General features: G+C 60.5%; 37 protein-coding genes (1 of these 37 running past the window's edge). 26 read left to right on the forward strand and 11 right to left on the reverse strand.

Annotated elements, in window-relative coordinates:
• The 4 genes in view from GGE33_RS17070 to GGE33_RS17085 are tightly spaced (at most 22 nt apart) and all read left to right on the forward strand, a layout consistent with a single transcriptional unit that may run on beyond the window.
• On the forward strand, positions 1-382 hold the end of the coding sequence (locus tag GGE33_RS17070) for an ABC transporter permease (protein WP_148144485.1). 494 nt of this gene lie to the left of the window's left edge; the window shows 382 of its 876 coding nt (coding positions 495-876); its start codon lies beyond the left edge, outside the window; its stop codon occupies positions 380-382.
• Complete coding sequence (locus GGE33_RS17075) at positions 379-2,091, forward strand: dipeptide ABC transporter ATP-binding protein (protein WP_183825440.1); 1,713 nt, start codon at positions 379-381, stop codon at positions 2,089-2,091. The genes GGE33_RS17070 and GGE33_RS17075 overlap by 4 nt, the downstream gene beginning before the upstream one ends.
• Positions 2,092-2,113: 22 nt before the next feature.
• A complete protein-coding gene (locus GGE33_RS17080; protein WP_183825443.1) occupies positions 2,114-2,998 on the forward strand; it encodes a polysaccharide deacetylase family protein in 885 nt (294 codons plus the stop codon).
• Positions 2,991-3,746, forward strand: a complete 756-nt coding sequence (locus GGE33_RS17085; protein WP_183825446.1) for a glucose 1-dehydrogenase — start codon at positions 2,991-2,993, stop codon at positions 3,744-3,746. The genes GGE33_RS17080 and GGE33_RS17085 overlap by 8 nt, the downstream gene beginning before the upstream one ends.
• Before the next feature lie 85 nt (positions 3,747-3,831).
• Here GGE33_RS17085 and GGE33_RS17090 read toward each other — a convergent pair whose 3' ends face one another.
• A complete protein-coding gene (locus GGE33_RS17090; protein ID WP_183825449.1) occupies positions 3,832-4,053 on the reverse strand; it encodes a hypothetical protein in 222 nt (73 codons plus the stop codon).
• A 234-nt stretch (positions 4,054-4,287) separates the two neighbouring features.
• Between GGE33_RS17090 and GGE33_RS17095 the strand changes: the two genes are divergently transcribed.
• The 11 genes from GGE33_RS17095 (at position 4,288) to GGE33_RS17145 (ending at position 19,783) form a co-directional block, all read left to right on the forward strand.
• A complete protein-coding gene (locus tag GGE33_RS17095) occupies positions 4,288-5,139 on the forward strand; it encodes a transporter substrate-binding domain-containing protein (RefSeq protein WP_183825452.1) in 852 nt (283 codons plus the stop codon).
• 162 nt (positions 5,140-5,301) lie between these two features.
• The gene (locus tag GGE33_RS17100) at positions 5,302-6,045 is read left to right on the forward strand and encodes an amino acid ABC transporter ATP-binding protein (RefSeq protein ID WP_425486660.1); all 744 of its coding nucleotides are present in this window, start codon (positions 5,302-5,304) and stop codon (positions 6,043-6,045) included.
• Positions 6,046-6,050: 5 nt separating this feature from the next.
• Complete coding sequence (locus GGE33_RS17105) at positions 6,051-6,725, forward strand: amino acid ABC transporter permease (protein ID WP_210303700.1); 675 nt, start codon at positions 6,051-6,053, stop codon at positions 6,723-6,725.
• 10 nt (positions 6,726-6,735) lie between these two features.
• Entirely contained in the window at positions 6,736-7,401 is a 666-nt protein-coding gene (locus tag GGE33_RS17110) for an amino acid ABC transporter permease (protein WP_183825455.1), read from the forward strand.
• A gap of 22 nt (positions 7,402-7,423) precedes the next feature.
• The gene (locus GGE33_RS17115) at positions 7,424-8,350 is read left to right on the forward strand and encodes an N-carbamoyl-D-amino-acid hydrolase (protein WP_183825458.1); all 927 of its coding nucleotides are present in this window, start codon (positions 7,424-7,426) and stop codon (positions 8,348-8,350) included.
• A gap of 11 nt (positions 8,351-8,361) precedes the next feature.
• Positions 8,362-9,822, forward strand: coding sequence for a dihydropyrimidinase (gene hydA, locus GGE33_RS17120; RefSeq protein ID WP_183825461.1), 1,461 nt, complete (start codon positions 8,362-8,364; stop codon positions 9,820-9,822).
• The gene (locus tag GGE33_RS17125) at positions 9,819-10,478 is read left to right on the forward strand and encodes an aspartate/glutamate racemase family protein (RefSeq protein WP_183825464.1); all 660 of its coding nucleotides are present in this window, start codon (positions 9,819-9,821) and stop codon (positions 10,476-10,478) included. Before hydA ends, GGE33_RS17125 begins: the two co-directional genes overlap by 4 nt.
• A gap of 5 nt (positions 10,479-10,483) precedes the next feature.
• Entirely contained in the window at positions 10,484-11,398 is a 915-nt protein-coding gene (locus GGE33_RS17130) for a LysR family transcriptional regulator (RefSeq protein ID WP_183825467.1), read from the forward strand.
• Positions 11,399-11,470: 72 nt separating this feature from the next.
• Positions 11,471-12,325, forward strand: coding sequence for a D-amino-acid transaminase (locus tag GGE33_RS17135; protein WP_183825470.1), 855 nt, complete (start codon positions 11,471-11,473; stop codon positions 12,323-12,325).
• A gap of 215 nt (positions 12,326-12,540) precedes the next feature.
• Positions 12,541-18,036, forward strand: coding sequence for a glutamate synthase-related protein (locus tag GGE33_RS17140; RefSeq protein WP_183825473.1), 5,496 nt, complete (start codon positions 12,541-12,543; stop codon positions 18,034-18,036).
• Positions 18,037-18,046: 10 nt separating this feature from the next.
• Entirely contained in the window at positions 18,047-19,783 is a 1,737-nt protein-coding gene (locus tag GGE33_RS17145; RefSeq protein ID WP_183825477.1) for a sulfite reductase subunit alpha, read from the forward strand.
• Positions 19,784-19,815: 32 nt separating this feature from the next.
• Here GGE33_RS17145 and GGE33_RS17150 read toward each other — a convergent pair whose 3' ends face one another.
• From GGE33_RS17150 to hutI, 4 genes are read right to left on the reverse strand one after another with little or no spacing between them, the layout of a single operon-like run.
• Positions 19,816-20,388 carry a HutD/Ves family protein gene (locus tag GGE33_RS17150; protein WP_183825480.1) on the reverse strand — a complete coding sequence of 191 codons (573 nt, stop codon included), beginning with the start codon at positions 20,386-20,388 and terminating at the stop codon, positions 19,816-19,818.
• Between the two features lie 4 nt (positions 20,389-20,392).
• Positions 20,393-22,078, reverse strand: a complete 1,686-nt coding sequence (gene hutU / locus GGE33_RS17155) for a urocanate hydratase (protein ID WP_183825483.1) — start codon at positions 22,076-22,078, stop codon at positions 20,393-20,395.
• 28 nt (positions 22,079-22,106) lie between these two features.
• Positions 22,107-23,642 carry a histidine ammonia-lyase gene (hutH, locus tag GGE33_RS17160; protein WP_183825486.1) on the reverse strand — a complete coding sequence of 512 codons (1,536 nt, stop codon included), beginning with the start codon at positions 23,640-23,642 and terminating at the stop codon, positions 22,107-22,109.
• On the reverse strand, positions 23,639-24,928 hold the full coding sequence (gene hutI / locus GGE33_RS17165; RefSeq protein WP_183825489.1) for an imidazolonepropionase: 1,290 nt from the start codon (positions 24,926-24,928) through the stop codon (positions 23,639-23,641). Before hutI ends, hutH begins: the two co-directional genes overlap by 4 nt.
• 117 nt (positions 24,929-25,045) lie before the next feature.
• On the opposite strand from hutI, the gene GGE33_RS17170 reads away from it, so the two are divergent.
• Positions 25,046-26,407 (forward strand): formimidoylglutamate deiminase, encoded by a 1,362-nt coding sequence (locus tag GGE33_RS17170; protein ID WP_183825492.1) that lies wholly within the window; start codon positions 25,046-25,048, stop codon positions 26,405-26,407.
• A gap of 164 nt (positions 26,408-26,571) precedes the next feature.
• Here GGE33_RS17170 and araD read toward each other — a convergent pair whose 3' ends face one another.
• The 5 genes from araD to GGE33_RS17195 form a co-directional block, all read right to left on the reverse strand.
• Positions 26,572-28,311, reverse strand: coding sequence for an L-arabinonate dehydratase (araD, locus tag GGE33_RS17175; protein WP_148144464.1), 1,740 nt, complete (start codon positions 28,309-28,311; stop codon positions 26,572-26,574).
• A gap of 40 nt (positions 28,312-28,351) precedes the next feature.
• Positions 28,352-29,254 carry a dihydrodipicolinate synthase family protein gene (locus GGE33_RS17180; RefSeq protein ID WP_183825495.1) on the reverse strand — a complete coding sequence of 301 codons (903 nt, stop codon included), beginning with the start codon at positions 29,252-29,254 and terminating at the stop codon, positions 28,352-28,354.
• A gap of 6 nt (positions 29,255-29,260) precedes the next feature.
• A complete protein-coding gene (locus GGE33_RS17185; protein WP_183825498.1) occupies positions 29,261-30,760 on the reverse strand; it encodes a tripartite tricarboxylate transporter permease in 1,500 nt (499 codons plus the stop codon).
• Positions 30,761-30,812: 52 nt separating this feature from the next.
• The gene (locus GGE33_RS17190) at positions 30,813-31,292 is read right to left on the reverse strand and encodes a tripartite tricarboxylate transporter TctB family protein (protein ID WP_183685809.1); all 480 of its coding nucleotides are present in this window, start codon (positions 31,290-31,292) and stop codon (positions 30,813-30,815) included.
• A 62-nt stretch (positions 31,293-31,354) separates the two neighbouring features.
• Positions 31,355-32,335, reverse strand: coding sequence for a Bug family tripartite tricarboxylate transporter substrate binding protein (locus GGE33_RS17195; RefSeq protein WP_183825501.1), 981 nt, complete (start codon positions 32,333-32,335; stop codon positions 31,355-31,357).
• Between the two features lie 237 nt (positions 32,336-32,572).
• Here GGE33_RS17195 and GGE33_RS17200 point away from each other — a divergent pair, with 237 nt between their 5' ends.
• Entirely contained in the window at positions 32,573-33,598 is a 1,026-nt protein-coding gene (locus GGE33_RS17200) for a LacI family DNA-binding transcriptional regulator (RefSeq protein WP_183685498.1), read from the forward strand.
• Position 33,599: 1 nt separating this feature from the next.
• Here the strand turns inward: GGE33_RS17200 and GGE33_RS17205 are convergent, their stop codons facing one another.
• On the reverse strand, positions 33,600-34,775 hold the full coding sequence (locus GGE33_RS17205) for an L-talarate/galactarate dehydratase (RefSeq protein ID WP_183825505.1): 1,176 nt from the start codon (positions 34,773-34,775) through the stop codon (positions 33,600-33,602).
• A gap of 122 nt (positions 34,776-34,897) precedes the next feature.
• Between GGE33_RS17205 and GGE33_RS17210 the strand changes: the two genes are divergently transcribed.
• The 9 genes from GGE33_RS17210 (at position 34,898) to GGE33_RS17250 (ending at position 43,695) form a co-directional block, all read left to right on the forward strand.
• Entirely contained in the window at positions 34,898-35,773 is an 876-nt protein-coding gene (locus GGE33_RS17210; RefSeq protein ID WP_246436224.1) for a LysR family transcriptional regulator, read from the forward strand.
• A 356-nt stretch (positions 35,774-36,129) separates the two neighbouring features.
• Entirely contained in the window at positions 36,130-37,773 is a 1,644-nt protein-coding gene (locus tag GGE33_RS17215; RefSeq protein ID WP_183825508.1) for an ABC transporter substrate-binding protein, read from the forward strand.
• Between the two features lie 66 nt (positions 37,774-37,839).
• Positions 37,840-38,793, forward strand: a complete 954-nt coding sequence (locus GGE33_RS17220; protein ID WP_148144456.1) for an ABC transporter permease — start codon at positions 37,840-37,842, stop codon at positions 38,791-38,793.
• Between the two features lie 2 nt (positions 38,794-38,795).
• On the forward strand, positions 38,796-39,689 hold the full coding sequence (locus tag GGE33_RS17225; protein WP_183825511.1) for an ABC transporter permease: 894 nt from the start codon (positions 38,796-38,798) through the stop codon (positions 39,687-39,689).
• A complete protein-coding gene (locus GGE33_RS17230) occupies positions 39,686-40,759 on the forward strand; it encodes an ABC transporter ATP-binding protein (RefSeq protein WP_183825514.1) in 1,074 nt (357 codons plus the stop codon). The genes GGE33_RS17225 and GGE33_RS17230 overlap by 4 nt, the downstream gene beginning before the upstream one ends.
• Before the next feature lies 1 nt (position 40,760).
• On the forward strand, positions 40,761-41,729 hold the full coding sequence (locus GGE33_RS17235; protein WP_183825518.1) for an ABC transporter ATP-binding protein: 969 nt from the start codon (positions 40,761-40,763) through the stop codon (positions 41,727-41,729).
• Between the two features lie 66 nt (positions 41,730-41,795).
• Positions 41,796-42,473: an aspartate/glutamate racemase family protein gene (locus tag GGE33_RS17240; RefSeq protein WP_183825521.1), complete on the forward strand. Its 678-nt coding sequence runs from the start codon at positions 41,796-41,798 to the stop codon at positions 42,471-42,473.
• A gap of 83 nt (positions 42,474-42,556) precedes the next feature.
• Positions 42,557-43,411, forward strand: coding sequence for a MurR/RpiR family transcriptional regulator (locus GGE33_RS17245; protein ID WP_183825524.1), 855 nt, complete (start codon positions 42,557-42,559; stop codon positions 43,409-43,411).
• A 125-nt stretch (positions 43,412-43,536) separates the two neighbouring features.
• Positions 43,537-43,695 carry a hypothetical protein gene (locus tag GGE33_RS17250; RefSeq protein WP_183825528.1) on the forward strand — a complete coding sequence of 53 codons (159 nt, stop codon included), beginning with the start codon at positions 43,537-43,539 and terminating at the stop codon, positions 43,693-43,695.
• The last annotated feature ends 301 nt before the right edge of the window (positions 43,696-43,996 follow it).

Consider the following 43,996-nt stretch of genomic DNA (forward strand, 5'->3'; position numbering starts at 1 on the left):
TTTCGCCCGCACCGCCCATGGCGCAGCATCGGCCGAACGGCAGAAGGATTATGTCGAGGCTGCACTCTCCATCCCGCTGTCTCCATTACGGGTGGTGTTGCGGCATATCCTGCCCAATTCCTTGCCGCCGCTGATCGTGGTTGCGACGGTCCAGGTGGCAAGCGCCATCTCGCTCGAAGCTACGCTTTCCTTCCTTGGTGTCGGGCTGCCGCCGACCGAACCGTCACTCGGCATGCTGATTGCCAACGGCTTTCAGTACCTACTCTCCGGCCGTTACTGGATCTCGATCTATCCCGGCGTAGCGCTGATCTTGTTCATCGTTTCGTTAAATCTCGTCGGCGACCAGATCCGCGACCAGCTCAACCCGAGGCTTCGCCGATGACCGCAGAAACCACAGCACCACTTCTGGAAGTCTCCAATCTTCGCACCTGGTTCCCAAGCACACGGGGCGAGATCAAGGCAGTCGACAGCGTCTCCTTTTCGCTGGCCCCCGGTGAGGTTCTCGGCCTTGTCGGCGAATCCGGCTCGGGCAAGTCGATTACCGGCTTCTCCATTATCGGCCTGATCGATGAACCCGGCCGGATCGTCGAGGGCTCGATCAAGCTTGAAGGCCGCGAACTGATCGGCCTTCAACCGCACGAGTTGAGGAAGATCCGTGGCAAGACCATTTCCATGGTTTTCCAGGACCCGATGATGACGCTGAACCCGGTGCTCAGCATCGGCACGCAGATCAGGCTTGCACTCGAAGCACATGAGAAGATCGGTTCAGCGGAAGCACGCGAAAGGGCCATCAAGGCGCTGGCGCAGGTCCGCATCACCGAGCCGGAGCGCAAGGTCGATTTCTTCCCGCATCAGTTTTCCGGCGGCATGCGCCAGCGCGTGGCGATCGCGATCGCGCTTCTCCACCGTCCGAAACTGATCATCTGCGACGAGCCGACGACAGCGCTGGATGTGTCGATCCAGGCGGAAATTCTTGCCGAGATGAAGGAACTGGTGGCCGAACTCGGCACGGCGCTGATCTGGATCAGCCACGATCTGGCGACCGTATCGTCGATCGCAGACCGGGTGGCCGTCATGCGCTTCGGCAAGATAGTCGAGATCGGGCCGGCAATCGGCGTGCTGACCAGACCGCAGCACGATTACACCAAGGCGCTGCTCGATGCCCTGCCCTCACGGGCAAAACCGGGCGAGCTTCTGCTGCGCGGCAGCGGTATCGCGGATGCTACCCCGCCGTCCCGAAAGACCGCAACAGGCGACCTGCCACCCCTGGGCAGCCCGTATCTGGTGATCGATACCGCCGTCAAACGCTTCGAAAAGCAGGCCGGCCTGTTCAAGGACCTGGCGATCCGCGCCGGCATCGCTCAGCCTCAGGCAGTCGTGCAGGCCGTGGATGGCGTCTCGATCACGCTGAAACGAGGCGAGGTGCTTGGCCTTGTCGGTGAATCGGGTTCGGGCAAGTCGACGCTCGGACGCATGGCAGCCGGCATAACCGTGCCGACATCCGGCACCATTCGTCTCGCGGGCAAGCCGGTCATGAGCGCCGGTCGCAGTCCGCGCAAGGTGACCACCCGCGTGCAGACCATCTTTCAGGACCCGTTCGCCTCGCTCAACAGCCGCATGCGCGTCGGTGATATCGTTGCGGAAGGCCCGCTGGCACACAAACTCGTCTCACGTGCCGAGTCCGCTGAATATGTTGCCCAATGGCTGTCGGCGGTCGGCCTCGATCCGTCCTTTGCCAATCGCTTCCCGCACCAGTTTTCCGGCGGGCAGCGGCAGCGCATCGCGATTGCCCGCGCTCTCGCCATGCAGCCGGATGTCATCGTCTGCGACGAACCGGTCGCGTCCCTCGACGTGTCGATCCAGGCGCAGATCATCAACCTGCTCATTCGCCTGCGGTCCGAACTCGACCTGTCACTGATCTTCATCAGCCACGACCTCTCGGTCGTGCGCCATCTCTGCGACCGGGTGGCGATCATGTATCGCGGCCGGATCGTCGAAGAAGGCGGTGCCGCGGCAATCTACGACAACCCGCAACACGACTACACCAAGCGGCTGCTGGCAGCCGTTCCCGTTTTGCCGACCGCGGCATAATCATTACTGGAGGATCACTCATATGGAACCATGGGAATGGGAAGAAGGGACCTGGCGCGGCAAGGTCGAGAAGGTTCGCGCGGGCCGGTCGCTGAAGCCGAAGGCCTGGAAGGGCGGCGCGCGTTGCGCCGTGGCACTTTCTTTCGATAGCGACCACGAGACCAATGAGTTGCGCGACGGCGGCGAATCCATCGGCCGCATGTCGCAGGGCCAATACGGCAACCGCAAGGGCGTGCCGCGCATCCTCGAAACGCTCTCCGCTGCCTCGATTCCGGCGACCTTCTTCGTGCCGGCCGTCACCGCCCTGCTCTATCCAGACGAGCAACGGCGCGTGATTGCCGAAGGCCACGAGATCGGCCTGCATGGCTGGATCCATGAGGTGAACACCAAGGTGCCGGCAGATAAAGAACGCGAACTGCATTTCCGCGCCGCCGATACGCTGGAGAAAATCACGGGCATCCGCCCCGTCGGCATGCGCACGCCGTCCTGGGATTTTTCCGCGGTTACGCTTGAGATCGAGCGCGAACTCGGGCTGATCTACGATTCCTCGCTGATGGCCGACGATGACCCTTATGAGCTCGTCGAAGAGGGCGAAGCGACGGGCATGGTCGAGTTGCCGGTCGAATGGATCCGTGACGACGCGGTCTATTTCAACATGAACCGTTTCACAGCGCTCAGGCCCTATACGCCACCGACCGCCGTTCTCGACATCTTCAAGCGCGAATTCGACCGCGCCTACCAGGAAGGCGGGCTGTTTCTGCTAACCATGCATCCGCATGTCACCGGCTACCGCTCACGCATCTTCATTCTCGAAGAACTGATCCGGCATATCAAGGCTCATGACGATGTCTGGTTCGCCACCCATGCGGATATCGCTCGCTTTGTGAAGGAGGATTCCGGTGTCTGACGAACAGAGTAAGGTCGCGATCGTTACCGGTGGCGGTCGCGGCATCGGCCGTGGCTGCGCCCTCGACCTCGCCCGCCATGGCTTCGATATCGTGCTTGTCGACCTGATCGAGGGTGATCTCGCCAGTACGGCTGCGGAAATCCTTGAACTCGGCCAGGAAGCCCTGACCTTCATCGCGGATGTCAGCGATCACGCGCGTGCGGCCGAAATCGTGGCCGAGGTCGACAGGCACTGGGGGCGCATCGACGTCCTGTTCAACAATGCCGGTCGTTCGATGTCGAAGGGGATCGAGGAAATTTCCGAGCAGGAATTCGACGATACGATCGCCATCAATCTCAAGGGCGCATTCAATTATATCCAGCCGACCGTTCCGGTCATGCGTCGCAATGGCGGTGGGCGGATCATCAACATGTCGTCGATGAACGCCCATACCGGCGGCGTCACCAGCGCCGTCAGCAAGTTTTCCTACACCGCTGCCAAGGCGGGCATCATCGGCATGACAAAGGCGCTCGCCAAGGAACTTGCTCCGGAAATCGTCGTCAATGCCGTCTGCCCCGGTGTGATCAAGACCGAACGATCAAACGCCATGATCGATGCGCGGGAGGCAAGCCTTTCTGCTGGGATATCGCTAGGCCGTGTGGGAACTCCGCAGGATGTCGCAAGTGTGGTGACGTTTCTGGCAACCGCCGAACCGAATTTCATAACCGGCCAGGACATCCAGATCGACGGCATGCAGTGGGTGAGGTGAAACGACCGGTTACCGTGACGTGAGGCAGCAAGCCGCGTGCCTTACATTCTTTGCCGATCTGACGAAAAGATGAGTGTTCCTTAGGTTACTCTTCTTCGACGCCTTCCGTCAGGCCGTCATAGACCTCCATCAGCGCATTGGTGATCGCCTGGCCGAGCGCATTGCCGGCTGCGCGAACATCATCATCGTTTCCGTCGCGCGCCGCGCGTGCAAGCTCGAAACCTTGATCGGCAACAAGCTGCTTTGCGACCTCTATCGCCCAAAGACCGAAGTCACCGCGATTGCCGATCTCGATCGTGTCGTCCATATCAATGCTCCTTCGGTTGTGGCTCCCATCTAACGTAAACGGCGCTCAAGACAAGCTCCGAACCGGCCTCGGTCGTACGCGACGCCTTCCGTAGAAGCATGATCTTCATATTTGAAATTCGTATAATTCTAATTTGATTATAATAAATAATTATATTGCAGTGCGGAATTTTCGATGGAACTATGGAGGCAACAAGGGTCGCTAAAGGCTTGGACCACCAGTAGGAGAACATCGATGAAACCGTTTATAAAGGCCGGCATTGTCGGCTTATCGACACTTTTTGCCTGCAGTTCAGCTTTCGCACTTGGCGACCCGATCAAGACCGCGATCGACGCGACCTTTGCGCCACACGCCATGCCGACCCTCGACGGCAAGATCGAGGGCTTCAACGTTGACATGGCCAACCTGATCGGCGAACGCCTCGGCAAGAAGGTCGATCTGACCGGCGCCCAGTTTTCCGGCCTGATCCCGGCACTCCAGGCCGGCACCTACGACTTTCTCGTCGCACCGGTAACGGTCAACAAGGAGCGTGCTGCGAACCTTCTCTTCACCGAAGGCTTCATGGATACGAATTTCGGCTTCGTCGTCCCGGCCAATGCCCCGGAATACAAGACGCTCGAAGACTTCAAGGGCAAGACGATCGCCGTCAACAAGGGCTCTGCCTATGACAGCTTCCTGCGCGAGAAGGAAAAGGAATTCGGCTGGAAGGTCGAGAGCTACGGCACCAATACGGATGCCGTCGCCGCCGTGATGGCGGGTCGTGCGGATGCCAATCTTGCGGGCAACACCGTTGCCGCATGGTCGGTCAAGCAAAACCCGCGCCTGAAGTTGTCCTTCGAATATCAGACTGGCCTCGTCTGGGCGCTTTCCTTCCGCAAGGGCGATGAAGCCAATCGCGATCTGGTGGACCGGGCAATCGAATGCCTGAAGCTGGATGGTTCGATGGCCAAGCTTTCCGAAAAGTGGTTCGGCGTCGTGCCGGTTGCCGGCACGACCATCGTAACCCCGACAAAGGGTTTCGGCACGCCGGGCTTCGATGGTTATACGGACGACAACCATCAGGCCTCCTGCGAGAACCTGAAATAGTCCTCGTATCGCGGACGGGCGGGGCCTCCCACTCGCCTGTCCGCACTCTTTTAGAGACCAAGATGCGATCCGCTGCTGCAGGTCGTATCCGGGCGGAAACGCCGCTGACCCGTTGTAGGATCAGCCATCCCGCCTTGCACCGTGCCTGCCGGAGTAGCCTGAATGGCCAATCGCCCCATGCTGGAAATCGTCTCGCTGGAAAAGCGCTTCGGTACCAACACCATCCTGAAGAAGATCGATCTCAAGGTTGCGGAAGGCGAACTCGTCTTCGTCATCGGCCCTTCCGGTTCCGGCAAAAGCACGATGCTGCGCTGCTGCAACCGTCTTGAAGAACCGACATCCGGCGACATTATTGTCGATGGTCGCAACATCATGGCCGGCACCCGCCGCGATCTCGATCGCATGCGGCTGCAGATCGGCATGGTCTTCCAAGGTTTTCACCTCTATCCGCATATGACCGTGCTGAAAAACGTCACGCTTGCCCAGCGCAAGGCGCTGAAGCGCAGCAAGGCCGAGGCCGATGCGCGCGCGATCGACATGCTCGAACAGGTCGGCATGGCGCACAAGGCCGAGGCCTATCCGGGCGAACTCTCCGGCGGCCAGCAGCAGCGCGTCGCGATTGCCCGCTCGCTGGCGCTCGATCCGAAAGTCATGCTGTTCGACGAACCGACCTCCGCGCTTGACCCGGAACTCGTCGGCTCCGTCCTGAAAGTAATGAAGGACCTGAAATCCAAGGGCATGACGATGGTCGTCGTCAGCCACGAAATGGGCTTTGCCCGCGAGACTGCCGATCGCGTCGTCTTCATGGATGGCGGCGTCGTCGTCGAGCAGGGCACGCCGGACGAGATTTTCGGCGCTCCGAAGGCCGAGCGCACCCGCGCTTTTCTCTCGCGCGTTTCCGGATAACCGCCATGGACCGGTTTCTCCAAACCTTCTTCAACCCGGTGGTGATGGCGCAATATACGCCGGATATCATCGCCGGCGTCTGGGTGACGCTGCAGATCGCCGCCGCCGTTATCGTCGCCGGCATTGCGGGTGGCCTGACGCTCGCCTGCCTGCGCAGCTATCGCATCAGAGCGTTGAATTTCTTCATCATCTGTTATGCCGACATCTTTCGCGCCCTGCCGCCGCTCGTCGTCATCCTGATCCTCTATTTCGGCTTTCCTTCGATCGGCATCCAGCTGTCCGGGCCGATGGTGCTGTTCCTCGTGCTGGCCGCGACGCTTGCCGCCTTCGCCGAGGAGATCTTCTGGGCCGGTTTCTCCTCTGTCGAAAAAGGTCAGTGGGAAGCCGGCATTGCCACGGGTCTCGGGTTTACCCGAACGCTCGCCTATGTCGCTCTGCCTCAGGCCGTGCGGCTCGCCATTCCGCCGCTCGTCAACCGTGTCCTGGCGATCACCAAGATGACCGCGCTCGGCTCGGCCATCGGCGTGTCGGAAATCCTGTCGAGCGCCACGACAGCGCAGAGTTTTTCCGGCAGCGCCACGCCGCTCACCATGTCGGTCGTCGCCTATCTGGTGATCTTCCTGCCGATGGTGGTTGTGGCACGCTGGCTGGAAAGCCGCACCGCCTGGAAGAAGCGGTAGGAGGCCGGACATGGATATCTTCACCGATCAGTTCTTCAATATCGAGATCATGCGGAAATCGCTGCCGCTGCTGCTCACCGGCCTGTGGATGACATTGCAGCTCTGCAGCGCCGTGATCCTGCTCGGCCTGATCGGCGGCCTGTTCGTCGCGCTTGGCAATATGAGCGAACGCCGCTGGCTGCGCTTCATCTCGATTGCCTATACCGATCTCTTCCGGGCGCTGCCGCCGCTGGTTCTGTTGATCTTCATCTATGCCGGTCTGCCTTTTGCCGGCATCAACATCTCGCCGTTTACCGCCGTTGTCATCGCCTTCCTGCTCAACAATTCCTCCTATTATGCGGAGGTCTATCGCGCCGGTCTTCTCTCCGTCGCCAAGGGACAATGGGAAGCGGCGCAATCGACTGGCCTCAGCCCGGCGCAGACGCTGATCCATGTCGTCCTGCCACAGGCAGTGCGCAACGTCCTGCCGGACCTTTTGTCGAACACGGTGGAGGTGGTGAAGCTCACCTCTCTCGCCTCCGTCATCTCGCTCTCCGAGCTTCTTTACAACGCCGGCATGGCCCGCTCGGTCACTTACAATGCCTCACCGCTGGTGCTGGCCGCTCTCTTTTATCTCGTGCTGCTGTGGCCGCTGGTGCGCCTCGTCAGCCATTTCCAGCGGCGCCTGGCCGCCTGATCGCTTCGAAAGGAAAAACATCATGACCGTCATGAAGATCGCAGGCGCCCAGCTCGGCGCAATCCAGAAAGCCGACAGCCGCGACGCCGTCGTCAAGCGTATGATCGCGCTGCTCGATGAAGCGGCCGGAAAGGGCGCCGAGATGGTCGTCTATCCGGAACTGGCGCTCACCACCTTCTTCCCCCGCTGGTATATGGAAGACCAGGCCGAGATCGATTTCTGGTTCGAGACGGAAATGCCGAATGCGGCTACCCAGCCGCTCTTCGACCGCGCCCGCGAACTCAATATCGCGATCACCTTCGGTTACGCCGAAAAGACGCCGGACGGCCACTATTACAACACCTCGATCATCACCGACCGTCAGGCCAATATCGTCGGCAAGTACCGCAAGGTCCATCTTCCGGGCCATTCCGAATACGATAGCGAACGTGCCTTCCAGCATCTCGAAAAGCGCTATTTCGAACCCGGCGACCTGGGTTTCAACGTTTGGCGCAACGAAGGCATCATCATGGGCATGGCGATCTGCAACGACCGCCGCTGGCCGGAAACCTTCCGCTGCCTTGGCCTGCAGGGCGTCGAACTGGTGACGATCGGCTACAATACACCTTCGGTGAATGCCCAGATGAGCGCCGAGGGTCTTGAAAAGCGCCTGTTCCATTCAGAGCTTTCGCTGCAGGCCGGCGCCTATCAGAACGCTACCTATGTCGCCGGCATCGCCAAGGCGGGCGTCGAGGACGGCCATCCGCTGATGGGCGGCTCGATCATCGTTGATCCGGACGGCTTCATTCTGGCAAGGGCGGTCACTGAGGAAGACGAGCTGATCATCGCCGAATGCGATTTTGCCAAATGCGACTTCGGCAAGAAGACGATCTTTGATTTCGAGCGCCATCGTCGTATCGAACACTATGGCCGCATCACGAGCCAGACCGGCGTTATCGTCGAAGTATAGGGAATAGCGAAATGACAGAGTTCGATACCGTCATCCATGGCGGCCGCATTGCCACCGCATCCGATGTTTTCGATGCCGATATCGGCATCATCGACGGCCGCATCGCTGCAATCGGCGAGAAGATCGCCGGCGGTGTCCGGCGTATCGATGCGAGCGGCAAGCTGGTGGTTCCAGGCGGCATCGAGGCACACGCCCATATCGCCCAGGAAAGCTCAAGCGGCCTGATGTCCGCCGACGACTATTATTCGGGCTCTGTCTCCGCCGCCTTCGGTGGCAATTCCTCCTTCATTCCGTTTGCAGCACAGCATCGCGGTCAGTCGATTGCCGATGTCATTTCCACCTATGACGGCCGCGCGGCGCCGCAATCGGTGCTCGACTACTCTTACCATCTGATCATTTCCGACCCGTCTGCCGCTGTGCTGGAAGAGCTGCCCGGCGTCTTTGCTCGCGGCATCACCTCCTTCAAGGTGTTCATGACTTACGACCTGATGAATATCGGCGACGGCGGCATGCTCGACATCCTGACGGTGGCGAAAACCCATGGGGCGCTCACCATGGTCCATGCCGAAAACAACGACATGGTCAAATGGATGAACAAGCGGCTGGCAGCGTCCGGCCTCACCGCGCCGAAATATCATGCCATCAGCCGCCCGGAACTGGCGGAAGAAGAAGCGATCAATCGCGCCGTCTCACTGGCGAAACTCGTCGACGCCGCGCTCTTCATCGTCCATGTCTCGACGGCTGGCGGTGCCGCCATCGTCCAGCGGGAAAAGCTTGCCGGCACGAAACTGTTCGCCGAAACCTGCCCGCAATATCTGGCGCTGACCCGCGAGGACCTCGACCGGCCGGACATGGAAGGTGCGAAATTCATCTGCTCGCCGCCGGTGCGCGATGCGGCAACCCAGGCCGCACTCTGGCGGCATGTGCAGTCCGGCACATTCGAAAGCGTGTCTTCCGACCACGCGCCTTACCGCTTCGATGCCACAGGCAAGTTCGCCAATGGCGCGGATGCCCCCTACCCCAGGATTGCCAACGGCATGCCCGGCATTGCCATACGCCTGCCCTATCTGTTCTCCGAGGGTGTCGCCAAGGGCCGTATCACGCTGCAGCAGTTCGTTGCGCTTTCAAGCACGAACGCGGCCAAGACATTCGGAGTGGCGAAAAAGGGCACAATCGCGCCCGGTTACGATGCCGACATCGTCATCTGGGACCCGGAAGCCCGCCGCACGGCAACGCTTGCCGACCAGCATGACAATATGGACTACACGCCTTTCGAGGGCATGGAAATCGAAGGCTGGCCGGTCCTCACGATGAACCGTGGCGATGTCATCGTCGAGAACGGCGCGTTGAAGGCGGAGCGTGGCCGCGGCCGCTTCATCGCCCGCAACCCGGTCGATCTCACGGGCAAGCCCGGCTACCGCGCTAAGGAACTCGATCCGGCACAGAATTTCGGCGTGGAGATCGCACCATGAGCACTATCGGTCCGATCCTCGTCATCAATCCGAACAGTTCCGAAAGCGTAACCGAAGGTCTTCGCGAGGCGGTTGCCGGCATGCAGTTTCCCGGCGGCCCGCTGATCGAGTGCGTCACCATCAAAGAGGGCCCGCCCGGCGTCGTCACCCAGCGCCATGTCGATGAGGCTTCGCTTCGCACGGCAGACCTGATCGAAAGCCGGCCGGATGCGTCCGCCTATGTACTGGCCTGCTATTCGCAGCCCGGCATTGATCTTGCCCGGTCGATTACCACCAAGCCTGTCTATGGCATTCAGGATTCGGGCGTGCTGAGCGCGCTGGCGCTCGCCGATCTCTTCGGCGTCATCGCTGTCGCCGAAGGCTCGATCCCGCGTCACTTACGCAATCTTCGTCGCCTCGGTGTCGATGGCAGGCTTGCCGGTGAGGTCGCGCTCGAAGGTTCGATCAGCGTCGCGGAAAGCGGCCATGGCGAGGAGAGCTATTCGGCACTGCTCAAGGCCGGCACGAAACTCCGCCAGATGGGCGCCGGTGCCGTCGTGCTCGGCTGCGCCGGCATGTCCGGCCACCGCCGCAGGCTGGAAAAGGAACTCGGCATCCGTGTCATCGATCCGACCCAGGCCGCCGTTGCCATGGCCCTCGGCGCAGTTTTGACCTGACATCCATGACGGAAATCGAGCACAAGCCGGATATCTCGCTGCGCCTTCTCGAAATCTTCGGCGCGATGATGCGTTGTGAGACGACAGTCGAGGCAGCCGAGCAGCTGGGCATCTCCCAGCCCGCCGTGTCCAACGGCATCCGCCAGCTCGAAAACCAGCTTGGCGTGACCCTGTTCGAACGCTTGCATCGGCGGCTGGAGCCGACCGAGGAAGCGCTGCTTCTATTCGAGGAAGTCCGCCCGGTCTTCAGCATGCTGCGCAATTTCTCCGCGCGCGCCCGCTCGATCCGGCATGGCACATCGGGCCGGTTGCGGATCATGTCGACGCCGCCGCTCGGCAACACGGTTGCCCCCATGGCGCTCGCACGCTTTCTGAAGGACCGGCCGGATGTCTCGGTCGCCTACGACGTTCGCCGCCTCGAACATGTCATCGATGCGGTCCAGAGCGGTGCTGCCGATATCGGCCTCGCCATCGCGCTTGAGCGCCATCCATCAGTCAATGTCGAGGTTTTGGCGCGCACCCACATGGTCGCACTGGTGCCGAAGGAGCACGAGGTCGCGGCACGTCAGGAAGTGACGGTCAACGATCTCACGGAACATGGGTTCATCGGCCTGGAGGTCGAATCGCGCATGGGCCAGATGCTGCGCGACGCCTTCGAGCGCGACGGCATGACCTATGAGCCGCGTGTCGAAGTCCGTTATTGCGCGACGGCAGCGGTTCTGGCCGGTGCCGGAGTTGGCGCCGCTATCGTTGATCCCTATAGCGCCGCCTATCAGCCGTCTGACGGACTGGTACAGCTTCCCTTCCAGCCGCCCTGCGAGATCCCGGCGGTGATGATCACCCGCAAGGGCGTTCCACGCTCGCGCCTGCTGCATGGTTTCATCGCCGAACTGAAACGAGCCGTCGGCGATGTGTTGTGATCCCTATTTTGCCTTATCGGCGCTGCACAGCATTCGCTGACCGCCACTCATCATCCTGAAGGAGAATCCGTCTTGTCCCGTATCGTCTATCTCAATGGCGAATGGCTGCCTGAAGCCGATGCCAAGGTTTCCATTTTCGATCGCGGCTTTCTGTTTGCCGATGCGATCTACGAAGTGACCGGCGTCATCGGCGGCAAGCTTCTGGAATATGACGGTCATTCCGCCCGCCTGAAGCGCTCGATCACCGAACTGGGTATCGAATTGCCGATCTCGACCGAGGAACTGCTGGAAGTCCATCGCGAGATCGTCCGACGCAACGATCTGGCGGAGGGCCTGATCTACCTGCAGATTTCCCGCGGTGCCGCCGACCGCGACTTCGCCTTCCCGAAGCAACCGAAGCCGACACTGGTTCTCTTCACCCAGGCGAAATCGGTAATCGAAAACCCGAAGGTGAAGACCGGCATGTCCGTGGCGCTGCTACCGGACTGGCGCTGGGAGCGTCGCGATATCAAGACGGTGCAACTGCTCTATCCGTCCATGGCCAAGATGCAGGCAATGGAAAAGGGCGCCGATGATGCCTGGCTGGTGGAAGACGGTCTCGTTACCGAAGCAAGCTCGGCGACCGCCCATATCATCGATAAGAGCGGCAAGCTGATCACGCGCCCGCTGTCGAACGCCATTCTGCACGGCATCACCCGCGCCAGTGTTCTCGACATCGCCGACAAGGCCGACATCCCTTACGAGGAACGCCCGTTCTCGCCGGAAGAAGCCAAGGCCGCTGCCGAAGCCTTCATCACATCGGCAACAAGCTTCGTCCTGCCGGTAACCGTGATCGACGGCCAGCCGGTCGGCGACGGCAAGCCCGGACCGCTGACCCTGAAGCTGCGCGAGCTTTATATCGCGCACAAGGCAGCCAGCGCGATCTGATCGTGAGTATCACTTTGAGACGAGCAAGGATGAAGTAATTTTTGCTCGTCTCAAACTCTACAAACCGCTTCCATACAGGCACTTCTCAGGCCGATCCGCTCTGTCTTGCGGGCCGCCGGAGCGTTGTTGTGCGTTGCAAAAACGATTAAACTTGACTCCGTATATCACATTATATAGGTCAGCAAAGTTGACTTATTTCCTGCGGGAGTCTGGATATGGAATCGATAAACAAGGGCTTCGGTCTATATGATCCCGCAGAGGAAAAAAGCAGCTGTGGCGTCGGCTTCATAACGCGAAAGAACGGCATCCAGACCCATGATGTTTTGCTGAAGGGTCACGAGGCGCTCTGTGCGGTTCCGCATCGTGGTGGCATGTCGGCAGAAGGTGTCGGTGACGGAGCTGGTATCTCCGTGGACCTATCTCTGGGCTTTTTCCGCAAGCTGACCGGACGCCCAGATCTTCAGCCGCGCCGCTTCGGCGTCGGCAACTTCTTCCTGCCGGCAGATCCTGCATTCCATCAGGAAGCCGAGCGTCTCGTCGAGGCGGCGCTGGCGGAACAGGGTTTCGGAATTCTGCTGAAGCGTGACGTGCCGGTCGACAATGATGCGATCCGCCCTGCCGCCATCCGCCACCAATTGACGATCCGCCAATGGGTTTTCGGCTGTCACAGCGAGGCCGCTTCGCAGGCCGAATTCGACTTCCGCATCCACAAGGCACTGCTTGCGATCGAGGCGGAAGCCTATACGCGCGCCGAACTTGGCGGTCTTTACCCGATTTCGCTCAGCGCCCGCACGCAGGTGCTGAAGGGCCGCCTCAACTCGGATGAGGTCATTCCCTATTTCCGCGACCTGGTGGACCCGGATCACACGATCCACACCATGTATTTCCACACGCGGTTTTCCACCAACACGGACCCGCATCCGTCTATGGCTCAGCCGTTCCGGCAGATGGCGCATAACGGCGAGCTCAACACCGACCGCAAGAACCGCCTCTCGGAAGCAGCGATTGCCGCAGCGAAAAACGCCGCGATCATCCGCCCCAAGGGACAGTCGGACAGCTGCCGTCTCGACCAGACGCTGCAGTCCCGCGTTCTGGAAGACGGCCTCGATCTGGTGACCGCCGTCGTCTCGATGATGCCGCCGGCATGGGAAAACGACGAGACATTGTCCGCTGAAGTCGTCGCCATGCTCGAATATTTCTCGCTTTACGAGGAGAAGAACGACGGGCCGGCAGCGCTGATCTTCGGCAATGGCGATGTCATCGGCGCGCGTCTCGACCGCCTCGGCCTGCGACCGCTGCGTACTGTCGAGACGGAAGACTATCTCTGCGTCATGTCGGAAGCCGGTCAGATCGCCTTTCCGCCGGAAACCGTGCTCAATCGCGGCCGCATCGAAGCCGGCGGCATGCTGGTTTACGATCATGTCGAAAAGCGCAGCTACGGCACGATCGAAGCGCTGGAAATGCTGGCTGACCGCCGGCCATACCGCGATCTGCTGGTCGAAGCCCGTGTACGCCTTTCAGACCTACGGGAAATTCCGGCGGAAGCGCAAGGCTCTCCGCTGCGCTACAATGGCGATCTGGAGCGCCACCAGCGATACGTCGCCTATTCCCACAATCAGGAAAGCTTCAAGTTCCTGATGGACCCGATGCTTCAGACCGGCGCGGAAAAGATCTCCGCCATGGGCTACGGTAATGCCATCAACGCGCTTTCCGATCAGGAAGGCGGCGTCGCGAAATATTTCTCCCAGCGTTTTGCCCAGGTGACCAACCCGCCGCTCGACAGCATCCGCGAGGCCGACGGCATGACGCTCAGGATCGCGCTCGGCGCCAAGCCGAATATCGGCGCAAAGGCGGCAAGGCAGATCGTCGTGCCCTCGCCGATTCTCACCCATCTCGACATGCTGAAGCTGCGCGAGCAGACGGAAACGCCTTTCCGCCGCTTCGAAATGCTCTACACGCCGAACCTCAACGATGCGGATGCCAATGCGATAGCGCTTGAGGCCGGCATCGGCACGCTTTGCGACGCTATCGCAGCCTTCGCCCGCGAGGAAGGCGGGATTGCCGTCGTCACAGACCGGCATGTGGCGCGCGACCGCGCGGCACTTCCGATGATCCTCGTCGTCTCGGCGATCAACCAGAAGCTTATCGAGGAAGGCGCGCGTCTGCGTGTATCCCTCGTGGTCGAAAGCGGCCAGATTTCGTCCTCCCATCATGTCGCGGCAGCGCTCGGCTTCGGCGCTTCGGCGGTCTATCCGCTCGGCGTGCAGTTCCGCGCCGAAGAAAAGTTCGGAGCGGAAGCCGACAAGGCCTTCAAGCGCTTCGCCAAGGCGGCCGAAAAGTCGCTGATGAAGACCATGGGCAAGGTCGGTCTCTGCACCGCCGAAAGCTATGTCGCCGGCGAATTCTTCGAGCCGAATTTCCTCGATACCAGCGATCCGGTGCTCAAGCGCTACTTCCCGAACGTTAAGACGCCCGTTGGCGGCGTTAACTTCAAGGTCATCGCCCAGGCTGTCGCCGACTGGCATGCCAAGGCATTGACGGTGAAGAGCGAAGACGAAATCCCACTGCTCGGCCTGTTCAAGGAACGCGCCGAAGGCGCCGGCCATTCCTTCGGCACCACGGCCGTGCGCGGTTTCGTCGACATGACTGAGGAAAAGCCGTCCTTCGCCGAACCCGATGGCGAAGAAGATCCCTTCCTGCGCCTGCTCACCCTCAACCGCCTTGATGACGCTTTCGGCATCGATGACGCGGCCTATACCAATACAAGCTACGACCGGCTGTCCCCCGAGGCGATCAATCGTTTCACCATCACACCCGGTTACCGTTCCTTCGCGCGCATGATGTCGGAGGAACGCGGGCGTCGGCCAGCGGCCCTTCGTGACGTTCTGGCCTTCCCGGCAGACGTTACCTACGCCACGTCCCCGGACGATTTCCGCAAGGAGATGAAGCGGTTTTCCCGAAAGGGAAACAACAGTTTTCTCGTTCGCGGGTTGGGCTGCGAGGCCTTGCCGGATGACGTCTTCCGCCTGACCCTGACCGGTCCGCAGGGCGGCGATCTTGCCCGGCTTGCAGCCCTCGGCCAGTCACTGGTCGTCCGCTTCGGCGCAGATATTCTCGGCCATTGGCTGGAAGGCGGTGCGCTTGCCGTTCACGCGGGCGGCCAGGCTCTCGCTTATCTGAAGCTTCTCGGCACCGCCCCCACCGGCATTGCACTCGATGAAGTTCAGCCGGCGAGCGAAATCACGCCGCTCCTTGCATCGGGTGCCATGAGCCATGGTGCACTGGTGGCAACCGCCCACGAAGCCGTCGCCCACGGCACCAACATGGTCGGCGGCATGTCGAATTCCGGCGAAGGCGGCGAACATATCTCGCGTTACGGAACGATCCGCGCCTCTCGCATCAAGCAGTTCGCCTCCGGCCGTTTCGGCATCTGGGCCGGTTATCTGGCCGATCCGATGCTGGAAGAGCTGGAAATCAAGATCGGCCAGGGCGCAAAGCCCGGAGAAGGCGGACAGTTGCCGGCCGCCAAGGTGACGGTGGAGATCGCGGCTGCCCGTGGCGGCACGCCGGGCGTCGAGCTCGTCTCGCCGCCGCCGCATCACGATACCTATTCGATCGAAGACCTCGCCCAGCTCATCCACGACTGCAAGGCGGCGCGCGTGCGCGTCATCGTCAAGCTGGTCTCGTCTGAAGGTATCGGCACGATCGCCGTCGGTGTGGCCAAGGCGGGTGCCGATGTCATCAACGTCGCCGGCAATACCGGCGGCACCGGGGCGGCTGCAGTCACCAGTCTCAAATATACCGGCCGCGCTGCAGAAATCGGCATTGCCGAAGTACATCAGGCACTCTGCGCCAACGGCTTGCGCCAGAAGGTTCTGCTGCGCTGCTCCGGCGCGCATCAGACGGCAAGCGACGTAGTCAAGTCCGCCCTGCTCGGCGGCGACAGTTTTGAATTCGGCACGACGGCGCTGATGATGCTGAAATGCGTCATGGCGAAGAACTGCAACATCAAGTGCCCGGCCGGCCTCACCACCAATGCGGAAGTGTTTGACGGCGATCCGCGGGCGCTGGCGCAGTACCTACTGAATATCGCGCATGAAACCCGCGAAATCCTTGCGTCGCTCGGCTTCAGGTCTCTTCGCGAGGCGCGTGGCCGCAGCGATCTTCTTCACCTCCTCGATCATCCCTCCAGCGTCGGGCAGCTTGACCTCCGCGCCATGCTGCAGGTGGTCGAGGAGGTGAAGATCACCGATCCGGTCTATATGGAAAAGGATTATGCAGTCGATGATGCCTTCATCGACATGGTGCGCTCGGCACTGATCGACGGCGGCCTGCCGGTGGTCGAACTTGGCGGCAACCAGCATCTCAACAATCGCAACAAGAGCGTCGGTGGCCAGCTTTCGGTCGATATCGAGCGGATGCTGAACCACGAGCTGACCGAGGACGAGACGCGCAGCCTTCCCGCCGTGCGGCAGGACAAGCGCGGCCGCCGTTTCCTCGATGCGGGTTCGGTGAAGATCGCGACATCCGGTTCGGCCGGACAGTCCTACGGTGCCTTCTGCAACGACGGCATGATGCTGACCCATACCGGCACCTGCAATGACGGCGTCGGAAAGAGCGCCAATGGCGGCACGATCTCCGTTCGCTCGCCGGGTGGCGGTTCGCTCGAGGCCGGCGGCAACGTGCTGATCGGCAACTTCGCCCTCTTCGGCGCAACCGGCGGCCGGCTGTTCGTCGAGGGCCAGGCGGGCGACCGGTTTGCCGTGCGCAATTCCGGCTCCACCGCCGTCGTCGAAGGCGTCGGCGATTTCTGCTGCGAATACATGACCAATGGCGCCGTGCTCAATCTCGGCTCCTTCGGCAAGGGCGTCGGCAACGGCATGAGCGGCGGCTTCTTCTATCAGTATGATCCCTATCGCGACCTGCCGAAGAAGATGAGCCACGATTCCATCCTGATCGGCTCGATCGCCGATCCGACCGACCCTTATGTTGCCTTCCACGCCGACGCGATCCGCATGATGCTGGAGTGGCATGTGGAGGCGACGGGATCGGAAAAGGCCCGCTGGCTGCTCGAAAATTTCGAAAGCGAGCGCTCGAACTTCGTCTATTGCCTACCGCGCGCGCTGCTCCTCTATCAGGATAGCGATGCCATCCTGAAGGCGAAGAGCCGCAAGGACCTGATCGAGGAACTGGCGACCGCACTTGCCGGCCATCAGGTCCGCAAATTCAAGCTCGCCTATCGCGACCGCAAGCCGATCCTCAACGGCAAGGCTCCCGGTCATGGCGAGACGGACACCGAAGAGATGTTCGCGCTGATCAACAACTACACGGTGCTTTCCATGGCGCAGTCGCTTGCGATGGCGCGGGTTCCGAACGCTTTCGGCCCGTCCGAACCGGCGGTCGAGAAGGCGGTGCGCAACCTGATCCTGACCGAGGATTTCGCGCTAATGCAGAAACTGTCGCGTTACGCCCGCGAGGCGATTGCCGATTACGATGACCAGGGCCTTGCGGTTCTCGTCTCGGAAAAGCGGCTCTCGGATTATCGCCAGGCGCTCGCCGGCCGCAATACGCTGTCGATCGACAGCCCCGGCACCTATGGCTGGATCATCCAGCAGACGGAAAGCAACCGCGACCGGATCGGACGCATCCCGAGCTTCGAGGAGCTCTTTGCAACCAAGGCCGTCGGTGGCCTTGCAGCAGCCAGAGTTTGAGACAGCGCCGATGATGATCCCGCATATCCCTGAGGATGCTCCCTTCAACGGCGAACAGCGCGCCTGGCTTTCCGGCTTCATGGCCGGCCTCAACTCGCGCCTGATCGCCGGTGAGAACACCGCCAGCGCTCCGGCCTCGAGTGCTGCGCAGCCGATCCATATTCTCTACGGAACCCAGACCGGCAATTCCGAAAATCTGGCTATGGATGCGGCCGCTTCCGCCAAAAGCCTCGGCATGGCGCCGGAGGTGCGCGGCCTCGACGATATCGAGATGGACGCGCTCGCGGCCATGCGCCATGTGGTGATCGTCACCTCCACCTATGGCGAGGGCGAGATGCCGGACAATGCCCAGCTTTTCTGGGAGGCCTTGTCCGCCGATACCGCGCCGCGTCTCGAAGGCATGAAGTTTGCCGTGCTTGCCCTCGGCGATACCGGCTATGACGGCTTCTGCCAGGCCGGCAAGCTGATCGACACACGCCTCGAACAGCTCGGCGCCACGCGTATCGCCACCCGTCTAGATTGCGATATCGATTTCGAGGATGCCGCTGCCGCATGGTTTGGCGAAACCCTGCCGCTTGCGGCCGAAAAGCCGGTCGCCGGCGCAGCCACCGCGACGGCACCATCACGAGAACAAACCGGCTGGAGCCGTAAGAACCCTTACGTCTCGACAATGGCGGTCAATCGCCGCCTCTCCGGGGCAGCTTCGACCAAGGAAATCCGTCATTTCGAATTCGATCTGGCAGATAGTGGTCTCGTTTACGAAGCAGGTGATGCGCTCGGCGTTATGCCTATCAACGATCCGGCACTGGTCGATCTGCTGATCGCAAGGCTCGGCGCTGCGGCCGAGACAGAAGTCAGCGGCACCTCACTCGGCGCGCTGCTTTCCACCCAGTACGAAATCTCGACGCCTTCGCGCGACCTGATTGCCGAAGTCGAACGCCGCGCCGGCCACGAGGAACTCACCCATGTCGTCCGCAATGGCGACAAGGAAGCGCTCGATGCGTTTCTGTGGAGCAAGGACACGCTCGACCTGATCTCACTCATTCCGCAAGGCAGCCTGACTGCAGGCGAGTTCATCAATCTTCTGAAGCCGCTTCAACATCGCGCCTATTCGATCTCGTCCAGCCCGAAAGAGGCAGAAGGTAGCGTCCATCTGACTGTGGCAAGCGTCCGTTATCACGCTGCCAACCGCGATCGCGGCGGCGTCTGCTCGACCTATATGGCGGATCGGGTGACCGAAGGCGCCAGCGCAGGCATTTTCGTCTCGCCGAACAAGGCTTTTCGCGTACCCGGCAATGACGATGCGCCGATGATCATGGTCGGTCCCGGCACCGGCATCGCCCCCTTCCGCGCCTTCTTGCAGGAACGTCGTGCCCGCGGGGCGAGGGGTCGTAACTGGCTGTTCTTCGGCGACCAGCGCCGCGAGAGCGACTTCATCTATGAAGACGAGCTTTCGACGATGAGCCGCGACGGCCTGCTGACCCGCCTCGATCTCGCATTCTCGCGCGATCAGGATGCCAAGATCTATGTGCAGACCCGGATGAAGGAAAACGGCAAGGCGCTGTTTTCCTGGCTGGAAGACGGTGCCTCCTTCTACGTCTGCGGCGATGCCAGCCGCATGGCCCGCGATGTCGACACTGCCCTCGGTGAGATCATCGCCGAACATGGCGGCATGACCGCGGAAAAGGCAGCGGACTATCTGGCCGGCCTGAAGAAGGACAAGCGGTATCTCCGCGACGTCTACTGACGGCTGACTTGTGCGGTTGCGAGCCTGACAGGTCAGTGGCTCGCGGACGCGAAGATCTCGATGACGAAACAGGGCTCTTGGGTCTCAAGCCTCAAGTCACGGCTATCTGCCGGATTATCAAGGATCACGGCGTCGAGCGGGCCAAGCTCGACCTGTGACACCTGCGCCTTGCCCGTCACAACGAGGATGACGAGTGTCGCCTCAGCAGAGAACCCGATCTCGCCGCCCTGCTCTGCCCGTGTCACACGATGCGAAAAGCGCCCGCGCCGGGTCATCACATTCAGATCGGTAATCGGCCCTGCCTGAAGCACGACTTCGGTCTTGGCATCGCCCGCAAACGAAAACGGCACCGATTTGCGGCCAAGTATCGTCGACGCCATGCCTTCGACTGAAAGCATCATGCCATCCCCGGTCAGGATGCTCAGCGTCCGGTCAATGCCCGGAAAGATGGAGAACGGGCCATCGGACACGACCGGCGCCATGCTGATGCGCCAGTCGAATGTGTCAACGCTTGCGTCTTCGGGAAAGACGGCGATCTCGACCGTCTCTCCCTTGCCGTTCTTCCACGGCATGCGCCTGTGGTCGCCTGCGCGAAGAATACGCATCGGCTCAGTTTCCAAGGATGCCAGGCAGACGAAGTCCCTTTTCGGTCGCGCATTCGACGGCGATCTCATATCCCGCATCCGCGTGGCGCATGACGCCGGTCGCCGGATCGTTCCACAGCACGCGCTCTAAACGGCGGTCGGCATCTTCCGTTCCGTCGGCGCAGATCACCATGCCGGAATGCTGCGAATAGCCCATGCCGACGCCGCCACCATGATGCAGCGACACCCATGTGGCACCCGACGCCGTATTGAGCAGAGCGTTCAACAGCGGCCAGTCAGAAACCGCATCCGAACCATCCTTCATCGCTTCCGTCTCGCGGTTCGGCGAGGCGACCGAGCCTGAATCGAGATGATCGCGGCCGATGACGATCGGGGCGGAAAGCTCGCCGTTGCGAACCATTTCGTTGAAGGCGAGGCCGAGCTTGTGGCGATCACCGAGACCCACCCAGCAAATACGTGCCGGAAGCCCCTGAAACGCGATACGTTCCTTTGCCATGTCCAGCCAGTTATGCAGGTGCTTGTTGTCCGGCAGCAGTTCCTTCACCTTGGCATCGGTCTTGTAGATATCCTCCGGATCGCCGGAGAGTGCGGCCCAGCGAAACGGACCGATACCACGGCAGAAGAGCGGGCGGATATAGGCCGGCACGAAGCCGGGGAAAGCAAAGGCGTTTTCGAGACCCTCGTCCTTGGCGACCTGACGGATATTGTTGCCGTAGTCGAGTGTCGGCACCCCGGCGTCCCAGAAAGCGACCATGGCTTCGACATGCGCCTTCATCGAGGCGCGGGCAGCGATTTCGACCGATTTCGGATCGCTTTCGCGCTTGGCTTTGGCCTCCTCGACGGTCCAGCCGATCGGCAGATAGCCGTTTCGCGGGTCATGCGCCGAGGTCTGGTCGGTGACGATATCGGGCCGCGGGCCACCGGCCTGCATGCGCTTGACCAGTTCCGGAAAGATTTCGGCGGCATTGCCAAGCAGACCGACAGATTTGGCTTCGCCGGCCTTGGTCCATTGATCGATCAGGGCGAGTGCTTCATCCAGCGTCTTTGCCTTGGCATCGACGTAACGGGTGCGCAGGCGAAAATCGATGCGGGTCTCGTCGCATTCCACCGCAAGGCAGCAGGCGCCGGCCATGACGGCGGCGAGCGGCTGGGCGCCGCCCATGCCGCCGAGGCCACCGGTCAGGATCCACTTGCCCTTGAGGCTGCCGTTATAATGCTGGCGGCCGGCCTCGACGAAAGTTTCGTAAGTGCCCTGAACGATGCCCTGCGTGCCGATATAAATCCACGAACCGGCGGTCATCTGGCCGTACATGGCCAGCCCCTTTTTATCCAGCTCGTTGAAATGGTCCCAGTTCGCCCAATGCGGCACGAGGTTGGAATTAGCGATCAGCACGCGCGGCGCATCCTTGTGGGTGCGAAACACGCCGACCGGCTTGCCGGATTGCACGAGCAGGGTCTCTTCCTCGGTCAGCGTCTTCAGCGTTGCGGCGATCTTGTCGAAATCATCCCAGGTGCGGGCCGCGCGGCCGATCCCGCCGTAGACGACCAGTTCATGCGGGTTCTCGGCCACGTCCGGATCGAGATTGTTCATCAGCATGCGAAGCGGCGCTTCCGTCGTCCAGCTCTTGGCGTTGAGTTCAGATCCCCGCGGGGATCTTATGTCGCGGATGTTGTGGCGCGGATTGGTCATGACTTCTGTTCCCGTTGTTCTTTTGCAATCAGATGTCGAGCACCGGCAGGATGCCGGGAGAAATAGCGGAGGCGAGCGCGCCGGTTGCGACGAGCGCACTTGCGGCAGCAAGATCCGGTGCCATGTAGCGATCGTCTTCCAGCGACGGCACGGCGGCGCGCAGCACGCTGGCTGCCTTCTGCAGCTCTGGGCTGGTCTTCAGCGGACCGCGCAGCTCGACGCCCTGAACCGCGGCAAGCGCTTCGATGCCGAGAATGCCGAACAGGTTTTCGGTCATCGCCAGCAGACGACGGGCACCATGGCAGGCCATGGACACATGGTCTTCCTGGTTGGCGGAAGTCGGCGTCGAATCCACGGACGCCGGATGCGACATCTGCTTGTTCTCGCTCATCAGCGCAGCCGAAGTGACTTCGGCGATCATCAGACCGGAATTAAGGCCCGGCTTCTTCGAGAGAAACGCCGGCAGGCCGTAGGACAGGGCCGGATCGACCAGAAGTGCTACACGGCGCTGGGCAATCGCGCCGATTTCGCAGATGGCGAGCGCCGTCTGGTCGGCTGCAAATGCAACCGGTTCGGCGTGGAAATTGCCGCCCGAAACGACTTCGTTATCGGACAGAACCAGCGGATTGTCGGTCACCGCATTGGCTTCGATTTCCAGTGTGCGGGCAACCTGTCGCAACAGGTCGAGGCAGGCGCCATCCACCTGCGGCTGGCAGCGGATGCAATAGGGATCCTGCACACGCTCGTCGCCTTCGATATGACTTTCGCGGATTTCGGAACCGGTCAGAAGCTGGCGCAATGCGGCACCGGCGTCGATCTGCCCCTTGTGACCGCGCAGAGTGTGGATGTCCGGATGGAAGGGGGCGGAAGACCCCATGGCCGCATCGGTAGACAATGCACCGGTAACCAGTGCCGTCTGGGCGGCGCGATGGGCGCGGAACAGGCCCGCCAGCGCCAGCGCGGTCGAAGTCTGGGTGCCGTTGATCAGCGCCAGCCCTTCCTTTGCGGCGAGCACGACCGGTGTCAGGCCTGCCTTTGTAAGCGCATCGGCAGACGCCATCCGCTCGCCGGCGAAAAAGGCTTCGCCCTCGCCCATCATCGAGGCTGCCATATGGGCAAGCGGTGCAAGGTCGCCGGAAGCGCCGACCGAACCCTTTTCAGGGATGACCGGGATGACGCCCTTTGCCAGCATGCCCTCGATCAGCCGCACCAGATCCAGCCGCACGCCCGAAGCGCCGCGACCAAGCGAGATCAGCTTCAGCGCCATGATCAACCGCACGACGTTTTCCGGCAGGGCAGCGCCGATACCGCAGCAATGCGACAGGATGAGATTGCGCTGCAAGGTGACAAGATCGGCCGCGTCGATCTTGATCGAGGCGAGCTTGCCGAAGCCGGTATTGATGCCATAGACCGGCGCGTTGCCAGCGGCGATCTCGGCGATGCGACGAGCGCCCTTCTCTATGCCCGCATCAAAGGATCGATCGAGGATAGCCGGTTCGTTGTCCCAATAGATGTTTGCGAGATCGGCAAGCGGGACGCGGCCCGGATGAAGCGTGATCGTCATGCGGATACCTGCTGGCCCTTGATGGTCTGGCCTTTGAAGATACGGGAATGGAGCGGATTGAAGCCGATGCGGTAGACGAGTTCCGCAGGGCGCAAGATGTTCCAGATGGCAAGATCGGCGGACTTGCCGACTTCCAGCGTGCCTGTTTGGCTCAGAAGTCCAAGCGCGCGGGCCGCTTCACGGGTCGCGCCGGCAATGCATTCATCCACCGTCAGGCGGAACAGCGTTGCCGACATGTTCATCGTCAAAAGCAATGATGTCAGCGGAGAGGTGCCGGGATTGCAGTCTGTAGCGATCGCGATCTTCACACCGGCATCGCGCAGCGCCTGGATCGGCGGCTTTTGGGTTTCATTGATGGCGTAGAAGGCACCAGGCAGGATGACAGCCACCGTACCCGCCTCGGCCATGGCTGCAGCGCTCTCAGCATCGAGATATTCCAGATGATCGGCAGACAGCGCACCATAGGACGTCGCCATTTTTGCCCCACCGAGGTTCGACAACTGTTCGGCATGGAGTTTTACCGGAATGCCGAGCGTCTTGGCATGGTTGAAGACATGGGCCATCTCCTCGACCGAAAAGGCGATGCCTTCACAAAATCCGTCGACGGCATCGATCAGGCCTTCGGCATGCGCCTTGTCCATGCCCGGCAGCACGACATCGGTGATGTAGTCGCCGTTGCGGCCCCTGTATTCGACCGGCGTCGCATGAGCCGCGAGGTAGGAGGTCACGACGCGGACGGGGCGAACCTTTTCCAGAGCGCGCGCGGCGCGCAGCATGTTGAGCTCGCCTTCGATCGAAAGCCCGTAACCGGACTTGATCTCGAGCGTCGAGACACCCTCGGCAAGCAGCGTATCGACGCGCGGCAGCGCAGCCTCGACCAATCCATCTACGGTCAGTGCATTGGTAGCCTTGACGGAGGAGACGATGCCACCGCCTGCGCGCGCCACTTCCTCATAGGTCGCACCTTCGAGCCGCATCTCGAATTCCATCGCACGATCACCGCCGAAGACGATATGCGTATGGCAATCGATCAGACCCGGCGTGATCCAGCGCCCCTCGCAATCGATGAGCGATGCTGCCGCCTTCAAATCCGCCGGTAGATCGACCTCAACGCCGACGAATACGATCCGCCCATCCTTGGCCGCGATCGCCCCATTCTCGATGACGCCAAGCCCATTCGCGCCCTCGGCAAGGGTCGCCAGATGCGCATTTGTCCACACCGTGATGCCCGCATAACGCTCGGAATGACTGGAAGAAACACTGCCCAAGTTTTCGTTCCCGCACATTGATTGCGCCTTTCATTATGGTCGAACATGTATATACATAATAGCAATCTTGGCAAGCATGTTCTTTCACTCGACAATACACCCGTGATCAGACAATCCAACGACGGACCGGCAATCATGACCAATTCGGCTGCTTCGACGCTTCATGCAGGCTCGGCACTCCTGCCCCAGGGATGGGCTTCCAATGTGCGCATCTCGGTCACGGGCGGGGTTATCTCGAATATCGATATCGGCGTTGACGCTGACGCGACCGACGAGCGCCACTCGGTTCTCGTCCCCGCCATGAGCAATCTTCACAGCCACGCGTTCCAGCGCGCCATGTCCGGCTTGGCCGAACTTCGCGGACCGACCGACGACAGTTTTTGGAGCTGGCGCGTGCTGATGTATCGTTTTGCCCTGCAGATGACGCCGGAACAGATCGAGGCGGTTGCGGCACAGCTCTATATGGAAATGCTCGAAGCCGGCTTCTGCCGCGTCGGAGAGTTCCATTATCTGCATCACGACCGCGATGGCTCGCTTTATGCCAATATCGCAGAACATGCCGAGCGGATCGGCGCGGCGAGCGCCGAGACGGGTATTGGCCTGACCTTGCTGCCGGTCTTTTATGCCCATTCCGGCTTCCGCGGAAAGGCTCCGATCGACGGCCAGCGCCGTTTCATCAATTCGATCGAAAGCTTTGGCCGGCTGATGGAGGCCAGCCGAAAGATGCAGGCGTCGCTTCCCGGCATGCAGCTCGGCATAGCGCCGCACAGCCTGCGCGCAGTAACACCCGACGAGCTAACCGCTATTCTGCCGCTAGCCGAAGGCGGCCCCGTGCATATCCATGTCGCCGAACAGACCAAGGAGGTTGACGACTGTATCGCATGGTCCGGCGCGCGCCCGGTTGAATGGCTGCTGGACCATGCGCCGGTCGATGATCGCTGGTGCCTGATCCACGCCACCCACCTGACGGCTCAGGAAGTGGCGAATATGGCGCAAAGCGGCGCGGTCGCCGGCCTCTGCCCGATCACCGAGGCCAATCTCGGCGATGGAACGTTTGCGGCCTCCGCATTCCTTGCAAAGGGCGGTCGTCTCGGTGTCGGATCGGATTCCAACGTGCTGATTTCTCTTTCGGGCGAGCTGCGCCAGCTCGAATATTCGCAACGTCTCGCTCATCGCGCCCGCAACGTGATTGCCGCGCCGAACGGCTCCACCGGTCGCCGCCTTTTCGACGCAGCTATTTATGGCGGGGCACAGGCTCTTGCGACGAAGGCGGGGCTGGTTGCAGGCGCCCCCGCCGATATCGTTGCTCTTGATATCGGCAATGCCTCCTATCTCGCAGAGGACAGCCTGCTTGATAACTGGATTTTCGGTGGAGATCTCACAGTCGAAAGCGTCTGGGCTTCAGGCAATAAGCAGGTCGTCAACGGCCGGCACGTAGCACGAGATAAGATCCGGAAACACTTCGCAAAAACAATGCAGGCCCTGCTTAGCGGTTAAGCGGCTACTGAATTAGGGCGACTGGCGCCGGACCGATCTAGACACGACACGACAACCAGCAAGCTTTTGAAGCCGACTTTGCTGCACAAGATGCCATCAGGCTGTGAGCAGCTAGACCTGAACATGAGACACTAAGGGGGGTATTTCGCCCCCTCAACGCTTGCTTAATTGATCACCGGCTCAGACACTTTGGCACCGAATTCTGTCTTTAGAAAATCGAAGTCACAGCCCTTGTCGGCCTGTTCGATATGTTTGGTGAACATGAAGCCATAGCCCCGCTCGTAGAGCGGCTCGGGTGATACCCAGGCAGCCTTGCGTGCCGCCAGTTCATCATCCGGGACGAGCATGTTGAGGCTGCGGGCCGGAATATCGAGCTCCACCATATCCCCCGTTTTCAACAGAGCAAGCGGTCCACCGACGAAGGCTTCTGGTGCGGCGTGCAGCACGCAGGCCCCGAAACTCGTTCCCGACATGCGGGCATCGGAAATCCGCACCATGTCCCGCAGGCCGAGTTTCAAAAGCGCTTTCGGCATCGGGATCATCCCCCATTCCGGCATTCCCGGTCCGCCCTGTGGCCCTGCATTGCGCAACACCAGCACCGTTTCCGGCGTCAGTGGATAATCGGGATCGTCGATAATCTTCTTCAGTTCCGGATAGCTGTCGGCCACCAATGCCGGACCCTGGTGCCGGTGAAATTTCGGATCGCAGGCCGCGGGCTTGATCACTGCTCCATCCGGACAAAGATTGCCCTTCAAGACGGCCAGCGACCCTTCGTGATAGACGGGATTGGACAGCGGCCGGATGACATCCTCGTTCCAGATCTTAACATCATCCAGTCCATCCGTGAGCGGCTTGCCTGTAACGGTGATAGCAGTCGGATCCAGCTTGTCGCCAAGCTGCTTCATCAGCGCCCGCAAGCCCCCGGCATAGAAGAAATCCTCCATCAGATAGGTCGCGCCTGAAGGACGGATGTTTGCGATAACCGGCGTCGTGCGGCCGATGCGGTCAAGATCCTCTAGTTCCAACGGCACGCCGGCGCGGCGCGCCATGGCGATCAGGTGGATGATCGCATTGGTCGAACAGCCCGTCGCCATCGCCACTGTGACGGCGTTGGTGACAGCAGCCGGCGTGATTACCTTTTCGGGCGTCAGATCCTCCCACACCATCTCGACGATCCGCCGGCCGCAGGTGGCCGACATGCGCTGATGGTTGGCATCGGCCGCCGGAATGGAGGAAGCATTCGGTAAGGTGAGCCCCATCGCCTCGGCAATCGCCGTCATCGTGGACGCTGTGCCCATGGTCATGCAATGGCCGTAGCTGCGGGCGATACCGCCTTCGATCCCCTGCCATTCCTCCTTTGAAATCGTTCCGGCCCGCCGTTCATCCCAATATTTGAAGCCGTCTGTGCCGGAGCCCAGAGCCTTTCCGGCATAGTTACCGCGCAGCATCGGCCCGGCCGGCAGGTAGATGAAAGGCAGTCCCATCGACACCGCGCCCATGACCAGTCCCGGCGTGGTCTTGTCACAACCACCCATCAGCACCGCACCATCAATCGGGTGCGATCGGAGCAGTTCCTCTGTCTCCATTGCCAGCATGTTGCGATAGAGCATGGTCGTCGGTTTGACGAAATTTTCCGAGAGCGACAGCGCCGGCAGTTCCATCGGAAAGCCGCCTGCCTGCAAGACACCACGCTTCACCCATTCAGCCCGTTCGCGAAAGTGCATGTGGCAGGGCTGCGCATCCGACCATGTGTTGATGATCGCAATGATCGGCCGACCTTCCCAGTCTTCCGGCGCATAGCCCATCTGCATGGTCCGCGACCGATGGCCGAACGACCGCTGGTCGTCCGGCATCATCCAGCGCGCCGAACGCAGTTCCTCATACGTCTTTTTCCTGATCGTCATTCTTCACTCCTCGCACCATAAGGCGCTGCCAATCGGCTCATCAGAAGCTGATTCCGTTGCCTGAAATGAAAGCCGAAAGCGCAGCTTGCTGCTGTGCCGTCAAAGGCCAGGCCGAGGGCGGGCGTGCTGGGCCACAATCATGCCCAATCAGCGCCAGCGCGGCCTTCACCCCGGTCACATTCGTCCCGTTCATCTCTTCAGCTCGAACCGACTCGAAATCCTTCATGCCGTCGATCAGCCGGTTGGCGCCCGTATAGTCACCCGTCGCAAGTGCGGCATGAATGGCAACTGACCTTTGCGGCCAGACATTGATGAGGCCGGACGTGAACCCTCGCGCACCAACCGCATAGAATACCGGTGCCCAGATCTCCGCCAGACCGCCCACCCAGACGATCTCCGGATCGCAGGCCGCCATCGCTTCCGATAGTTTCAATGGGTTTGGCGTTGCCCATTTGACGCCGATGACGGAGGGCAGCGCGCACAGATCCGCAATCGCCCTGGTGCCGATTGCATTATTGCGCAGATAAAGCACGACCGGCAACCCGTCTGCCGCATCCGCCACCGTCCGCACATAATCGACAAGCCCGCGTGGGGAGTAAAACGGATCCGGTGGCTGATGGACCATCAGCGCCGAAGCGCCGGCTTGACGCGACACGGATGCCAGCCGACAGGCATCACGTATGCCTCGCCCGACGCCGGCTACCAGTGGCACCCGGCCGGCCACATGTTCGGTCGAGGATTGTACCATCGCCTCCGCCTCGTCGAGCGTCAGGGCGTAAAACTCGCCGGTATTGCCATTGGCGACCATGATATGGACGCCCGCGGCGATCGCCCGATCGATGATCGGCTCCTGCATCTCCGGCAGGATATCGCCGTTATGATCGTAAGGCGTGACCAGAATGCCGGATATGCCGGTAAGGGCGGATTTCAGATCCTGCATCATTGCGTCCTACTCCGTAAATGCCTCTTCGCGCTTGCGGCTGATGCTCGGCGAAAGCACGAGCGCCAGAACCACGACGGCGAAGATCAGAAGCGAAAGGCTGAGCGGGCTGCGCACGAAAATCGACGGATCGCCCTGGCTGATCAGCATCGCACGGCGCAAATTCTCCTCCAGCATCGGCCCAAGAATGAAGCCCAGAAGCAACGGCGCCGGTTCGAACCGCATTTTGCTGAGCGCAAAGCCGATGACGCTGAAACCCGCCATGACGAATACGTCGAAGACGCTGTTGTTGATGCTGTAGGCGCCGATGCAACAGAAGCCGATAATAGCAGGGAAAAGGAGATGATACGGCACGGTCAGCATTTTCACCCAGAGCCCGATCAGCGGCAGGTTAAGGATGACAAGCATGAGGTTGCCCGACCACATTGAAACAATCATACCCCAGAACAGAGCCGGCTCGTCCGAGATGACGTTCGGACCGGGGGTGATACCCTGTATGATCATGGCGCCGACCATCAACGCCATCACCGGGTTGCCGGGAATGCCGAGCGTCAGCATCGGAATGAATGAGGTCTGCGCGCCGGCATTGTTGGCGGATTCCGGTGCTGCAACGCCTTCGATCGCCCCTTTGCCGAATTCGGCGCGGTTTGGGGAAATCCGTTTTTCCATCGCATAGGAAGCAAACGAGGCAAGCATCGCTCCACCGCCGGGCAGGATCCCGAGAAAGGAACCGAGGGCGGTGCCGCGAAGGACGGGGGCGATGATCCGCTTGATATCCTGCCCAGTCAGCATCAGTCCGGTGACGCGTTTCACACCCACCGAACGCTCATGCTCGCCTTCCAGGTTGCGCAGGATCTCGCAGATCCCGAAGATACCCATGCTGACGGCAACGAAGTTCAAACCGTCATAGAGTTCGGGAATATCAAAAACATAACGCGGCGTGCCGCTCTCCACATCGGTGCCGACCGTGCCGAGGATCAATCCGAAGACGATCATTGCAAATGCCTTCAGCAGCGACCCGCTGGCAAGCGCAACCGAAGCGACGAGACCCAGCACCATCAGCGAAAAATATTCCGCCGGCCCGAAATTCAGCGCTACGGCTGCCAGAGGCGGTGCGGCAACAGCAAGAAGGATGGTTGCCACTGTACCTGCGAAAAACGAACCGAGTGCCGCCGTAGCAAGCGCCGCACCGGCTCTGCCGTTGCGCGCCATCTGATACCCGTCGATTGCAGTAACAACCGAGGAGCTTTCGCCCGGCAGATTGATCAGGATCGCCGTTGTCGAGCCACCATACTGCGCACCATAGAAGATGCCAGCCAGCATGATCAGTGCCGATTCCGGCGGCAAGCCGAAAGTGATCGGCAACAGCATCGCGATCGTCGCCGTCGGCCCTAGCCCCGGCAGTACACCGATCGCGGTGCCGAGCAGGCAGCCGATAAAGCCATAAAACAGGTTCATCGGCATGAAGGCGGTCGAAGCACCGAGCCAGAGGTTAGAGAAGATATCCATAAGCAATCCATTCCGTTTCGTCGGCTAGTCAGAAAGCACTTGTGAGAGCCCGCTAGAAAAGTTCGCCGATAAAGGGGATCCAGGGGCCAAAGGCTGAGACCGGAAGCGACAGGAGCTTGGTGAAAAGCAACACGGAACAGGCAGCAAGAAACAGTCCAAGCAGAATTGAATGTCGCCAATTGGCATAGCGGCTGGCGGTCGCTACGCCGACGATCAGCAGCAGCATTGTCGGTGCCAAACCAAGCCCCGCAAGCGTGAGGCCGAAGCCGATCGGCCCGAGAATTACCAGAAAATAGGCCTTCCAGTTCCAGGTTTCTGGATCACCTGCTTCGGCATCGACCATCAGCGACTGCACGACGATCAACGCACCAATAGCCATCAGGAGAAGGCTCAACATGGTCGGGAAGTAACCCGGCCCCATCTGGAAGGAGTTCCCGACTTCAAGTTCCCGGCCGAACCAGATGAACAGCAAGCCGACACAGATCATCGTCACGCCGCCGACGAAGTCGCGGCTGTTTCTAATTTTCAGCATGGCATGATACTCGCGTGTGAAAGACATGCCGGCCGGGAACTGGATCCGGCCGGCAGATTGGCTCATTGCAGCGGCACGTTCGCGGCCTTGATTACGTCAGCCCACTTTGCCGTTTCCTTGTCTATAAAAGCCTGGAACTCGGCCGGCGTATTACCGACCGGCGTCACGCCCATCGCCTTGAGCTTTTCCTGCATCGCAGGCTCCGCGATAATGGCCTGAACTTCCTTGCTGAGCTTTTCGACGATTTCCGGCGGCGTGCCGGGAGGAGCGAAGAGGCCATGCCACGAGGTCGCCTCGAAGCCGGGAATCGTGCTTGCCATGGTCGGCACGTCGGGCAGCAAATCAGCCTTTCCGAGGCTGGTGACAGCCAGCGCCTTCACCTTGCCCGCCTTCACCTGCTGGGCGGCCGTCGGAATATTGTCGAACATCATATCCACATGGCCGGCCACGACATCGAGGATCGCCTGACTGCTACCCTTGTATGGCACGTGAGTAATCTTGATGCCGGCTTTGGTCGCGAGAAGCTCGCCGGCCAGATGGATCGAGGTGCCGACGCCGGAAGACGCATAGGTATGCTTGCCCGGCTCGGTCTTCAGGAACGCGATCAGCTCCTCTACATTGTTCGCCTTTATCTTGTCCGGGTTGACAACGAGCACGTTCGGCAGGCTGGCGATCAGCGAAATAGGTGCGAAACCTTTCTCTTTGTCGTAAGGCAGCGCCTTATAGAGCGTCTGGTTGATCGCGTTGGAGCTGACCGTACCCATGCCGATCGTATAGCCGTCAGGCTTCGAACGAGCGAGGTCGCCCAGACCGATGTTACCACCCGCGCCGGGCTTGTTCTCCACGATGAAACGTTGCCCAAGGCGCTTGTCCAGTTCCTCGGCAACGAGACGGCCGAACGTATCGGTATTGCCGCCCGCTGCGAATGGCACGACGACGGTCACGGTCTTGGTCGGATAATCCTGCGCGTGGCTCGGTTGCAAGCCGACGACACAGATAGCGGTCGCAGCGGCCGCAATCGTCATGAAACGTTTGAGCTTCATATTATTTCCTCCAATTATCCGGCCTCCTGCCGGTCCCAATCCTCCATTCCCCGACCCTCCGACGAAGAAATGAAAGCGCTTTCATTGTAACTTCAAAATCCTCATCCGCAACCGCGGCGTGAAAAATTTTAAGTCATTAATTTCAATTGATTAGAACTTTTATCGCTAAATTTTGCGGTTTATCGCTTGATAAAAGCTATAATGAAAGCGTAACTCATTTTCACAGGAATGAGTGTCATGACCGATTACGATAAAAGCAAGCATATCAGGAACGGCGGTCCGGTGACGCTTGCCGATATAGCCAAACTCGCCGGCGTCTCGCCAGTCACCGTTTCGCGCGCCATCAACACTCCGGCGCTGGTCAAGCCGCACACACTGGAAGCGATCGAAAAGGTCATTGCCCGCACCGGCTATGTGCCAAACCTGCTTGCCGGCGGCCTGGCGTCACGCCGCACGAGGCTGATCGCCGCGATCGTCCCTTCGGTCGCCAGCACCATTTTTGCCGAAACCATCGAAGGGCTCAATGCCGAACTCGTCTCCGCCGGCTATCAGCTTCTGCTCGGCCTGTCAGGCTATGACCCCGGCCGCGAGCTGGAACTGACCCGTGCCATTCTTGCCCGTCGGCCGGACGGCATCATCCTCACCGGCATTACCCATATGAAGGAAACCCGCGCCATGCTCACGGGCGCGTCACTGCCTATAGTGGAAATATGGGACTCTACCCCCTCGCCGCTCGACACCGCCGTCGGCTTTTCCCATGCAGCAGTCGGTCGGTTGGTTGCCGAGCATCTGCTGATCCGGGGCTATGACCGCTATGCGCAGGTCGGCGCCAACGACCCGCGCGCCGTTCAGCGCCGCGATGGTTTCGTCAATCGGCTGAAAGGGATTGCCGAGGTCGAGTTGCCGGAACTGGATATGAATTCACCCTCCACCTTCCGCGACGGACGCATGGCGATGGCGCAACTTCTCGATCGCGGAGGAGGCTCGCTCGGCGTCTTTTGCTCATCGGACGTGGTCGCGCATGGCGCACTGGCTGAAGCTCATGCACGCGGCTGCAACATGCCGGGGGATCTCGCCATCATAGGGTTTGGCGATTTCGATTTCGCCCCGCACACCCATCCGCCGCTGACAACGGTCCGTATCGACCGTCGCGATATCGGCACCAAGGCGGCCCGCTCGATTCTTCGAAAAATAGCGGGTGATACAAGTGTGGAGGCGATGATCGATATCGACTTCCACATCGTTGCTCGCGGCACCGCCTGATTCAAGGTTTCTTGCCGAATTCGGCCGTGCCGCGCGTCCAATGTCCCGCCTGCTCTGATAGCGTGATCCCAAGTCCGGGCCGGTTTGGCACCAGCATGCGTCCCCCCTTGATTTCCAGCCGCTCGTTGAACAGGGGATCAAGCCAATCAAAATGCTCTACCCAAGGCTCAAGTTCGTAGGCTGCAGCGAGATGCAGATGGATTTCCATGGCAAAATGCGGCGCGAGCTGCAGCTTTTTCGCCTCAGCCAGCGCACAGATCTTCAGGAACTGCGTGATGCCGCCGACACGCGGTGCGTCCGGCTGGATGAAGTCGACAGAATTATTCTGGATGAGCGCAATATGCTCCAGCACGCTCGCCAACATCTCACCGGTCGCGATCGGCGTATCGAGCTGGGCTGCCAGCGCGGCATGTCCTTCGACGTCATACGCGTCGAGCGGCTCTTCAATCCAGGTTAGATTGTAAGGCTCCATGAGCCGACCGAAACGCATCGCATTCGGGCGGTCCCATTGCTGATTGGCATCGACCATCATTGCAGCACGGCCACCGATCCGGTCATGCACGGCGGCGACGCGCTTGAGGTCAACCGCCATATCCGGTTGCCCGACCTTGATCTTGATCCCGCCAATACCGGCCGCGATCGACTGCTCGACGTTGTCGAGTACCTCTTCGATCGGCGAGGAAAGAAAGCCACCGGACGTATTGTAGCATTGCACGCTGTCGCGATGTGCGCCGAGCAGTTTGGCAAGCGGCAGTCCGGCACGCTTGGCTTTCAGATCCCACAGCGCGACGTCAAAGGCAGCGATTGCCTGCACCGCAAGCCCGCTGCGCCCAACGGAAGCCCCCGCCCAGCAGAGTTTGTTCCAAAGCTTGCCTATATCGTTCGGGTCTTCGCCGATCAGGACATGGGCGATTTCCTTTGCATGCTCATATTGTCCCGGCCCGCCGGCGCGTTTGGAATAGCTGAAGCCAATGCCGCTGTGACCGTGCTTCGTCTCGATTTCAGCGAAGAGGAACGCCACTTCCGTCAGCGGTTTTTGTCGTCCGGTGAGCACTTTCGCATCGCTGATCGGCGTCTTCAGTGGCAAGAAGACCGACGACAGCTTGATCCAGGCAATACTGTCGGCTCCGACCGTCGTCCTTTGCGGATCATTCGCTACTGGCAACTGCGTGTCCATGTTTCCACCCCATGTTCGGCTGCTCGGAGCCACATCCTCGCTTGACCAATAATCTCGAGATCAATTTAAGTCCAAGTCGATTATTATTGAATATCGATACAAGGATTGAATAGATGTTGGATATGGGTCAGGTCCGATCCTTTGTTATTCTGGCATCCGAGCTGAATTTCAGCCGGGCAGCCAGACGACTGAACATCACTCAGCCACCGCTCAGCCGGCAAATCAGGCTGCTGGAGCAGGAACTCGATGTGAAACTGGTGGAGCGCACGAGCCGTCGCGTCACACTCACCGCGGCAGGAATGACGTTTCTTGCCGAAGCACAAAGGTTACTTGAGCAAAGCGACGCCGCGATAACGGCAACACGGAGGGCTGCGCGGGGCAGCGCCGGATCCATAAAGATCGCCTTTGTCGGAGCCGCCACATATAGCTTCCTGCCCAAATTCATAGGCCAGGCACGCGCCGCAGCACCGCAGATCGAGCTTGAGCTTGTGCAGATGGAAACGTCCGAGCAGCTTCAAGCCATCAATGCCGGCGATATCGACCTCGGCCTCTCACGTCCGCTTGCCGGCACACACCATCTCGAAAGTATCTGTGTTGCACATGAGCCCATGATGCTGGCCATACCTCGTGCACATCCACTCGCCACCAAGCGCCGCCCTGGCCTGGATGCACTCAACGGCGAACCCTTTATCAGCTTCTCGACGCCAGCCCGCTACCTCCACGACAAACTGACGAGGCTGATGGCTGACAATTCGGTCACACCCCGGATCGTTCAAAGCATGACCCATTCGCAGGCGATCCTATCGTTGGTCAGTGCCGGAATAGGTCTGGCAATCGTGCCCGCCGGCACACAGAACGCTTGTTTCGACAACGTCGTGTTTCGCCCGATGGATCTGCAGCAAGAATGTATTGCCGAACTTCATGCCATCTGGAGCCCGAACAACCGGAATGCGCTACTGCCAGACATCTGCGGCCTTGTATCTGCCATCGACAGCTAAGGTTCGCAGGGATTAGCGAGGCTTTCAGATATCTGCATCCCGATAGGGATGAGTTCCGAAAAACTCGACCATAAAGTCAATGCCAAGCGATTTTGAGGAAAACCGATGCTCTTACCGCCGATGCGAATAGCTGATCTCAGGCCTCCATATCCTATGTTCTCAACTGCCCATATCTGACCCGTCCCATGCCTGATTTTTTATCAGATACACTTGTAACGCATCGCCTACCCTCGGAGAAAAAATCTAAACAACTGACAAAATTATGAAATTTCAGTTTCACAATTGTTGGCATGAAACCTGCTTCTCTTTATTCGACTGGGCAAAAGTCCAGCACGGATTAAAAAAGAGGGAACGGTATGACAAAAACATCTTTGAGGAACTGGCGTAACGGGGGATTTTTGAAGACCCTGCGGACGGCAACGATACTCGGCGTGGCTTTTGCTGCCACTGCGAGCTCGGCATTTGCTGCCGGGACGCTCCGGATTGGCATGACGGCATCCGATATTCCCCTGACCACCGGTCAGACGGACCAGGGCGGCGAAGGCCAGCGCTTCATGGGATACACGGTCTACAACTCGCTGATTGAGTGGGACCTCAGCAAAGCCGACAAGCCCTCTGCGCTGATCCCCAGCCTTGCGACGTCCTGGACTGTCGACCCGGCCGACCATACCAAATGGACATTCAAGCTGCGTGACGGCGTGAAATTCCACGACGGAAGCGTCTTCAATGCCGATGCGGTCGTCTGGAACCTCGACAAGCTCCTGAAGACCGACGCCCCGCAATTCGACCAGCGCCAGTCGGCGCAGGGCAAATCGCGCATTCCGGCGGTTGCCAGCTACAAGGCGATCGATCCGACGACCGTCGAGATCGTCACCAAGTCTCCTGATGCGACCCTGCCCTATCAGATCAGCTGGATCCTGATGTCCTCGCCGGCAAACTGGGAAGCCCAGGGCAAGAGCTGGGAAAAGGTCGCGCAGCATCCTTCCGGCACCGGCCCGTGGAAGATGGAAAGCGGATTTACCCCGCGCGAACGTGCCGAACTGACACCCAACAAGGGTTATTGGGACGAAGCCCGCATCCCGAAGCTCGACAAGCTGGTGCTGATCCCGCTGCCGGAACCGAATACCCGCGTTGCAGCTCTGCGTTCCGGCCAGGTCGACTGGATCGAAGCCCCGGCACCGGATTCCGTCAAGTCGTTGAAGGATGCAGGGTTCTCCATCGTCACCAATGCCTACCCGCATAACTGGACCTGGCATCTGTCCCGCGTCGAAGGCTCGCCGTGGAATGACGTTCGCGTCCGCAAGGCCGCGAATCTCGCGGTCGACCGCGACGGCCTGAACGAGCTGCTCGGCGGTCTGTCCATTCCCGCCCAGGGCTACCTGCCACCCGGCCACCAGTGGTTCGGAAAGCCCGACTTCAAGCTCGAATACAATGTCGAGGAAGCCAAGAAGCTGATGGCGGAAGCGGGTTACGGCCCGGACAAGCCGATCACCACCAAGGTCGTCATCTCGTCCTCCGGTTCGGGCCAGATGCTGCCGCTCGCGATGAACGAATATATCCAGCAGACGCTCGCCGAAATCGGCATCAATGTCGAATACGAGGTGATGGACTGGAACACGGTCATCAATGTCTGGCGCGCCGGCGCCAAGGATGCCAGCGCCAAGGGTGCGACGGCTGTCAACTACAGCTACTTCATCCAGGACCCCTTCACCGCGCTCATCCGCCAGTCGCAATGCAACCTCGCACCGCCGAACGGCACCAACTGGGGTTATTACTGTGACCCGGAAATGGATGCCCTGTTCAACAAGGTGCGCACCACCTTCGATGCCGCCGAACAGGACAAGGTGCTGCAGCAGGTCCACGAGAAATATGTCAACGATGCGCTGTTCCTGATGGTGACGCATGACGTCAACCCGCGAGCCATGAACACCAAGGTCAAGGGTTTCGTGCAGGCGCAGAACTGGTTCCAGGATTTCTCGCCGATCACCGTCGATCCCTGATGCCCAACGCCCGGATCGTGCCCTAAAGGGCGCGATCCCCCTCGTTCAGGTTTTCCGGAGAAGCTCATGCTCGTCTACGCCTTTAAACGGCTTCTGCATGTCATACCCGTCGCGATCGGGGTAAGCATCGTCTGCTTCATGCTCATCCATATCGCCCCCGGCGATCCTCTCGCCGCCATCCTGCCGACAGATGCCTCGCTCGAATTGCAGGCGCAGATGCGCTCCTTCTACGGTCTCGACCAGCCGCTTCCGGTGCAATACGCGCTCTGGGCCTGGCATGCCCTGCAAGGCGATCTCGGCACCTCGATTGCCACCGGCCGCCCGGTTCTGGCCGAAATTCTCAGCGCCTCGGTCAACTCGATCATCCTCGCAGTTGCCGCCACTCTCATCGGCTTCACCTTCGGCTCTGCCCTCGGCTTCCTCGCAGGTGTCTTCCGTGGAGGTTGGATCGACCGCATCGCCTCCGGTCTTGCCATGCTCGGTGTCAGCGTGCCGCATTACTGGCTCGGCATGGTTCTTGTCATCGCCTTTTCCGTATCGCTCGGCTGGCTGCCGTCGATGGGCGGCGGTCCCGGCGGTTCGGACGGACGAAGCTTCAGCTGGGATTATATCCAGTATCTCATCCTGCCGGCCGTCACCATGTCGGTCATCCCGATGGGCATCATCGCCCGCACCATCCGCTCGCTCGTCGCCGATATCCTGTCACAGGATTTCGTCCAGGCGCTGGCCGCCAAGGGGCTGATGACCAAACATGTGATGCGCCACGTGATCCGCAATGCAGCGCCGACGGCGATTTCCGTCATGGGCCTGCAACTCGGCTACCTGCTTGGCGGCTCGATCCTGATCGAAACCGTCTTCTCCTGGCCCGGCACTGGTTTTCTGCTGAACGGAGCGATCTTCACCCGCGACCTGCCGATCCTGCAGGGCACGATCCTGGTGCTCGCAATGTTCTTCGTCATCGTCAATCTCGTCGTCGACGTGCTGCAAAGCGCCATCGATCCGCGCATCCAGAGGAGCTGAACATGGCCGTCATAACAGCCGAAATCGCGCCTGCTGCGCCGGTTTCCGTGCCGAAATCCCCCGGTTTCTGGAGCGGCGTCCTGCAGCGTCTCTGTCGTGACCCGGTGGCGCTCGCGGCACTCGCCGTCCTCATCATCATCGTCGTGGTCGCCATCCTCGCGCCCTATATCGCCCCTTACGACCCGACCAAGGGCAGTGTCATCCGAAGGCTGAAACCTATCGGCACCGAGAGCTATATTCTCGGCACCGACGAACTCGGCCGCGACATGCTCTCGCGTCTCATCTACGGCGCCCGCCTGTCGCTCATCATGGGCGTCATCCCGGTGCCGATAGCCTTTGTCATCGGCTCGATCATCGGCATCGTCGCCGGTTATGCCGGCGGCATCACCAACACGCTGATCATGCGCACGGTCGATGTCTTCTATGCCTTCCCCTCGGTCCTGCTCGCGGTCGCCCTTTCCGGCGCACTCGGTTCGGGCCTGACGAATGCGCTCGTTTCGCTTACCGTCGTTTTCATCCCGCAGATCGCCCGCGTCGCCGAAAGCGTCACCACCCAGATCCGCAGCCTCGATTATGTCGATGCAGCGCGTGCCTCCGGCGCCCCGGCATTCACGATCATCCGCGTCCATGTTCTCGGCAACGTGCTCGGGCCGATCTTCGTCTTCGCCACCAGCCTGATTTCCGTCTCGATGATCCTTGCTTCCGGCCTCTCCTTCCTCGGTCTCGGCGTGCGTCCGCCGGATGCCGAATGGGGCTTGATGCTGAATACGCTGCGCACCGCGATCTACAACAACCCGGCAGTCGCCGCCCTTCCCGGCGTAATGATTTTCGTCACCTCGATCTGTTTCAACCTTTTCTCGGACGGCCTGCGCCAGGCAATGGATGTGAAATCATGAGGACAGTCGCAGAGACCACCATTCCCGACCTTCCGCTCGGCGAACGCGGGGGCCCGGCCCAGCCGCTGATCTCGGCCCGCGGCCTGATCAAGCATTTCCCGATCAAGGGTTCGGGCTTCCTGCAGCCGAAAAAGGTCGTGCGCGCCGTCGATGGCGTCGATTTCGACATATTGAAGGGCGAGACACTCGGCGTCGTTGGCGAAAGCGGTTGCGGCAAGTCCACCACCGCCCGGCTTTTGATGCAGCTCATTATTCCAGACCAGGGCGACATCCTGTTCGATGGCGAAACGGTCGGCGGCGCGCTGCCGCTCGCGCAATACCGCCGACAGGTGCAGATGGTGTTCCAGGACAGTTACGCCTCGCTCAATCCGCGCCTGACAATCGAAGAGTCCATCGCCTTTGCCCCCCGCGTCCATGGCGTGCCGCAGGCAAAGGCGATTGCCCGCGCCCATGACCTGCTCCACCGCGTCGGCCTTGAACCGGTCCGCTTTGCCGGCCGTTATCCGCACGAACTCTCCGGCGGCCAGAGACAGCGTGTCAACATCGCCCGCGCTCTGGCGCTCGAACCGCGCCTTGTCATCCTCGACGAAGCCGTTTCGGCACTCGACAAATCGGTTGAAGCGCAGGTGCTCAATCTGCTTCTCGACCTCAAGCGCGATTTCGGCCTCACCTACCTGTTCATCAGCCACGATCTCAACGTCGTACGCTTCATGTGCGACCGGGTGATGGTGATGTATCTCGGCAAGGTCGCCGAGGTCGGCACGCGCGAGGCGATCTACGAGAATACGAAACACCCCTACTCAGCCGCCCTCCTCGCCTCCATGCCGAAGATGGATCCGGCGGAGCGCACCGAGGAACCGCCGCTTTCCGGCGATCCGCCGAACCCGATCGACCCGCCATCGGGCTGTCGGTTCCACACCCGGTGCAGCATGGCGGAAGGCGTCTGTTCTGCCACGCCCCCTCCCCTTGCGGTCGTCTCGGGAGAACAGCAGGCCGCCTGCCTGATGTCGGTTCCCGGCTCCGGCCACAGCCATGCACCAAAACCTGCACTCGAATTGATGGAGGCCTGAGATGAGCGAAGAGCAGACAGTTATCGATATCCGCGACCTCTCAGTTACCTTCCATCGCAGCCGCAAGCCGGTGAAAGCCGTTAACGGCGTCAGCCTGTCGGTCAAGGCCGGCGAAGTGGTGGCGCTTCTCGGCGAATCCGGTTCGGGCAAGAGCGTCACCATGCGCTCCCTGCTTCGCCTGCATCCGAAGGGCACGGATATCGCCGGCAGCATGACCGTTTCCGGTCGCGATGTGATGGCGCTTTCGACACGCGAACTCGGCCAATTGCGCGGCGCCACCGTCTCGATGGTCTTCCAGGAGCCGCGTCTCGCGCTCGATCCGGTCTACACGATTGGCCGGCAGATCGAGGAAACCATCATGCGGCACGAAAAAGTGTCGCGGCAGGCAGCGTCCGAACGGGCACTCGCACTCTTTCAGAAAGTGCGCATTCCCTCGCCCGAACGGCGGCTGAAGAATTACCCGCATGAAATGTCGGGCGGCATGCTGCAGCGCTCGATGATCGCCATGGCACTTGCCTGCAATCCGAAAGTCCTCCTCGCCGACGAGCCGACGACCGCGCTAGATGCGACGGTTCAGATCCAGATCCTGCTTCTGATCCGCGAGCTGCAGAAGGAATACGGCCTCTCGGTCATCTTCGTCACCCATGATATCGGCGTCGCGGCCGAAGTGGCAGACCGCATCGCCGTCATGTATGCCGGCCGGATTGTCGAGGAAGGCAGGGTCGGCGACATCATCCGCGATCCGAAACATCCCTATACCAAGGGTCTTCTCGGCGCCCGTGTCGAACTCGCGCATGGCCGCGACCGGCTGGTGACGATACCCGGTTCGCCACCAGATCTTGCCGCTATGCCGCCCGGCTGCGCGTTCGCACCGCGCTGCGGCCAGGCCTCGGACATATGTCTCAGGGACGTGCCGCCCTTGAAGCCGATCGGAGAGACGGGCAATATCGCCTGCATTCAGTATGCCTGAACTGAAGTACAAGAAAAAACGCAATGACAAAGGGAGGCAGTCGTGCGGTCGTGCACGGCTCGAGACATGACGCATATCACCTTGATCAACCCGAATACATCAACGGCTACCACAGCCATGATGACCGATATCGCACGCAAATATCTGCCTGCGGAGGCGACCGTCGAGGGTGTCACCGCGGCCAATGGCGTGCCGATGATCCTTGATGAGAGGCAGCTTGGAGCAGCCACTGACGGCGTCATCGAAATGGGGCTCGCCAAATCGGGCACGTCGGATGGGCTGATCATCAGCGCCTTCGGCGACCCGGGGCTCGATCGGCTGCGGGAGATTTGCGATATTCCGGTGGTCGGCATATGCGAAGCGAGCATGTTGGAAGCCTCGCTCGGTGGGCGGCGCTTCGGCATCGCGACAGTAACGCCGGATCTTGTCGAGAGCTTTGCCGGAAAGGCCGATGCATTGGGCCTAACCCCGCTCTTCACCGGCACGCGGCTGACGAGCGGAGATCCGGTAGCACTTGCATCCGATCCTCAACGCCTGCATGCGGCACTGGCCGTCGCGGTGCGCGAGTGCTTCGAACAGGATGCCGCAGAAGCGGTGATCATCGGTGGCGGTCCACTCGGGCAAGCGGCTGACGATCTGCAGCGCCTTTTATCCGCACCGGTCATCGCGCCAATCCGTTCCGCCGTTGCACTGCTTCTTTCCCGCATTGCGGCACCTCCGGCAAGGAAAAGGATCGCACGGTGACAGGGGCGCCATCGCCCGACCGCCGGGACATATTTCCTGTTGCAAGCGTAACAACTCCAAGCGACATTCCGCCCGCTGATGACATGGCGGAGTTTCCCGTGACCAAGGACAGGTCTTTCCTCTATCGCGTAAGGCAGGCCCTGCCCGATCTTCGACCCGCCGAAAAGCGGCTCGGCGAATTCGTCTGCGATTTCCCCGGTGAACTCGCCAGCTATTCCGCCCAGGAACTGGCCGCACTGGCGCATGTTTCCAAGGCAACCGTCACCCGTTTCATCCAGCATCTGGGTTATGAGACCTATGAGGAAGCCCGCCGCCACGCGCGCGCAGAAAAGCAGACGGGCTCGCGGCTATTCCTGGCAACCGCGACCGATGCATCGACAGCACAATCCATGCAGGCGCATGTCGCGCAAAGCATGGCCAATCTTGAAGCGACGTTTCTCTCCATTTCTGACGGCCAGATCACGGCGGTGACCGACGCGATGATGGCGGCCCGAAAAGTCTGGGTGATCGGCTTTCGCAGCAGCCACCCTTTCGCTTCCTATCTGCAATGGCAGCTGACGCAGGTGATCGAGGATATCGTCGCCATTCCCGCCGCCGGCCAGACACTGGGCGAGCATTTCGTCAGCCTTCGGGAGGACGACGTCGTGGTCTTCTTCGCCCTGCGCCGCCGGACTGCTCAGGCCGATGCCATCCTCACCCAGGTTCGTAAATCGAAGGCGAAGCTTCTCTATGTTACCGACGAAGGCGCACCCTTCGACACGCGGGCGACATGGCATATGCAATGCCAGACATTCGCCCCCGGCCCCCTCTTCAATCACACGGCCCTGATGGCATTGTGCCATCTGCTGATCACACGATGCCTCGAAAAGGCGGGCACCGAGGGCCGCAAGCGCTTAAGAAACATCGAAGTGCTGAATGAAAGCCTTGAGGAACTCTGAGCTGTCTTGAACGCGATCTGCAAAGGCAGCGCTCGCAGGTTGGTGGTCAGGGGCTTTCATGTGGACTGAACCCGTGGGTTGGTCGTGCCACGCGCTATCGCCATCGCCGGCTCGGGAACTCTGAAATGGCATCGGTGTCCGACCCTGGGATCGCCACCATCAACGTGGACAGCTTCGTAATCGGCGCGCAGGCGGCCGAACAGATGATTGCCATGCTGGAAAACCGAAGTGCGGCGAAGATCATAAAAACAGGCTATAATGTCTTGCTACAAGGCAGCACCTGAGAGCCGCTATCCAGCAAACAAGATCGGCTGCACGGGCAGAAAAATCCGGCGTGTTGGTGGTGGGAATACCGCGTAGACGGCAAGCCTTCAGGCGGCCGCTTTTGCTTTCAGGATGTGGATCGATACCAAGCGACTACGCTTCATTTCTCACTCCCGCGTTTGGTTTTTGATTGCATATGTTATCGATAACATCTATGTCAACGTCGAAGAAGCTTATGAACCGGGAGGAATTTCTGATGTCATTTCCGCTGTTCGATCTGACGGGTAAAACCGCGCTGATCACCGGCTCCAGCCAGGGCAT

It is taken from the genome of Aliirhizobium cellulosilyticum, from assembly GCF_014198105.1.
Lineage (GTDB): Bacteria > Pseudomonadota > Alphaproteobacteria > Rhizobiales > Rhizobiaceae > Neorhizobium > Neorhizobium cellulosilyticum.

What these genes read in the sequence shown, in the direction of transcription:
- GGE33_RS17075 (WP_183825440.1), top strand. Translation starts at nt 379, where the DNA reads ATGACCGCAGAAACCACAGCACCACTTCTGGAAGTCTCCAATCTTCGC.
- GGE33_RS17080 (WP_183825443.1), top strand. Translation starts at nt 2,114, where the DNA reads ATGGAACCATGGGAATGGGAAGAAGGGACCTGGCGCGGCAAGGTCGAG.
- GGE33_RS17090 (WP_183825449.1), bottom strand. Translation starts at nt 4,053, where the DNA reads ATGGACGACACGATCGAGATCGGCAATCGCGGTGACTTCGGTCTTTGG.
- GGE33_RS17095 (WP_183825452.1), top strand. Translation starts at nt 4,288, where the DNA reads ATGAAACCGTTTATAAAGGCCGGCATTGTCGGCTTATCGACACTTTTT.
- GGE33_RS17100 (WP_425486660.1), top strand. Translation starts at nt 5,302, where the DNA reads ATGGCCAATCGCCCCATGCTGGAAATCGTCTCGCTGGAAAAGCGCTTC.
- GGE33_RS17105 (WP_210303700.1), top strand. Translation starts at nt 6,051, where the DNA reads ATGGACCGGTTTCTCCAAACCTTCTTCAACCCGGTGGTGATGGCGCAA.
- GGE33_RS17110 (WP_183825455.1), top strand. Translation starts at nt 6,736, where the DNA reads ATGGATATCTTCACCGATCAGTTCTTCAATATCGAGATCATGCGGAAA.
- GGE33_RS17115 (WP_183825458.1), top strand. Translation starts at nt 7,424, where the DNA reads ATGACCGTCATGAAGATCGCAGGCGCCCAGCTCGGCGCAATCCAGAAA.
- hydA (WP_183825461.1), top strand. Translation starts at nt 8,362, where the DNA reads ATGACAGAGTTCGATACCGTCATCCATGGCGGCCGCATTGCCACCGCA.
- GGE33_RS17125 (WP_183825464.1), top strand. Translation starts at nt 9,819, where the DNA reads ATGAGCACTATCGGTCCGATCCTCGTCATCAATCCGAACAGTTCCGAA.
- GGE33_RS17130 (WP_183825467.1), top strand. Translation starts at nt 10,484, where the DNA reads ATGACGGAAATCGAGCACAAGCCGGATATCTCGCTGCGCCTTCTCGAA.
- GGE33_RS17140 (WP_183825473.1), top strand. Translation starts at nt 12,541, where the DNA reads ATGGAATCGATAAACAAGGGCTTCGGTCTATATGATCCCGCAGAGGAA.
- GGE33_RS17145 (WP_183825477.1), top strand. Translation starts at nt 18,047, where the DNA reads ATGATGATCCCGCATATCCCTGAGGATGCTCCCTTCAACGGCGAACAG.
- GGE33_RS17150 (WP_183825480.1), bottom strand. Translation starts at nt 20,388, where the DNA reads ATGCGTATTCTTCGCGCAGGCGACCACAGGCGCATGCCGTGGAAGAAC.
- hutU (WP_183825483.1), bottom strand. Translation starts at nt 22,078, where the DNA reads ATGACCAATCCGCGCCACAACATCCGCGACATAAGATCCCCGCGGGGA.
- hutH (WP_183825486.1), bottom strand. Translation starts at nt 23,642, where the DNA reads ATGACGATCACGCTTCATCCGGGCCGCGTCCCGCTTGCCGATCTCGCA.
- hutI (WP_183825489.1), bottom strand. Translation starts at nt 24,928, where the DNA reads ATGTGCGGGAACGAAAACTTGGGCAGTGTTTCTTCCAGTCATTCCGAG.
- GGE33_RS17170 (WP_183825492.1), top strand. Translation starts at nt 25,046, where the DNA reads ATGACCAATTCGGCTGCTTCGACGCTTCATGCAGGCTCGGCACTCCTG.
- araD (WP_148144464.1), bottom strand. Translation starts at nt 28,311, where the DNA reads ATGACGATCAGGAAAAAGACGTATGAGGAACTGCGTTCGGCGCGCTGG.
- GGE33_RS17180 (WP_183825495.1), bottom strand. Translation starts at nt 29,254, where the DNA reads ATGATGCAGGATCTGAAATCCGCCCTTACCGGCATATCCGGCATTCTG.
- GGE33_RS17185 (WP_183825498.1), bottom strand. Translation starts at nt 30,760, where the DNA reads ATGGATATCTTCTCTAACCTCTGGCTCGGTGCTTCGACCGCCTTCATG.
- GGE33_RS17190 (WP_183685809.1), bottom strand. Translation starts at nt 31,292, where the DNA reads ATGCTGAAAATTAGAAACAGCCGCGACTTCGTCGGCGGCGTGACGATG.
- GGE33_RS17195 (WP_183825501.1), bottom strand. Translation starts at nt 32,335, where the DNA reads ATGAAGCTCAAACGTTTCATGACGATTGCGGCCGCTGCGACCGCTATC.
- GGE33_RS17200 (WP_183685498.1), top strand. Translation starts at nt 32,573, where the DNA reads ATGACCGATTACGATAAAAGCAAGCATATCAGGAACGGCGGTCCGGTG.
- GGE33_RS17205 (WP_183825505.1), bottom strand. Translation starts at nt 34,775, where the DNA reads ATGGACACGCAGTTGCCAGTAGCGAATGATCCGCAAAGGACGACGGTC.
- GGE33_RS17210 (WP_246436224.1), top strand. Translation starts at nt 34,898, where the DNA reads ATGGGTCAGGTCCGATCCTTTGTTATTCTGGCATCCGAGCTGAATTTC.
- GGE33_RS17215 (WP_183825508.1), top strand. Translation starts at nt 36,130, where the DNA reads ATGACAAAAACATCTTTGAGGAACTGGCGTAACGGGGGATTTTTGAAG.
- GGE33_RS17220 (WP_148144456.1), top strand. Translation starts at nt 37,840, where the DNA reads ATGCTCGTCTACGCCTTTAAACGGCTTCTGCATGTCATACCCGTCGCG.
- GGE33_RS17225 (WP_183825511.1), top strand. Translation starts at nt 38,796, where the DNA reads ATGGCCGTCATAACAGCCGAAATCGCGCCTGCTGCGCCGGTTTCCGTG.
- GGE33_RS17230 (WP_183825514.1), top strand. Translation starts at nt 39,686, where the DNA reads ATGAGGACAGTCGCAGAGACCACCATTCCCGACCTTCCGCTCGGCGAA.
- GGE33_RS17235 (WP_183825518.1), top strand. Translation starts at nt 40,761, where the DNA reads ATGAGCGAAGAGCAGACAGTTATCGATATCCGCGACCTCTCAGTTACC.
- GGE33_RS17240 (WP_183825521.1), top strand. Translation starts at nt 41,796, where the DNA reads ATGACGCATATCACCTTGATCAACCCGAATACATCAACGGCTACCACA.
- GGE33_RS17245 (WP_183825524.1), top strand. Translation starts at nt 42,557, where the DNA reads ATGGCGGAGTTTCCCGTGACCAAGGACAGGTCTTTCCTCTATCGCGTA.
- GGE33_RS17250 (WP_183825528.1), top strand. Translation starts at nt 43,537, where the DNA reads ATGGCATCGGTGTCCGACCCTGGGATCGCCACCATCAACGTGGACAGC.